The organism is uncultured Piscinibacter sp., assembly GCF_937952055.1.
Taxonomy (GTDB): domain Bacteria; phylum Pseudomonadota; class Gammaproteobacteria; order Burkholderiales; family Burkholderiaceae_C; genus Piscinibacter.
This window is the reverse complement of the sequence record NZ_CALFYO010000016.1, coordinates 50222-96489: the sequence shown is the minus strand read 5'-3', so window position 1 is coordinate 96489 and position 46268 is coordinate 50222. Positions and strand designations below refer to the sequence as shown.

Genomic DNA, 46268 nt, shown 5'->3' with positions numbered 1-46268 from the left:
GCACGATGAACAACTTCACCTTCGGCAACGCGCGCCACCAGTACTACGAGACGATCTCGGGCGGCAGTGGCGCGGGACCGGGCTTCGACGGCACGAGCGTAGTGCAGACGCACATGACCAACTCGCGCCTGACCGACCCCGAGGTGCTGGAATTCCGCTTTCCGGTGCGGCTGGACAGCTACGCGATCCGTGCCGGTTCGGGAGGGGCCGGCCGGTGGAAGGGCGGCAACGGCGGCACCCGCCGCGTGCGCTTCCTCGAAGCGATGACGGCATCGATCCTCTCCAACGGCCGCACGCACGGGGCCTTCGGCATGGCCGGCGGGCAGCCGGGGCAGCCGGGGGCGAACCGCGTCGAGCGTGCCGACGGCCGCATCGAGCGACTGGGCCACATCGGCTCGGTGCAGATGGAACCGGGCGACGTGTTCGTCATCGAGACGCCCGGCGGCGGCGGCTACGGCACGCCGGACTGATCCGCGCCGATGCTCCCGACGCTGCTGCTGAAACTGACGCTGGTGGCCGCGTCGGTGCTGCTGGCCTCGCTGGCGGCGAAGCGCTTCGGCCATGCGGTCGGCGGCACGCTCGCCGGGCTGCCGATGATCGCCGGGCCGATCATGGGATTCGTGCTGCTGCAGGCCAGCGTGCAGGACGTGCGGGACATCGCACTGGCAACGCTGGTGTGCCTGCCGGCGACGGTCGTGCATCTGCTCGTCTTCGCCTGGAGCGCGCTGCGCTGGCGCTGGCCGGTGTCCCTGCTGCTGGCCAACCTGGCCTTCTTCGCCGCCGGGGCGTTGCTTGCGCTGCTGCCGCTGCCGCCCGTGCTGGCGTGCGGGCTCGCGCTGGCGGCGCTGGCTCTCGGCGCCGCCGCCATGCCGCGTCTGCCGGTGCGGCCCGGTGCGGTGGCCATTCCGCGGCTGGAGCTCGTCTGCCGTGTGGCCGTGGCGGTGCTGGTGGCCTGGCTGATCATGCGCAGCGCCGGTGTGGCGCCCGCGGCGGTCAGTGGCCTGCTGCTGGCCGTGCCGATCGCCGGCAACGTGCTGCCCTGCTTCACGCTGCCGCAGCATGGTGCCGCGGCCACGGTGGCGTTGCTGCGCGGCTTCGTGCACGGGCTGACGGGTTTCGCGGCGTTCTTCGTCGTGCTCTGGCTCGGCCTCGGCCAGTGGCGCGAAGGCAGCGCCTATGCAGCGGCCTGGGTGGCGGCGCTCGTCGGCGCGAGCGGTCTGTCGGCCTGGCAGCAGCGCCGCATGGCGAGGGCGGCATGACGACGGCGTTGAGCATCGTCGTGCCGGTGCTCGACGAGTCCGGGGGGATCGCCGCCACGCTGCGCGCCCTGGCGCCGCTGCGCGCACGCGGTGCCGAGGTGATCGTCGTCGACGGCGGCAGCCGCGACGACACGGCGGCACTGGCGCGGCCGCTGGCCGACCGCGTCGTCGACGGCCCGCGCGGCCGCGCGCGGCAGATGAACGCCGGCGCGGCGCTGACGAACTCGCCGTGCCTGCTCTTCCTGCATGCCGACACCCGCCTGCCCGAAGGCGCCGACGCGGCGATCGCCGGCGCCCTGGCCACGCACGCGCAGGCCTGGGGCCGCTTCGACGTGATCATCGAGGGTCGCTCGCGCATGTTGCCGCTGATCGCCGCGCTGATGAATCGCCGTTCGCGCTGGAGCGGCATCGCCACCGGCGACCAGGCGATGTTCATGACCCGCGCCGCCTTCGATGCGGCCGGGGGTTTCCCCGATCAGCCCTTGATGGAAGACATCGAGCTGTCGATCCGACTCAGGCGCATGCGCCGCCCCATCTGCCTGCGCGAACGCGTGATCACCTCTGGCCGCCGCTGGGAGCAGCGCGGCGTGTGGCGCACCATCGTGCTGATGTGGCGGCTGCGCCTGCTCTACGCGCTCGGCGTCGGCGCCGATAGACTGGCCCGGTGGTACCGCTGAGTTCCGGCTGCGCCGTGATCGTGATGGCCAAGGCTCCAAGGGCGGGCCTGGCCAAGACGCGGCTGATCCCGGCGCTGGGCGCCGAGGGCGCGGCGGCGCTGGCGCAGCGGATGCTGCGGCACAGCGTCGCCGAAGCGCTCGCGGCCGACGTGGGGCCGGTGACGCTGTGCGCCGCGCCGGACCTGACGCATCCCGTCTTCCGCGAGCTCGGGCAGGATCCCCGCCTCACGCTGGCGGTGCAAGGCGAAGGCGACCTCGGGGCGCGCATGCTGCGTGCGCTGCAGCGCATGCTGGCTGGGCACGAGTGCGCCCTGCTCATCGGCACCGACGCGCCGGACCTCGACGCCGCCTGCCTGCGTGCCGCGCGTGCGGCGCTGGCCACACACGATGCCGTGCTCGTGCCGGCCCACGACGGCGGCTATGCGCTGATCGGCCTGCATCGCGCCGAGCCGCGCCTGTTCGAGGCCCTGCCCTGGAGCACGCCGCAGGTGCTGGCGCGCACGCGCGAGCGGATGCGCGAAGCCGGCCTGCGCTGCGCCGAGCTGGCGCCGCTGCACGACATCGACGAGCCGGGCGATCTGGTGCACCTCGCCGGCCGGGGCTGGCCGTGAGCTTGGCCGCCTCGCTGCGCACCGCATTGCGCGACGCCCGCTCGCCCTGGGCCGGGGCGACGCTGGAGGCGCTGCCCGACAGCGGCCTGGCCCACGCTCACTTCCGCCTGGCCGGCACGGGCGTGCTGGCGCGCCTGCCCAAGCAGAGCCAGATGGACCTGCGCGCCGCGGACAACCTGGCCTACCAGGCCGCGTGCTTCGAGCGCGCCTCGGCCAGTGGCCATGCGCCGCGGCTGCACGGCGTGCTGCCGCCGTCGCCGGCACTGCCGCGCGGCGCCTTGCTGGTCGAGGAGATCATCGGCCGGCCGGCACGGCTGCCCGGGGACCTGATGGCCATCGCCGATGCCCTGGCCGCCATCCACGCGCTGCCGCTGCCCGACGCAGGCACGCGTGCGCCGCTGCTCGACCCGCCCGATCCCCTCGCCCTGCTGCGCGACGAGATCGAGGCGCAGGCCGTGCACTTCGACGCCGCCGGCCTCGATGCGGCCAGCCGTCGCGCCATCGACGCGCAGCGCGCCGCGCTCGCGGCATGCTGCGCGCGCATCGAGCGGCCGCCGAAGCGGCTGATCGCCTTCGACGCCCACCCAGGCAACTTCCTGCTGCGCGAGGATGGCCGCGCCATGCTCGTCGACCTGGAGAAGGCGCGCTACAGCCTGCCGCCGCTGGATCTGGCGCATGCCAGCCTCTACACCTCGACCACCTGGGTCCTCGCCATCTCGGCCGTGCTCACGCCGGCGCAGGTGCGGGGTTTCCAGGCGCGCTGGCTGCAGCGCTGCGCGGGCGGCGACGCCTGGCGCGGCTGGCTGCTGCCGCTGCGCAGCGCGATGTGGCTGTGGTCGGTGAGCTGGTGCGCCAAGTGGCGCGTGCTGGCGTCGCGACCGGCGAGGCAGGGCAGCGACGGCGAGGACTGGTCGGCCGAGCGCAGCGAGGCGGTGCTGGTGGCCCATGTGCGCTCGCGTGTCGACGACTACCTGTCGGCGCAAGGCGTGCAGCGCGTCGTCGACGAGCTGGCAGCGCTCGCCGCGTAGACTCGCGCGTCCGTGCGAAGCACCAGGAGACCTGCGCTTGAAGTTCCAGATGGCCCCGAACTCGCTGTTCGCGATCCTGCTGCGTTCGCCGTGGTGGATCAGCGTGCTCCTCGCCGTGGTGCTCGGTGCGGTCGTCGCGGCGCTGCTGCCCGACCGCTGGCGGGTGGTCGGGGCGCTGTCCGGCTTTCCCTTCCTCGTCGTCGGCGTGGTGGCCTTCGTCAGGCAGTGGCGTCTGCCCAGCGCGGCGGCCGTGGCGCGCACGCAGTCGGCAGTCGCCGCCATGGGCTGGCCGGAGTTTTCCGCCTTGCTCGAGCAGGCCTTCGCGCGCGACGGCTACGCGGTGCAGCGGCGCAATCATGCCGCCTACGACTTCGAACTGGAACGCCAGGGACGGAAGATGCTCGTCAGCGCGCGCCGCTGGAAGTCGGCGCGCACCGGTCTCGAAGCGCTGCGCGCGCTGCAGGCGGCGCGCGAGGGGGCCGGCGTGCCCGATGCGCTGCACATCGGCCTGGGCGAACTGACCGAGAACGCCGTGCCCTATGCCGCCGAGCAGCGCATCGCGGTGTGGCAGGCGGCCGAACTGGCGCAGGCACTGCGCGGCATGCCACTGGCCAGGGGCTGAGGCCGAGCCTCAGCGCGCCTCGCTCGGCGCCCGGCTCAACTCGTTGTTCGCCTCCACCAGCGTGCGCAGCATGCGCATGAACTCGGCGCGCTCGGGCTTGGGCAGCGGCGCGAGGATGCGTTGCTGCGCCTTCTGCATGTCGGGCACCACCGCCGCGAGGAGCGCATGCCCCTCGTCGGTGAGCGTGAGCAGGCGCACGCGCCGGTCGGTCGGCGAGGCGCCGCGCACCAGCAGGCCCCGCGCCTCCAGTCGGTCGACCACGCCGGCAATGGTGGAGGTGTCCAGCCCGATGCTGCCGGCCAGCGTGCGCTGGTCGATGGCGGGGTGGTTGGCCACCGTCTGCAGGGCCGCGTACTGCACCGGCGTGATGCCGTGCGCCTCGGTTTCCTGCAGGAAGATGGCCACCGCGATCTGGTGCAGGCGCCGGATGTGGTGACCCGGCAGCACGTCGATGTCCACCGGCGGGGGGCTGTTCTTCTTCATGCCGCTCGAAGTTCCCAGAGAAGGCCACGACGGGCCGCAGGCCATGCTATCACTGCGCTGAGCCTGAGCAGGCTGACGCTCAGCATGCGAATCAAAGGGACCGCTGGCGGCCGGGCGCCTGGAGGTCCCTCAGCGCCCCGGCGACACTCGGCGCACGGCGCTCAGCGGGCCGGCAGGGCGCGAAAGAAGGCCCGGAAGATCGCGTCGCGCTGCACGGCGTGGGCCTCGCGCATCGGGTGCCGCGTCGCGTCGGCCTGCCAGCGCTTGTCGTCGCGCAGGCGGGGCGTGCGCACGACGCCGCTGGCAACCCAGTCCGGCTCGATCAGCCAGGCGATGTTGATGAGGTCCCAGATCACCCAGGAGTGCGCCTCGAAGCTGTCGATGCCCAGCAACTCCCACAGCGGGTTGTGGGTGTAGAGATCGAAGAGGTGGTCGCCGATGGCGCCCCGGCCCTTCACCCAGCGCTCCATCTCGGGCAGGGACAGGCGCAACTGCGCGCCGACGTGGAAGCCGGGCAGATAGACATGCGGCACACCGCTGTCGAGCAGCCACTGCGAGGCGAGCAGGTCCTGCTCGAGATTGAACGAGTGATTGGGGTGCGGCGCGTGCGACGGGTAGCCGCTGGTCCACACCACGACGATGCGCCCGGCGATGGCCGGTTCGAGCAGCAGCGCATTGGCCACGTTGGTGGCGCAGCCGATCGCCACGACATACAGCGGCTCGTCCTCGGGCGTGGCCAGGGCGGTGGCGATCAGGTGGTCGGTGGCCTCGCTGCGCTCGGGCGCGTCCAGCGAGTCCAGGTAGCGCGTGGAGCCGCGCCACAGGCGGCCACCGGGGTCGAGCCCGAGCGCTTCGAAGACCTGCACGATGGCGGCATGACTGCGCTCCATGCCGATGCCGGGCGGGTCGAACTGCCGGTGCTGCTGCAGGCGCAGTTGCGGCCGGCGGTGCGCGAACGAGTAGGGCGTGGCGTACACCGCCTCCACCTGCAGCCGCTCGGGCACGCGCAGCGCCCAGGCGATCGCGAACGGGTCGTCGATCTCGTTGGCGGCGTCGGAGTCGATGACCACGCGCACGCGGCCTGCCCGCGGTGCGAGTCGGGCGTGGTACCAGGCGTCGTGGCGCAGCATCGGCGTGGGCATGCGCAGATTCTGGTCGATGCGCCGGCCGGCGGGTGATGGCGCACGCCCTGCCGCAGCGCGAGGCTGCGCCCTTGTCGCTGAAAGATTCCGTGCCCGCCAGCCGACACAGGCCGATCGCCGCCGCAGCCGCGCACGTCCGCCGGGCCGAGCACGGGCCGATACACTGCGGCGCACCCGCCACACGACCGTCTCCAGCCGATGCCTCAGCCGATCTCCCGCCGCCGCCTGCTCGCCGCCACGGCCCTCGCACCCTGGCTGCCTGCCGCCGCGGCGGCCGACCCGGCAGCCTGGGCGCGCCTCGAGCGCGCCGCGCGCGGGCAGACGGTCTACTTCAATGCCTGGGCCGGCAGCGAGCGCGTCAACGCCTACCTGCAGTGGGCGGCTGGCGAGGTGGACACGCGCTTCGGCGTGAAGCTCGAGCATGTGAAGCTCGGCGATACCGCCGAACTGGTCAAGCGCGTGCGGGCCGAGAAGCAGGCCGGCCGCACCCGGGACGGCAGCGCCGACATGGGCTGGATCAATGGCGAGAACTTCCTCGCCATGAAGCGCGAGGGCCTGCTGTTCGGACCGTTCGCGGAGGCGCTGCCGAACTTCGCGCTGGTCGATGTGATCGGCAAGCCGACCACGCGCATCGACTTCTCCGAGCCGGTCGAAGGTTACGAAGCCGCCTGGGGCATGGCGCAGTTCACCTTCTATGGCGACGGCAAGCGCGTGCCGCAGCCGCCGCAGAGCCTGGGCGAACTGATCGGCTTCGCACAGCGCCATCCCGGCCGCTTCACCTACCCCAAGCCGCCCAATTTCCACGGCACCACTTTCCTCAAGCAGGTGCTGCTGGAGGCTGCCGCCGACCCTCAGCCTTTCCAGGCGCGCGCGCCGGCCGACACGGCGGCACTGCTCGCGCCGCTGTGGCGCACGCTCGACACCCTGCACCCGCTGCTGTGGCGCCAGGGCCGGCAGTTCCCGGCGAACAACGCGGCGATGCGGCAGATGCTCGCCGATGGCGAGCTCTACATCACGCTGACCTTCAATCCCAACGAGGCAGCCAACGAGATCGCTGCCCGGCGGCTGCCCGACAGCGTGGTGAGCTGGCAGCATCGCGGCGGCACGATCGGCAACACGCACTTCCTCGCCATCCCGTTCAACGCGCGGGCGAAGGAGGGCGCGCAGGTGGTGATCAACTTCCTGCAGTCGCCGCTGGCGCAGTCGCGCAAGGCCGACATCCGCCACTGGGGCGATCCGACGGTGCTCGCGCAGGACAAGCTCTCCGCCGACGAGCGCGCGCTGTTCGCTCATGGCACAGCGCCCGGCGCGGTGCTGCAGTCCGCGCCGGTGCTTCCCGAGCCCCACGCGAGCTGGGTCGAGGTGATCGAGCGCGAATGGGCGCGTCGCTACGGGCAGTGAGCGCCGCACCGCCGCTGCGCCGGCGTTCGCGCCCTCGCGGGGCCCGGAGGGCGTCATGAAGTCCGCCGCCCGGGGATGGTGGTGGCCGGCCGGGCTGTTCGCGCTGCCGCTGGTGATCTCGCTGGGGCTGGCCCTGCAGGGCGCCGCCGACGCAGCGGGCTGGGCGCAGCTGTTCGATGACCCGGCACTGCCGCCGGCGCTCGCACTCTCGGTGTGGGTCGGCGCGGTGGCCACTGCAGCGTCGCTGGCGCTGACCCTCGCCCTCGTCACCCACCTGCACGGCAGCGCCGCCTGGGCGCGCATCGAACGGGCGCTCGGCGCCTTGCTCGCCGTGCCGCACGCCGCCTTCGCGGTCGGCCTCGCGCTGCTGCTCGTGCCCAGCGGACTGCTGATGCGCGTGGTGGCGCCACTGGCCGGCTGGGACTCGCCGCCCGATCTCGCCACGGTGCACGATCCGTTCGGCCTCGCCCTGATCCTCGGCCTGGTGCTCAAGGAGGTGCCGTTCCTGCTGTGGAACGTCGCCGCGCAGTTGCGCCCGGTGGCGCAGGCCATGCAGCTGCGCCAGCAGCTGCAGGCTGGCCAGGCGATGGGCTATGCGTCACCGAGCGTCTGGTGGCGCGTGCTCTGGCCCCAGCTGCTGCCGCGCCTGGCGCTGCCGCTGCTGGCGGTGTGGGCCTATGGCGCCAGCGTGGTCGACATGGCGCTGGTGCTCGGGCCGACGCGCCCGCCGACGCTGGCGCAACTGGCCTGGCAATGGCTGCTCGACGCCGACGCCGCGACCAACGCGAAGGGCGCGGCGGCGGCCCTGCTGATCGCCCTGGTGGTGGCGGCCGGGGCCTTGCTGGCGGTGGCCGCCGCTCGCACGCTGCGCCCGTGGCTGCGCGCGCGCCAGTTGCGCGGCGACCGTCCCGTCCACGCACCGCTGGCCGGGCTGATGCGCCCGCTCGCCGGCAGCGGCGCGGTGCTCTATGTCGGCGTGCTGGCGCTGCTCGCGTTCGTCTCGGTGGCCAGCGTATGGAGCTTCCCGTCGCTGGTGCCGCAGACCGTGTCGAGCGACGCCTGGGCCATGGTGTTTCGCAGCCTGCCCACGCTGGGCAATACCGCGCTGATTGGCATCGCTGCCTCCTTCACCGGCCTGGCGCTCGCCATCGCGTGGATGGAAACCGCGCCGGCCGGCTGGGACCGCCGCGCCGCGCCGCTGGTCTTCGCCACCATGCTGGTGCCGGGCGTGCTGCTGGTCAGCGGCCTGTACCAGCTGATGCTGGGGCTGCGTCTGGACGGCCGCCTTGCCGGCCTGTGGATCGCGCACAGCCTGTTCTGCGCGCCCTATGCGCTGGTGGCGCTGGCGCCGGCCTACCGCGGTTTCGACGCGCGCTACGAGCTGACGGCGCGGGCGCTGGGCCGCTCGCGTGCCGCCCTGCTGTGGCGCATCAAGTGGCCGATGCTGCTCGCGCCAATGGCCTCGGCGGCGGCGGTGGGCTTCGCCGTCAGCGTGGCGCAGTACCTCAGCACGCAGTTCGTCGGCGCAGGGCGCCACGCCACCGTCACCACCGAGGCGCTCACGCTCGCCTCGGGCGGCCAGCGCACGCTGCTGGCCGCCTACGCGCTGCTGCAGGCGCTGCTGCCGGCGCTGGCCTTCGGTGCGGCCTGGTGGGTCGCGCGGCGGCAGGCGCGCCGGCTCGGCACGGAGGCGCCCTGATGCTCGAGCTGATCGACGTCGGCGTGGCCACGCCCCAGCGCACGCTGATCCGCGCGCTGTCGGCCCGCGTCGCGCCCGGCGAGGTGCTGGTGGTAATGGGCGAGAGTGGTTCGGGCAAGTCCTCTCTGCTGGCGTACCTGTGCGGCACGCTGGCGCCGGGGCTCACGGCGCAGGGCCGCGTGCGACTGGACGGCCGCGACATCGACGCGCTGCCGACAGCGCAGCGCCGCGTCGGCATCCTGTTCCAGGACGACCTGCTGTTCCCGCACCTGACGGTGATGGAGAACCTGCTCTTCGCGCTGCCCGCCGGGCCTGCCGCCGAACGCCGCGCGCGCGCCGAGGCGGCGCTGGCCGGCGCCGGCCTGGCCGGCTACGGGCCGCGAGCGCCGCACTCGCTGTCGGGCGGGCAGCGCTCGCGCGTGTCCGTGTTGCGCGCGCTGCTCGCCCAGCCGCAGGCGCTGCTGCTCGACGAGCCTTTCTCGCGGCTGGACATGGCCTTGCGCGAGCGATTCCGCGGCTTCGTGTTCGAGCGCCTGCGTGCGCAGCGCATCCCGGCCGTGCTGGTGACGCACGATGCGCACGACGTGCCGGCCGGCGCGCGCGTGATCCTGCTCGACGACGACGCCCGCGAGTCCGGCGATGCTTGACCGCTACGCGATCCGCTGGCTGCGTCCGGCGATGAATGCCGGCGCGAGTGGCCTGCAGCGCCTCGGCGTGCACGCGGACCAGGTGACCTGGGCGGGCTTCGTGCTCGGCGTGGCCGCCGCGGTGGCGATCGTGGCGCAGCAGTTCCTCGCCGGCCTCGCGCTGCTGCTGGCCAGCCGCGCGCTCGACGGACTCGACGGGGCGCTCGCGCGGCGCACCACGCCCACCGATCGCGGCGCCTTCCTCGACATCACGCTGGACTTCCTCTTCTATGCCGCCATCCCGCTTGCCTTCGCGCTGGCGGATCCGCGCGCCAACGCATTGGGCGCCGCGGTACTGCTCGCCGCCTTCGTCGGCACCGGCTCGACCTTCCTCGCCTACGCGGCGCTGGCGGCACAGCGCGGTCAGAAAAGCGTGGCCTATCCGACCAAGGGCTTCTACTATCTGGGCGGACTGACCGAAGCCACCGAGACGATCGCCTGCTTCGCGCTGATGTGTCTGTGGCCGCAGCACTTCGCGGCTTTCGCCTACGGCTTCGCGGTGCTGTGCGGGCTGACCATCGCCACGCGACTCGCCGCCGGCTGGCGCGGACTGCCGCCCTGAACGGACCCGAAGAAGAAGGACACGCATGGACCGCCGCAAGCTCCTCGTCATCGCCGTCGTGCTCGCGCTGGTCGCGGCCTACTTCGCCTTCGACCTCGGTCGGTTCCTCAGCCTGGAATTCGTCAAGCAGCGGCAGGCTGACTTCGCCGCGCTCTACGACAGCCGGCCGGCGCTGCTGATCGGCGCCTATTTCGCGCTGTACGTCGCGGTGACGGCGCTGTCGCTGCCCGGCGCGGCGATCATGACGCTGGCCGGCGGGGCGATCTTCGGCCTCGTCGTCGGCACGGTGGTGGTTTCCTTCGCCTCCAGCATGGGTGCGACGCTGGCCTTCCTCGCCTCGCGCTACGTGCTGCGCGACGGCGTGCGCTCGCGCTTCGGCGCGCGCCTGACCGACATCGACCGCGGCATCGCCAAGGAGGGCGGCTTCTACCTCTTCACGCTGCGGCTCGTGCCGCTGTTCCCCTTCTTCGTCATCAACCTGCTGATGGGGCTGACGACCATGAAGGCCTGGACCTTCTACTGGGTCAGCCAGATCGGCATGCTCGCCGGCACGCTGGTCTACGTGAACGCCGGCACGCAGTTGGCGAAGATCGACTCGCTGCAGGGCATCCTCTCGCCCGCGCTGCTCGGGTCCTTCGTGCTGCTCGGCGTGTTCCCGCTGATCGCGAAGAAGATCGTCGACGGCATCAGGGCGCGCAAGGTGTACGCGCGCTGGGCGAGCGTGAAGCCGAAGTCCTTCGACCGCAACCTCGTCGTCATCGGCGCCGGCGCGGCGGGTCTGGTGACGAGCTACATCGCCGCGGTGGTGAAGGCCAAGGTCACGCTGGTCGAGGGCCACAAGATGGGCGGCGACTGCCTCAACTACGGCTGCGTGCCGAGCAAGGCGCTGATCAAGACGGCGAAGCTGCTGCAGCAGATGCGCGAGTCGCGCAAGTACGGCATCGCCGGCGCCGTCGCGACGGTGGACTTCGCTCAGGTGATGGAGCGCGTGGCCGCGGTCGTGCGCGAGGTCGAGCCGCACGACTCGGTCGAGCGCTACAGCGGCCTGGGCGTCGACGTGGTGCAGGGCCGCGCGACGATCGTCAACCCGTGGACGGTGGAGATCGACCTCGGCGAGGGCCACAGCCGGACGCTGACCGCGCGCAGCATCGTGATCGCCACTGGCGCGACGCCCTTCGTGCCGCCACTGCCGGGGCTGGACGAGGTCGGCTTTCTCACCAGCGACACGCTGTGGGGCTTGCGCGACCTTCCTGCGCGACTGGTCGTGCTCGGCGGCGGGCCGATCGGCTGCGAGCTGGCGCAGGCCTTCGCGCGGCTCGGTTCACGGGTGACGCAGATCGAAATGGCGCCGCGCCTCATGATCCGCGAGGACGAGGACGTGTCCGCACTCGTGCGACAGGCGCTGCAGGACGACGGCGTGACGGTGCTGACCGGTCACAAGGCGCTGCGCTGCGAACGCGACGGAGATCGCCGCTTCATCGTCGTCGAGTCGGGCGGTGGGGAGCAGCGCATCGAGTTCGACCGGCTGCTGTGCGCCGTCGGCCGGGTGGCCCGGCTGAAGGGCTACGGGCTGGAGGAACTCGGTATCCCCACCGGCCGCACCATCGAGACCAACGAGTACCTCGAGACGATCTACCCCAACATCCTTGCCGCCGGCGACGTGGCCGGACCGTTCCAGTTCACGCACACCGCCGCACACCAGGCCTGGTACGCCTCGGTGAACGCGCTGTTCGGCAGCTTCCGGAGGTTCAAGGCCGACTACTCGGTGATCCCCTGGACCACTTTCGTCGACCCGGAAGTGGCGCGCGTCGGCCTCAACGAGCAGGAGGCGAAGGAGAAGGGCGTGGCCTTCGAGGTCACGACCTACGGCCTCGACGACCTCGACCGTGCCATCGCCGACAGCGCCGCGCACGGCTTCGTCAAGGTGCTCACCGTGCCGGGCAAGGACCGCATCCTCGGCGTGACCATCGTTGGCGCCCATGCCGGCGACCTGCTTGCCGAATACGTGCTGGCCATGCGCCACGGCCTGGGGCTGAACAAGATCCTCGGCACCATTCACACCTACCCAACGATGGCCGAGGCCAACAAGTACGCCGCCGGCGAATGGAAACGCAACCACCAGCCCACCAGACTGCTCGAATGGGTGGCGAGATACCACGCCTGGAGGCGCGCATGAAGACCCTGCTGCGAGGGCTGATCCTGCTGCTGGCGCTGTTCGGTGGTGCGGCGCAGGCCCAGTTCGACCACGGCTACGCGGCGTGGGATGCGCTGCTGAAGAAGCACGTGCGGTGGCTGCCCGATCAGAAGGGCAGCCGCGTCGACTACGCCGGCCTGCAGGCCGACCGGGCGGCGCTGCATCAGGTGCTGACGACGCTGTCGGCCGTGCCCCAGGCCGAGTTCGACGGCTGGACGAAGACGCAGCGCATGGCCTTCCTGGTCAACGCCTACAACGCGTTCACCGTCGAGCTGATCCTCACCAGGTACCCGGACCTGAAGTCGATCAAGGACCTGGGCTCCTTCATCCAGTCGCCGTGGAAGAAGAAGTTCTTCCGCCTGCTCGGGCAGGAGCGCCACCTCGACTGGATCGAGCACGAGCAGCTGCGTCCGCTCTACGCCGAGCCGCGCGTGCACGCCGCCGTGAACTGCGCCTCGATCGGCTGCCCGGCGCTGCGCTCGGAGGCCTTCACCGCTGCGACGCTGGAGGCGCAGCTCGAGGACGGCATGCGCCGCTTCCTGGCCGACCGCACGCGCAATCGCGTGCGCGAGGGCCGGCTCGAGGTCAGCGCGATCTTCAAGTGGTTCCGCGAAGACTTCGAGCAGGGATGGCGCGGCTGGCACAAGCTGGAGGACGTGTTCGCCAGCTACGCGGGCCAGCTCAGCGACGACGCGCAGACGCAGACCGCGCTGCGCGCGCGAAGCCTGCCGGTCGTGCACCTCGATTACGATTGGTCTCTCAACGCGCTGGGGCGCTGAGCGTCCCGAACCTTCCGACTTGTCCTTCCGTCCGCCTCTCGCAGCCGCCACGCTGCTTGCCGCCCTCGCCGTCGTGCCGGCGCGCGCGACGCTGCTGCAGCCGCTGATCGGCGCGGACGGCGAGCTTTCCTCAAGCTGGGAGGATGGGCGATTGCCGAAGCAGCGCCTGCCGGCGACGCGCTTTGGCATCGCCGAGCTCGGTGGGCAGCGCGCGCTGCGCATCGAGGCCGACGGCTCCTACGGGAACCTGGTGCACCGCCTGCGCACGGACGCGTTCGCCCTGATGCTGTCGTGGCGCTGGCGAGTGGAGCGCTTCGTCGCGCAGTCGAACCTGCGCCGCAAGGAGGGCGATGACAACGCCGTCAAGGTGTGCATGTTCTTCGAGCTGCCGCTGGCCGATGTCCCCTTCGTCGAGCGGCAACTGCTGCGCCTGGCGCGTTCGCGAAGCGGCGAAGAGCTTCCTTCGGCGACCGTCTGCTACGTCTGGGACCGGCTGCTGCCTGCCGGCACGGCGCTGGACAACCCCTACAGCCGGCGCGTGCGCTACCTCGTGCTGCAAAGCGGCGGGGCCGGCCGCTGGGCGAGCGAACGGCGCGACGTCGGTGCCGACTTCCTGCGCCTGTTCGGCGACGAGGCGGAACAGGTGCCGCCGGTGGTTGGCGTGGCCGTCGGCGCCGATGCCGACAACACGCGAGGCCACGGCCTCGCCGCCGTTGCCGACCTGGTGCTGGACCGATGAGGAAGCTGCTGCTTCTCGGCGGCGGCCACGCGCACCTGCAGGTGATGCGCGCCCTCGCCGCCGAGCCACTGCCGGCGGCCGAGGTCACGCTGGTCACGCCCTGGCCGCGGCTCACCTACTCGGGCATGGTGCCGGGCTTCGTCGCCGGCCACTACACGCTCGAGCAGTGCGGCGTGCCGCTCGCGCCGATGGCCGAGAGGGCCGGCGTGCGCCTCTTGCAGGCCAGCGCGACCGCCATCGACCTGGCTGCGCGCCGCGTGACGCTCGGTGATGGCCGCACGCTGTCCTACGACGTGCTCAGCCTGGACACCGGCGCCACGCAGGACCGCGACGCCATTGCCGGCGCCCGCGAGCATGGCCTGTTCGTGCGTCCGATCGAAGCGTTTGCGACCTTGTGGGAGCGCATGCTCGCGCTGGCTGCGCAGCGCGCCCTGTGCGTGGTGGTGGTGGGCGGCGGGGCGGCGGGGGTGGAACTGGCGCTGTCCATGCACCACCGCCTGGGCGATCGTTCGCACGTCAGTCTGGTCACCGGCGGCGGTCCGCCGCTGCCCAGCCATCCGACGGCGGTGCAGCGGCGTGCGCTGCATGCGCTGAAGCGCCGCAACGTGACGGTGCTGGAAGATGTCTGTGCCGAGCTGACGGCGACGCAGGCCGTGCTCGGCAGCGGCACGCGCGTGGCCTGCGATGCCGCCGTCATCGCGCTGCCCGCCTGCGCGCCGTCCTGGCTGCGCGACACCGGCCTCGCGCTGGACGAGTTCGGCTTCGTCACCACCGGGCCGACGCTGCAAAGCACCTCGCACCCCGAGGTGTTCGCCGCCGGCGACGTGTCGACGCGCCTGGACGCACCGCACCCGAAGAGCGGCGTCTACGCCGTGCGCGCCGGTGCACCGCTGGCGCTGAACCTGCGCCGCTGCCTCGCCGGCGGCCAGCTCGAGCCCTGGCGGCCGCAAGCGCGCGCGCTCAACCTGTTGGCCTGCGGCGAGAAATACGCCATCGCCAGCTGGGGTGGCTGGTCGGCCGAGGGCCGCTGGGTGTGGCGCTGGAAGGATCGCATCGACCGCGAGTTCATCAACGCCCATGGCGGCTCTGCCTGAGCGGCTGGGCCAGAATGCGGCATCCACCGCTTTGCAGGAGCACACCATGACCCACCGCCTCGCCGCCGCCGACGACGACAAGAAGGCCGACAACTCGCCGGGCCGCCTCGAGGAACAACTCGCCTTCAAGTCGCGCTACGTGCTGGTGTTCGGCGAGATCGACGACAAGCTGGCCCTGACGACCTGCCGGCGGCTGCTGGCGCTGTCGGAAGAGTCGGACGCGCCGATCACCATGCTGATCTCCTCGCCCGGCGGTCACGTCGAGTCGGGCGACGCCATCCACGACATGATCCGATTCGTGCGCGCGCCGGTCACCACGGTGGGCAGTGGCTGGGTGGCCAGCGCCGGGGCGCACATCTTCCTCGCCCCGCCGAAGGAGCGCCGCGTCTGCCTGCCCAACACCCGCTTCATGATCCACCAGCCGGCCGGCGGCGCCGGCGGCCAGGCCACCGACATCGCCATCCAGGCCAAGGAAATCCTGCGCACGCGCGAGCGCATTGCCCGCGTCATCGCCACACAGACCGGCCGGCCCTACGAGACGGTGGTATCGGACATGGAGCGCGACTTCTGGATGAGTGCGGACGAGGCGGTGAAATACGGCATCGCCTCGCGGGTCATCGAGCACCAGAAGGACCTGGCCTGACGCCGCCGCTGCGGCCCTCAGGCCGTGGCATGCAGCAGCGCCGAGAGCCGGTCGAGGTTCTGCTCGTTGCCCGGTACGGCGATGGGGGCGATGCGCCGGCAGGTCTCGGCGCTGTCGAAGCGCTGCCGCCAGCCCAGCGCGGTTCGTGCGCCGTGGTCGGTGAGGGTGATGGTCATCTCGAAGCGCGGCGCCGAGACATGCTCGAACACCAGCCGCTCGGCAGGCAACACCTCGACGAACAGGCTCTCGTTCGGGTGGTCCACGCCGTCGGGACCGTGCATCACGAAGCGCCAGGCGCCGCCCGGACGCAGCTCGAAGGTGTGAAAGGTGTTGGAGAAGCCCGTTGGCCCCCACCAGCGCGCCAGCAGCGTCGGGTCGGCAAAGGCCCGCCACACGCGAGGACGCGCCGCGGCGATCACCCGCGAGGTGACTAGCTCGCGATCGGCCATGCGCTCATGGCCAGGGCCTGGGTTGCCGCGCATGGGCGGCATGGTACTCCCGCCGCTCGCGTCGAGCCCCGGCGCGCCGAGGCTCGAATGCAACCAAAGCAAACAGCGCGATGCCCAGGCGTCAACCCGGCTGCGGACCCTCGTAGCCCTCGACGATGATCATGTCGATCACCGACGCGGGTGCGCGCAGCTTGACGGCGGCTTGGTAGTCCGGCGAATGCCAGCAGTCCAGCGCCGCCTGGTAGGACGGAAACTCGATGACGACGTTGCGGCTGCGTGCGCCGCCCTCCGGGTTCTCGTAGCGGCCGGCGCGCACGAGGAATTTCGCGCCGTGGCTGGCCAGCGGCGCGGCGTTGGCGGCGATGTAGGCCTTGTACTGCTCGGCATCGGTCACGTCGACGCGCGCGATCCAGTAGCCCTTGGGCATGTCGATCTCCTCGTCTCAGGGGGGACGGCGCAGCGTGTCCTGGAACGCCGCCACCTGGGCGCGGAACCACTCGCCATACAACTCGGGTGCGATGCCGATCACCTGCACCTCGATCGCGTCCGCCCCCAGCTCGGGAGAATAGTCGACGATCTGCACATTGCCGTCGCGGGCGAGTTCGCGGCCGTCGGGCGTCACCACGCGCAACGCCAGGTCGAGTTGCGAGCCATGCTGCGAGGCGAGCACTGCGGACTGAACGGCGGCGTAGGCCTCCTCGGGCAGGAAGAGCCCGGCGGCCACGCCCATGGGCGCATCGCCATGCTCCAGCGCGGAGCAGCCGATCCGGACAGGTCCGGCAAAGACTTCGAAGACTCGCATGGACTGCAGCGGTTGCCTCGCCGGCGATTGTGCGCGAAGTGGCGCCTCCGGCCTCAGGGGCAGCGCTTCTCGTCCGCGGCGCGGCGATACAGCGTGAATTCCGCGCCGGTGTCGATGTCGCGGTAGCGGTGCGTGCGCTGGTCGACGGCGACGATGTCGGTGCAATAGCGCTGGCCGGGCCGCAGCCAGAAGTTGTCGCTGGCGGACGTGACGACATAACACATGCGCCGGCCGCTCACGCCGACCACGCCCGCACCGCGGAAGGCGCGCGGGTCGTCGTCGGTGCGGCCGCAGGCCTCGAAGCTGCCGTCGGTGCTGAACTCGTCCCAGGCCCAGCAGCTGCGCCCGCCGTCGTTCGAGTTGCACCACAGTCCGTGCAGCCTGCGGTGCAGATCGTCGCCCGCGGGCAGGGGCGCGTGGGCACAGGACGCGACCAGCCAGAGGCTAAGGGCACCGAGCCACGGTTCCCGGCGCGCCGTGCCGCGCGCACTCATGCAGAGGCCGGCGGAGCAGGCCCGAGCCAGTCGTCGCGCAGCAGTCCGTAGAGCGCGGCGTCGCACAGCTCGCCCTTGGTGGCCCAGCGCTGGCGCAGCAGTCCTTCGCGCACGAAGCCGACGCGCTCAAGCAATCGCGCCGAGGCGACGTTGCGCGGGTCGACCGATGCCTCGAGCCGGCGCAGACCCAAGGTGCCGAAGGCGAACCCGACGAAGCCCCGCATGGCCTCGTGCATCAGCCCGGTTCCCCAGTGTGCGCGGCCGAGCACGTAGCCGAGCTCGGCGCGCGCGCTGGGCTCGTCGAAGCGGAACAGCAGGCAGCTGCCGACGACTCGCCGCAGCGCGTCGTGCACGATGACGAACTGTGCCGCGTCGCCGCTGGCCTGATGCGCTGCCATGCGATCGAACCAGGCGTCGCCGTCGGAGGCAGCCCGCCAGGTGGCGTAGGGCAGATAGCGGGTGACATCCTCGTCGGCGTTCACCGTGAACAGGTCCGGCAGGTCCTCGCGGCGCACGAGGCGCAGGGTCAGACGTGGCGTGCGGACCGTGGAATCGGCAGGAAGCTGCATGTCGGCGACAGCGCTCGGGCTGTGCAGGTGGGGGCGCCAGCATGGCGCGAAGGCGGCATTCCAACGCATCTGCCCGCGCTGCACAAGCCCAGTGAACCCCTCGGAGCCTGTCCGGTCGGGGCCGTACGCGATGGCCGAAGGCCGGCGCGCGCCGACGGGAGCCCGGCCAGCCGCCCGATCCATGGAACGCACCGGCGCGCGATGCCGGGCAGGGCGGTCCGAACGGCTCGCGCGCGACAGGTCGAGGACGTCGCGCATGGGGTCAGGCGTCTTCGGACGGTTCGTCTCGCCGCGCTGCCGGCGGGAAGTAGCACCATGCGGCCAGCACGGCCAGACCGAAGGCCGTGTAGACGAGGGTGAACACCCAGGTCGGCGCTTCGTAGTACAGCAGGCGCTGGACCCAGTGCTCGATGAAGCTGCCGCCGTACGTCGTGGCCCGCGCCTTCGCGCGCAGCCACATCTCCAGCGTGGTCAGCGGGCAGACCGCACCCAGCCAGGCCTGTGCAACCACCACCGCGATGGCCGCAAGGTGCGTGCAGCGGAACCACAGCCTGCCCGCCAGGCGCCAGTGGCGAAGACTGCCGACGACGATGAAGACCAGCCCCCCGACGACGAACAGGACGATGCCGAAGTGCAGCACCAGCACCGCATCGGCGAGCAACCCGTAGGGCAAGGCTTCGTTCATGGCAGTCGGCTGTCGGGCGGGAGGCCGTTCCTTCGTGGGCGAGTGGCTGCGCTTCCCCGCCGGCCCGCGGTGGTCGCGCCGTCCGGGCTCAGCAGGCGGCCGCCAGGCTGCGGCGGCCGCTGTTGCAGAGGCACAGCGGCAGGCCGTCGCGCGCATGGTGAAGCCGCTTGATCGGCGTGAAGATCGTTCCGGTGTCGAAGTCCTTCGGCAGTCCCGCATCGAGGATGTCCTGCTCGTCCTCGAGCATCGGCATGTGGACGGCGTCGGACATGGCGAGCGTCACCTCGATCTCGAACGACTGGCAAGGTCTGGGTTGCGGCGACCGTCAGCCGGTCAAGCAATGGAGCGGCATCACGGCGCGTCCCGGTTCGGTGGGCGCCGCGCGGGCCGCGGCAGGTCGGCATGAAGTGATGATAGGGGTGCGCTGGAAGCGCGACCACCTGGCGTTCATGCGCGCCGGACGCGGCGCAGCATGAAGAACTCGTCCCTCTCGACGTCGGCCTGCACGTGTTCGGCGGGGCTGGCCAGCGTGAAGCCGACCCGATGAAGCAGCCTGAACGAACGTTGATTCTGCTGCTTGAGCACCGCCGTCAGCAGGGTGACGCCGTAGTTCTGGATGAGTTCACCGATCATCGCCTGGACGGCCTGACGCGCCAGCCCTCGACCCCAGTACGCGCTGTTGAGCTCGTAGGCGATGGCCGCCCTGCCGCCGGGGTGGACGGTGGCCTGGACATAGCCGATGAGTTCTTTGCTGGGCAGCCGGATGACCCAGTTGAGCCACTGTTCCCGGCCGTTGGGCGACTGCCTCGACTCCAGCTCGGCGAAGCGCTCGCGCAGACCCGACGCGGATTGAGGCGGTTCGTTCTCATACTCGTAGATGGCCGGATCGCTGAGGACGACGAACATCTCCTCGGCATGTGCGGCAATCTGCGGTTCCAGCGTGAGACTGCCGATGAAGAGCGTTTGCATGCGCAACCCCATGCTTGCACCGAGCGCCGAACGCCGGGGCGGCGCCGGGACTGCGAGGCGGATGATGACATCGAGCTCCCCGCGGGCCAAGTGCCGTGCCCGCGCCTGTCGGCACGGGTGAAGCGCCCGGGAGTGTCGCGGTCTAGGATTCGAGGGCCCGGAAGATGAGCAGGCCGATTGGCGGGAGCATGGCAATCGCCAGTCCGATCAGCGTGGGGCGCAGAGTGCCCGTGCCACTGCGGCGGACGGAGGAGATGCCATGAGCGAGCAGCGCGATCACCGATGCGGCGGCCACGGGCATGGCGAGCAGCCCCATGAACGAGCCGCCACCGCGCGCCGCGAGGAAGACGACGATGTAGGCGTAGACCTGGACTGCCAGAGGCAGGACGACGATGATCAATGCTCGCATGGGCTCGACATGTCCTTGTCGTGGCGGAGGGGGCCTCCCGCCGGAAGTGTGGCAGCCTCTTGTCGAGGCGACTCCCCGTGCCACTCGTGGCGGGAGTCCGTTCGAGCGACAGACGGGGCCGCGTTGCCCCGACCTGCGCGCGCGCTGCCGCTGCCGTGAAGCTCCGGCACACAGGCCAGGGGATTGGCGAGGAACAGCCACCCCGTGGCCAATGCGGCCGGGATGGCGAGGAACCCGTACCGGCTGCCAGTGAGCCAGACGCCCGACGCCCCCAGCAGCGCGCCGAGCGCAAGCAATGCGATCAACGCCCAGAAGCGCAGGCTGATGCGCGGCGGAACCGAACGGCGGGCCAGGCGCACGAGCTGGAAGGATGCCAGAGCCAGGAGCAGGATCAGCCAGGCCCCGGCGGTGAGCAGCGCAAACGAGGAGAGATCGCTCCTGCCGCAGACGGCATCGAGGTATGCCGTCGTGCCGTCGCACCCGAAGGCGAGCAAGGCGAAGGCCACGGCCGGACCGAGGTGCAGGATCGTGATGCCATAGAGGAGCGCGCGAAGCATGGAGCCGATGTCCGAGAACAGCTGGCCGCGCGGTGCTGCGGCCTAGGGGTTGAGCCGAGGCGCGAGTGTCGTGGCGGTGCGCGCCCGCCCGATCGAAGGGAGGGCCCGCAGGCCGCCTGCACCTGCGGTGGCGGCCGCGCGGCGTCCGCGACGCAAGGGCGGTGTGGCGGGCATTGCCTGCGTGGTATGCACCAGACCCGCCTACTTGCAGTCCTGGAACTTGAGGCTCAGTTCGGAGAAGGTGAGCATCTCTTCCTGGGGCTGCTGGCGCGCGAAGTGAAAGTAGGCTCTCTGCCACTGCGCCTGGCTGGCGTTCTCCTTGAGCACCTTCATGACGCAGCCGCAGTAGCGTTCGGCCTTCTCCGCGCTTTCCATCCGGGCGCGCCCCGTCCGCTTGCAGCCGACCTCGAGGCCGGTCTGATACGTCGCGATCTGCTCGGACGTGACGTCTTCGGGCTTCTCCTGGGCTTGCGCGAGCAGCGGCAGGAGAATCGTGAGCGCGTGGAGTCGTCTCATGGTGGTTCTGCGGCGCAATGTCAGTGTCTGCGATGGAAGATGAATGCCGGGCCCGCGCGAGTCGCCTGGCGCGAAGGACGCGGGCACTTTCGCCGCGGGATCCGAGGCTAGCGGCCGCGACGCCGGCCGAACTGGAGGACGCGGGCCTGATCTTCGCTCAGCCAGCACGAATAGGCCACAGGTCCCGAGAAGACACCGTGTGGCGTCTTGGCGTCCACCGTCAGGTCATATCGATGGGCAGACAAGGGCTGGCCGGCGTACTGGACGACTTCCGCGACACGCTGCCCCAGCGGCTGAACCCGGGCGCTCTGCGGCTCCGGCGTGCCGACCGCGCCGGTCGCCGTGGCCGCACAAAGATCGAAGCCTGAAAGGCCCGGCGCTTTGTCTGGTGCGGCGCCTTGATGCAGCCGTGCCGGCCTGGCGTCCGTGGCGCAAGGTGTCTGGCTGTAGGTGTTGCCGCACCGGTACATCTGCTGCGCGCTCGTGGATGGCACCAGGGCGAAGACGGCCAGAAGCCAGACGGCGAGAGCTCTCATGCGGGGGATGGCCTGGCTGGACACGCGGGAACTCTACCTCGGCACGCCGAGCGGTCCGCGCGACTGAGGCCGATGCGCATGGCTGGACCGTACGCGCCCGTTCGAGCGACGGATCAGCCGTCGCCTTTGTGCCGCGCCAGGCGACTCGCCGGCCACGATCCATGCCCGTGTGGGTCCAGGCCGGACGCTCGCGCTGCCGAAGCCGGGCCACCCGCCCGCCAGCCGTGACGGGTCAGAGGCAAAAGAGAGCTCGGCTCGCGACATCTGAGCCGTACACTTGTGCGACCCGTCACCAACGTGGAGCAGGTCATGACCCTCTGTCCGATTGCCGTGGTCGTCGGCTGCAAGAAGTGCCCCGCGTTCACCGTGTGTCCGCTGAAGGGGGTCATTGGCGACGACCGGCCCGCCGACGAGAAGCCGCCGAAGCCTGCGGCCGACAGCCCGGGGAAGAAGAAGTCGAAGTGACTGCCTGCGAAGGGATGGCGTGCTCGCCTGACGTCTGAGCGCGATGGCGCCCGGTTCGGGCGATGGATGATGACCGTGCACACCTCGCCGGCCAAAGACCCGCGCGGTGCGTCGCCGCGCGAGCCCGGCCTGGGGTGATCCGCTTCGGCGCATCGGTTCAGTGGCCTGCGCGAAGCAAGGCCACCAGGGCAGGAAAGAGGACGAGCAGGCCGAGCCCAACGACCAGGAGATTGCCCGTGGCAGGGTTGAAATCCTGAAGTGCCTTGCTCCACGATCGCCGCAGGAGCAGCCTGCCCATCGCCAGGTCGAACGCGGCCATGAACAATGCCAGGCAGAGGCCGAGGAGCAGGTGTTCCTCGATCGTGGCGAGGCCGATGCCGGGCACCAGCAGGTAGCAGACGGCGAAGGCCAGCAGTGAGCCGGAGACGATGCTCAGCTTGAGCGCCAGCGCCTTCCCCACTCTCGGGACCAGCAGCACCGTGCGGGCGATGCCGTGCAGCGTCTCGGTGCCCGCAAGCACAACGCAGAGCGAGAGCACGCGAATGACCGTGTCGGTGCTCATGCCGTGCCCCGCGCCTGGCTCGACGTTCGTGCGAGTCGGCCTGCGGCCCGCCGCCGCACTGCCGGCCGGATGAAGGGCGAAGCGACGTCACTCGGCTGCGCACGAGCTGTCGACTTCTTCCTTCCGATGGGCACGACGTGCGTGGGTGTCTGCCCCGCGTTCTCGCCGATGTGCGGCTGCTCTTCCGACCACGGCACGTCGCCGGCTTCGAACTCGCGCATGAGGTCCTTTCCGTCGGGGAGCGTGATCGATCTCGTCACACGTCCCAGGGCGTGCCGGACGAAGGGGACCCCGGCATCCTGGGCTTGGGCCGGGCTGGCCAGAGGGCATGACGCGATGGTGAAGCGATATGGGGTCATTCACGGACGCCTCGCGGTGAACGGGTGGGTCAGCGACGCCCTCGGTTCCGGCAAGCAGCGCCGTTTGCCTGCATGATGAGCCAATCGGCCTGTGGCGCTCAAGCTCGAACCATGCCGTGGCGAGTCGGCTCGAGCGTGGTCTCGGACGTCTGTCGACAAGGGCTTCCATCCCGTATACCGCAGGGAGGGCGAAGGGAAGGCGGGGCCCTCACCGGGTCGGCGGCGTCGTGGGTGCCGGGCGAGCGGAAGCCCTGCGAGGTCGACCGAAGAGGACGCGCAGCTCATCCTTCGCCGCCTCGAGCCGGGCCAACTGCTGCTCGGGGAGTTGGGCCCCCGCTCGATTGATGTAGAAGGTCAGCATCGACATGGCCGACTGGAACGGGGCCGCCTTCCTGCGGCAGCTGGCGTCTGCCGACGACTTCAAGGAGGCCGCGATCGCGCGCGGATCTTCCCATGTGAAGACACCTGGTTCGAGATCCAGCGCATGGCTCTCCTGCGTGACGCGCCGGGACCATAGCGCCTGTGACCTGGGTCGGGGAGGGTGTCGCCGAGGCGGCGCCATGTCGTTCTCGGACGTGCCTGGCGGAGGATCACGCGGGTCGACGGGGGCTGGACGCCCGGGCCGGGAACGCCACTGTCCCGGCGTATCCGCTTGAACGACAGGACCGGCCGCCGTCTGCGCTCATAGTGCACACGCAGACGTCCGGCGCGACCGATGGCGCCACCTCGCGCCACTGCTCGGCATGGGGCATCGGCGTCACTCCTTGGCAGAGACGGTCTTCTTGTATCTCGCCATCGCCAAGACCGCAAGGCCGAGCAACACCACGGAGGGCACCTCAATGGAGAACGCGCCGATCGCGAACGTCCCGGCGGCGAACACGCCCACCGAGCAGTCGCCTGCCGCAACGATGCCCGCTGCGAAGTCGCTTGCAGCAGACGGGTTCGACGCGAGTTGGCCAGCCGGTAGGGTCCGAGCCACGACGCCGATGGCTCGCAGGCGGGCCGTCACTGCGGCCGCGGCGACGGGCGATGCTGCTGGCCTTCGGGGTCCCACTGGGTGGCCCAGGCCGCAAGCGGCCCCAGCGCAAGCAGGAGTTCCTGGCCGGCCGGAGTGAGCAGGTAACCCTCGCCCAGATGCGCGATGAGGCCGACGGCGCGCAGTTCGCCGAGACGGGTGTTCAGCAGGCTGGGATTCGTCTCGGCCGCCTGCTGAAGCGCGCGGAACGTCATCGGCGCTCCTTCCCGCAGCTCCCAGAGAACGCGAAGCGCGCTGCGTCGACCCAGCAGGTCGAGCGCCACCATGATGGGGCGACCGCTTCGCGAACCACGCACTGGACGCCCTACCTGGGGCGAAGGCGCTTTACTTTTCATAGCGCTGCCTCTACGATGCTATTGAAACTATAGCGACAAGGAACCATGACAGCACGCATTGCCCCGGCGGTCACGCCATTCAGCGAGGACATCCAGGCATGGCTCAGCAGAACCATGCCGGACGGCCTGCCTCCGCTCGTTCTCTTCACGACGCTGGCCAGGGACGAGAGGCTGTTCAAGAAGTTCTTCGCGGGCGGACTGCTCGACCGCGGGCACCTGACGCTGCGTCAGCGCGAGATCGTGATCGACCGGACAACCGCACTCTGTCGCTCGGAATACGAGTGGGGGGTTCACGTCTCGCTTTTCGGGCGTCGTGTCGGACTCACGGCGCAGCAGCTTCGATCGCTGGTCCATGGCAATGCCAGCGATGAGTGCTGGAGCGACGAGGAGCGACTGCTGCTGCGGCTGTGCGATGAACTCCACGCGTCCAGCGCGCTGACCGATGCGTCGTGGGATGAACTCCGGGCAATGTTCACTGAAGAAGCATTGCTGGAACTGCTGCTGCTCGCCGGCTTCTACCGCACGGTCAGCTATCTCACGAATGCCCTGAAGCTTCCGTTGGAGCCGTTCGGCGCACGCTTCCCCGAACCGAACCCGAGGCGAGAGGGCGAACCCTCTCGCCAGCCCGGCGACGACGAAGCTGCGCCCGGGATGCGGAGCCCATCCTGAGCCAGGCTGCCCCGCGGCCCCGGCGGCCTCCCGCCGGAGCGGCTGCAAGGCTCCTCGCAGCGCGCGGCTACTCGACCTTGGCGGCACGCAGCCGCAAGGCATTGCCGATCACGCTGACCGAGGACAGTGCCATCGCGGCCGCGGCCACCACCGGCGAGAGCAGCAGCCCGAAGAACGGATAGAGCACGCCGGCGGCGAGCGGGATGCCGGCGACGTTGTAGGCGAAGCTCAGGAAGAGGTTCTGCCGGATGTTGCGCATGGTCGCGCGCGACAGGGTGCGCGCACGGACGATCCCCAACAGGTCGCCCTTGAGCAGGGTGATGCCCGCGCTCTCCATGGCGACGTCGGTCCCCGTGCCCATGGCCACGCCGATGGTGGCCTGGGCGAGCGCCGGCGCGTCGTTGACCCCATCACCGGCCATGGCGACGACGCGGCCCTCGGACTGGAGCCGCTTGACCACCGCGGCCTTGTCCTCCGGGAACACCTCGGCAACCACCTCGTCGATGCCAAGCTCGCGGCCGACGGCCTCGGCGGTGGTCTTGCCGTCCCCCGTCAGCATGACGACGCGCACGCCCACGGCCCTGAGCGCCTGCAGAGCTTGAGGGGTCGTCGCCTTGATGGGGTCGGCAATCGCCACGAAGCCGGCCAGCTTGCCGCCGATGCCCACGAAGATGACCGTGGCGGCTTTCGTGCGTTGCCCTTCCGCCAACGCGGCGAGGCTGGCCGTGTCGATGGCATGCTCGGCGAGGAACTTGGCGCTGCCCGAGACGACGAGTCGGCCGTCGACGCTGCCGACGACGCCCTTGCCGACCGGCGAGTCGAAGTCGGTGACCGGTGCGAGTGCAAGCCCGCGCTCCTGCGCGTCCATGACGATGGCCATGGCCAACGGGTGTTCGCTGGCCCGCTCGACGCTCGCGAGCTTGTGCAGCACGTCGTCTGCGGAAAATCCGGGGGCAGGTTCGATGTGGACGACCTTCGGACGCCCCTCGGTCAGCGTGCCCGTCTTGTCGACCACCAGCGTGTCGACCTTCTCCATCTTCTCCAGCGCCTCGGCGTCGCGGATGAGCACACCATGCTGCGCACCCTTGCCGACGCCGACCATGATGGACATCGGCGTGGCCAGGCCCAGCGCACAGGGGCAGGCGATGATGAGCACCGCGACCGCGGTGATGAGCGCGTAGCTGAACGCGGGCGTCGGCCCCCACACCAGCCAGGCGAGGAACGTCAGGATGGCGACGAGGATGACCACCGGCACGAACCAGCCCGCGACCTGGTCGGCCATGCGCTGAATCGGGGCGCGGCTGCGCTGCGCGGCGGCGACCATGTGGACGATCTGGGAGAGCAGGGTGTCGGCGCCGACTTTCTCGGCGCGCATCACGAACCCGCCCGTCTGGTTCAGCGTGCCGGCCGTGAGTTTCGAGCCGACAGACTTGGCCACGGGAATCGGTTCGCCCGTCACCATCGACTCGTCGACATTGCCCTTGCCCTCGGTCAGTTCGCCATCGACCGGCACCTTCTCGCCAGGACGCACGCGCAGCAAGTCACCGACCTGGATGCCGTCGACCTGCACGACCTCGTCCGTCCCGTCGGCGTGGACCCTGACCGCTGTCTTCGGCGCCAGCCCCAGCAGCGCCTTGATGGCTCCCGAGGTCTTCTCCCTCGCCCTCAGCTCGAGCACCTGCCCGAGCAGCACCAACACCGTGATGACCGCGGCGGCCTCGAAGTAGACCGCCACCGCGCCGTCTTCGCCACGCAGGGCGGGCGGGAACAGGCCCGGCACCAGCGTCGCGACGATGCTGTAGAGCCAGGCTGCGCCGGTGCCCAGCGCAATCAGCGAGAACATGTTCAGGCTGCGGTTCTTCACCGACGCGACCGCGCGGGTGAAGAACGGCCAGCCCGCCCACAGAACGACCGGCGTGCCCAGCAGCAGCTGCGCCCAGTTGGAAGTCTGCTGCGCGATGAGGTGGTGGATGTCGAAGAGATGCCCGCCCATCTCGAGCGCGAACAGCGGCAAGGTCAGTGTGGAGCCGATCCAGAACCGTCTCGTCATGTCCCGCAGTTCGGGACTCTCGCCCTGCTCGGCCGTCGCCAGCACCGGTTCCAGCGCCATGCCGCAGATGGGGCACTGGCCTGGCCCCATCTGCCGCACCTGCGGGTGCATCGGGCAGGTGTACTCGACCTGGCTCTGGTCACCGGTGGCGGCAGGTTTGGCTGCCCCCGAGGCGTGCGCGTGGTGACTGTGGTCGTGGTGCGCAGGGACCGAATGGTCGTGCGCCGGCCCCTTCATCACCGTGCCGTCGGGCATCACATGAGTGCCAGCGGCTCCATGCTGGTGATGCGCGTGGTCGTGGGTCGTGCTGCTGTTCGGCATGGCGCTCTCCTGTTGCTGTAGGACAGTCTCGACCTTCCCATCACTGGAAGGTCAAGGGCGCGCAATCAAGCGGCGGGGAAGACTACCATCCACGGGCCGAGCGCGGCCAAGCCAGCTCAGCATAGCCAGAACAATGCCCGTTCCCGCCGCAGGGTCAGGCCGACACCGAGCACGACGGCTCCGCGCCTCGTAGCCCACTGTCCGCCCGCATGTGGCCACCAGGCCGTGCGCTCTTGTCATGGCCGCGGCGACTGCTCCTTCGGCTGCTCGCGGCCGTGGTGTCCGTGGAACAGATGCGTCAGCAGGCAGGCCAGAACGAACAGCCAGCGAATGGCCTGCGTCACGTGCGTCAGATGCTCGGTGAGCAGGCAGTCGTTGCCGACAAGTGCCGGCGACCCGCCTGAAGATGCACATCGGAGGTCGCCAGCGCGATGGGACTGAGGACGGCGCAGGGTCCATGACGCGGCGGCGAGGGTCGGCTTCGAACTGGGGTGGCGGTCCGTCGTGGCTCGGTTCGCCGATCGAATGGACTCTGCGGCCGTCGGGCTCGGTCACGCGCTGGAGTCGAGGCGCCGGCACATGGCCGTGCGAACGGAAGAAGGGCCAGCGCCTCTACGGCCTGAACGGTCCGCACTTCGGTTCCGGACTGCGAATCGGGTTGCACTTGTCGAACGCTTCGGCCTGGATGCCGCCGCCCACGGTTCGAAAGGCGCCGAAGCACTCCTGGCTTTCGCGAAAGAGCCGCCACCAGGTCGGGCAGTCCGCGGACTCCGTGACTGCCTGGGCAGGACGCTTGGTGGCCACAGGAAGGGGGGCGGCAGAGCCCGGAACCGGAGGCGGGGCGACGGCGCGCCGCCTTGCAGCCTCGTCGGCAAGCGCGTTCTCCTTGGCTGCGCGTTCTTCCGCTTCCTGCCTCCGCTGCGGTGACACCTGGTACGCGCCCGAGTCGACTCGCGTGGCCGACCTCTTGTGCTTCTCGGGCACGACATCGGACACATGCGTGCGTCCGTTCTCGTCGACCCAGCGATAGATGACGGTCGCGCCTGCGGCAACGGGCGCTGCCAGCAAGGCGCAGGCGACCAGGGTTCGGATCGGGGCGGAACGACGCGGCATGTGTCGGGGCGGCCAAGGTTTGAGTTCAGGGGCAGCGAGATCGATCGATTCCTGCGCCGACAAGAAGAGGATGCAGGCAGGGGGCATGGACGCGCGACCCGGGAGGCTGCGGTCCTGACTCACGGTGCCCTCCCCGGTCCCCAGATCCGTACGGGGGAAGGGTCAGACATCGCCGCGCATCGCGCCGCGAACGGCCCAGGCCCTCGCGCGCAGCGAGATGGTTCCGGCCGATGCCGTCGGCAATGCGGCCTTCAGTGTGTCCCTCAGCATGGCACGTTGTCCTTCGGGAAGCGACATCGCATAGGCTGGCGCGGGCCCCTGTCCGCCCAGAAAGGGACGCCAGTAATCGTCGAAGTCGGCAAACTCCGCCGTGGTGTCGAGCCCGGTCGTTTCCACGCCTGCCAATCCGGCGTCGACGAAAGCCGCCTTCAGCGCCGCCGGATTGCACATGGGGAAGCGAGCCCCTTCGTGGAGCTGAGCGGCCGCCGGATCAAGGTCGGCCGCGACGTCCCAGAATCTGCGGATGACCTCCATGCCATCGGCGTAGTCCCAGACATAGGCGGCGATGGTTCCGCCGTGGCCCGTGACCCGCTTCATCTCCGACAGGGCGTCCGTCAAAGCCGGCACGAAGTTCAGCACGAGTCCCGAGACGACGACGTCGCAGGATCCGCCCTCCAGCGGGAGCGCCGCCGCGTTTCCAGTCAGGAAGCGTGCCTTGCCACCGAGGTTCTGGACCGCCAGCTTGACGAATCCCTCCGAGGGTTCGACGCCCACCACGCTGGCGGGGGCGCAATGGTCAAGGATGGCAGCGGACAACGCACCGGTGCCGCATCCGACATCCAGCCACCGCTGGCCGGCGGGCCGATCCAGCCACGCCAGGAAGAGCGGGGCGATCCTTCGACTCCAGCGGCCGATGTACTGCTCGTACGGGCTGCCGCGTTCCCAGGTGTCTGAAACTTGCGTGGCGTTCATGGGTTGTTACCTCCGCGCTGCCTGACGGTTGGGCCGCGAGGCCAGGGCTGCACCGATGGCGGCCTGTCTCCTGCGAAGGGTCAGGCGTCCTTCCGGTGCCGATCGGTCAGAGCCGCTTGTGTGACACCGCGATGGCAGGCGGCTGAGCCAGGGTCTGAAAGACGACGCAGTAGCGCTCGGTCAGGCGCAACAGCGTCGCCACTTGTTCCTCCGTGCACTGGGTCTCCAAATCGAACCGCAGCCGGATGCTCCGGAAGCCGACCGGCGCCTCCTTGGACACGCCGAGCGTGCCACGGACGTCGAGATCACCCTCCGCGTGCACGGTGGCCGACGACAGCTTGATCTCCAGGGCGGTGGCCACTGCATTGAGGGTCACGCCTGCGCAGGCGACCAATGCCTGGAGCAACATGTCTCCGGAACAGGCGCTCAGTCCGGAGCCGCCGGTGGCAGGGTGCAGGCCGGCTTCGACGAATGCCTTGCCGGCCTCGACGCTGCAGGTCACGCCCTCTCCGACGGTGCCCTGGGCGCGAAGCGTGATGACGGCAGCTTCGGGCGTTCCGCGGTAGCGTTCCTTGAGGGGAGCTTGAAGACGGCGCAATTCGTCCGGACTCATCATGGCGACGCACTCCTGAGCACTGTATGACGCCTGTCGTCTTGTCCGAGCCGAGGGCGGCGGCAGGAGGTTCGGCCCGCTGGTCGAATGATGAACCACGCTGGCCGTCGAGCCAAGTGCCCTGCCGGCGCGAGTCCCGTCGAGCGAAGTCCTGAGCCTCGCGGGCCGCTGCGCCGCACGCGCACGGCACGCCTAGGTGATGGGCAGTTCGCGAAACCATCGTGCCCACGAGACCCAGGCACTCGTCCGGGGCGCAAAGAACCAGAGCACGAGCACCGCCGCGTAGGTCGCAGCGAAGCGCGCGAACACCCGGCGTTCGGTCGAGAGGGTCGGAAGCGACCGGTACAACGCGGCCAGCATCGCGCATTCCAGGCCGAATGTGATGAGCTGGTAGTGCCAGAACTCGGGGAGCTCGACGACGTAGAAGGCCAGGAACCGCCCCACCACGGGGTCCACGAGCAGGAGCGCCGTGCACGCCATGAAGCGGGCGTGCAGCCGGGGGCTCCTGCGATGCAGCAGCGCCAGCGAGTAGGCGGCGGCAAAGAGGAGCGCGGCCGAGAGCGGGAGAAAAAGCGTGTAGGCCTCTCGCTCGAACGTCGCCGTGTCCATCCGCGAGAAGCGGTAGTGGGCAAGGACCACGCTGGACAGAGCGAACAACGGCGCCAGGAGGTAGGCCAGGCGACCGGCCAGACGATGAAGCTGGAACTGGTGCGCCTTGATGAACAGGGCCTGGACGAGCAGCAGAACCAGCCAGATCGCTCCAGCGACCGCGTGAAAGTGCGCATAGGCCCCGAGGGACGCGAATGGCCTGGAGAGATAGGTCGGCCAGAACGCGACGAGCGACAGCAGCAGGAGGACCGAGGAGCCAGCTGCGAGGGTGGATGGCAAGGTACGCATCTGCAAGGGCCTGCGATCGATCTGCGCGGGAACGTCGTGGTGGATGGACGGCCTCGCTCAACGCATCCCGGAAGCCAGCTGAATGCTTTCGCCGGCGACCATGAACTTGCCGTACCCGCGGTGGTGAAGCGTGCGACGATCTCTGATGCTTGGGTCGACCCACGCAGCCACGACCTCGAGGACGAACTGTTCGTACCGCCGCACGAACCTCGTGTCGGCGACACTGCACTCGAGGCTGGCGAAGCAGTCATCGAGCAACGGGGCGGCCACTTGTTTCGCCGGACTGCGAGACAGCCCAAACCTGCTGAACGTGTCGATCTCGGCGCCGCTGCAGTTGCCACAGCCGACGACCTGCAACGCGAGTTCCACCGTGGGGATGTTCAGAACGCACTCCCTGGATGCCCGAAGCAGCTTCTGCGAGTGATTGCGGGCACTGACGACACAGGCCGCCCGCGGAGGCTCGAACTCCAGCATGGCGTGCCACGTCATGGGCATCACGTCGCAGGCGCTGCGATGGGCGGTGGTCATCAGCAGGACCGGGCCCGGCTCGAGCAGGCTGTAGACCCTGGACAGAGGAAAGCGCCTCTTCGCCATTCACAGAAGGACTGCGAAGTCGACGGCGAGGGCGAAGACGCCTCCAAAGCGCCGGAAGCCAAACATGCCCAAGGTGTACTCCTGCGACCGCCGCCAGCGCGGCTGGTCGACAGTCTATGTCGAAGCCGAACCCGTCAGCGCCGGCGCGTAGCCTTCCCGACTGCCTTGGTCGCGATGCCTAGCGTGGCGGATCGGCCGGATGCCATGTGCAACGCGGCGACTCCGGGTGTCGGCGGCGCGCCACTCCGGGACAGGCTGGCGCCGCGAGGCAGTGCGCGCCCTGCTAAGAGTTTGGTAATGCGGCCGCGGGACACTGCATCTGCACGGACTCCAAAGGACAGCGCAATGGACGCAGACTTGAAATTCTTCTGGCTCGACTGGGCTCGCGTGGCGCTGGCGGCGCTGATGCCGGTCGTGTTCGTCGCATTCACCGCGATCCCGTTCTCGCTGGGTGGACACCCGGGGGAACTGGTCGCTCGCACGGTGCAGAGTGACGGGCACATGACGTGAACCTCGCGCAGTCCGGCGCGGACCGTTCGAGCTGAGTCGCGCGGGCCAGGTGCCACACCAGTGCGAGTCGGCTCCCACAGGTCGGGCGTCAGTGCGGTTCACTTGCCAGGCGGTGCCAGATTCGCGCCGCCGGCGGCCAGCAACTCTCGAAGCACCGAGCGATGGCAGTGCGACTCGTCTTCGCAGTAGCAGCCGACGGAGAAGTCGGTCTGGTGCGACAGCGCGGCGAGCAGGGCGAGAGCGTGCGTGTTCTCCGGGGTGGCCATTTCTGCGCGGTACTTCCTGACGAAGGTGGCCCACTCGGCAGGGGTAGAGGCCTGCTGTCCCAGCTTCATGGTCTCGACGCTGGGCGCCAGGTTGGGGAACCAGACGTCGTACCAGTTCTGGCGCGCGAAGTCAGCCTTGGGCACGCCACGAGGCGGTCGGCGGACGGTGCCGATGCGCAGCCCCTCGTTCGCTGCGCGCGGCGTGCCGAGCCGAATGACGCGAACCACCATGGAAGACTCCTTGGGCGCTGAAGGTTCGAACTGGGCGCCGCCGTCGCGAAGGCGCCTGCCCCGCGGGCCGGATGATGACAGCGAGCGCGTCGCGGGCCAAGTGCCGTGCCGTTGCGAGGACGTTCGCGAAGGGGGCGGCTGCAAGTGCCGGCCACGGGCGTAGGATGGGCGCGACGTCCGATGTGGAGATGCGATGAAGAATCTGCTGGGTGGACTGGCGGCCACCTTCGCTCTGGCCGTGGCTCCTGCCGCAGCGCAGCCAACTGCGGCAGCCTACGACGCGGAACTGGCGAGCCGGGTGGGAGCCGACGACTACGGCATGCGGGGCTACGTGCTGGTGGTGCTGAAGACCGGGCCCACGAGGGTGGCGGAAGGCCCCGAACGGGACGAGATGTTCCGTGGTCACTTTGCCAACATGAAGCGACTGTCCGAAGAGGGAAAGCTGGTGCTGGCGGGCCCCTTTGACGGCGCAGACGGCTGGCGAGGGCTGTTCGTGTTTGCCGTGAAGGACATCGAAGAGGCCAAGCAACTGGCAGCGACCGACCCGGTGCTGGTCAAAGGTGAAATGGTGGCCGAGTACCACAAGTACTACGGATCAGCGGCACTGATGCTCGTGCGCGAGACGCACGAGAAGCTCGCGAAGAAGCGCTTCTGATGGCGCCCCGGCCGACGGACTAGCCGAAGACGGTGTCACTGGGCGCGTGGCCGCTGCTGAGCAGGAGGCGCAGGGACGGACTCAAGCCGTCGTGTTCCCAGATGCGTGCCTGGACGATGAATTGACGGCCTCCGATTCGCAGTGCATCCCCCGTGGCGGGCAGTTCCGAGTGGCCCTCGAAGAACTTGGGAACGGAGACCGAAGACACACGAAGCCAAGTCTGGTCTTCGTCGGTGAAGGCGAGGGCGATCCTGAGGCTCTGCTGTGTCATGGCGACGACTCCAGTTCTTGTGGAAGCGAAGGCGCAACTCGCACGTGCTGGATGGGTGCGTGGACGAGCCCTGCGGCATGCCCGAAGGGGGAGCGCGTTCGCAAGGCCAACTGCGCGCGAGGCGGATGATGACAGCGAGCGCCGCGCGGGCCAAGTGCCTTGACGCTGCGGACCGACGCCCGCGCGCAGGACTGGCCGTCGCTGCCGCAGGCAGGGGCCCGGCCGCCTAGTCGCTGCCGCTCCGCGGCTCGCTCGTGACGTGGAGCACCAATGGGCTGGGATAGCGGTCCTGCGCGCCGGCGCGCACCGAACCGACCAGCCCACCGATTTCTCCGCCCTTCATGGCGGCGCCGGCCGCGATGAGCAGCGCGAACGCCCCGCCCATCACCGGCACGGCCGCAATGCCGAGCGCGACCCCTGCGCCGGCACCCACCTTGGCACCGGTGGCCGCGCCCTCGCGGGCACGCTCGCTCGGGGAAGGGGTGCTCGGCGCGGTGATGCTGGGCTGCGCCACCGATCCCGCGGGTGCCTGGCAGGTGACGTGCAGGGGGGCCATTGACGGCAGAACCGTGACCGTCCCTGGCGCGGTGAACGGCCAGCTTCCGGCCGGATTGCTGGCCTCGCACGCCAGGGGCCCGGCCCAGTTCGGGGAGTCGGCCTCGACACGAACCTCGATGGTCTGTTCCGTGGGTGCCTGGTGAGCACAACCGACGACCGTGGCAACGAAGAACAGCCCGACGACCGAGCGGCAGGGCGTGCGCGCGAGGGCGTTCATGAAAGCCAAACCTTGGGTCCACGCCGGCGCAGCATCAGGCCCGCCCTGCGCGAGCACCGCGCCCGATCCAGCCGATGAGCACGCAGAGCAGGACGATGGTGCACAGCGAGCTTGCCGCCATGGCGGTTGCCGAAGGTGGCGGGGGGGCCACCGTCATTCCGGCCACGGTGAAGGCAAGCACCAGGACACTCAGCGCCGCGAGGGCCACCTTTTTCGGCCGGGGCAGGCCGCAGCCGGGGAAGAACAGGAACATGCCGACGATCACGAGGACGCCTTCGATCGCGAGCGCAAGGGGCATGTGGTCCCACAACCCGACGCCTACGCGGGGCGAGCCCGTACCTGTCAATGGCAACTCCGGCCGATGGACCAGTGCGTCGAGCAGCCAGTGCGAGAAGACGACGCCGCCGACGAGAAGTGCCGTGAGCGCCCTCGGGCCCGCGCGATCCTTGTACAGCACGATCGAGCACGATCCCGCCAGCGCCGACCATGCGAGGCCAGCGAGCAGGCCGTGCGAAAACGGGAACACGAACTCTGGCTGGTGCGTTTGCGGGAAGTCGGCCGGAATGGCGACCGTCTCCCAGCCCAGGAGCACGAACAACCAGAGCAGGGCGTCAAGCAGAAGGGCGGCGGCGGCGAGCACGCCGACGTTGACGCGCGGTCCGACTCGCGCGGCGGCGAGGGCGACTCCGAGATGGCCAGCGAACATAGAGGCTCCAGGCAGGCCTGACGTTTGAGTCCGGAGGCGGGCGCCGGCGCAGCGCCTGGCCTGCGGGGCGGATGATGACAGCGAGCGCCTCGCGGTCCAAGTGCCTTGCCGGCGGCTGACGGCTCGAACGAAAGGTGAGGCCGCATGGCTGCGAAGCTTGGGGCACGCTGCATCACTGCGCCCGCCTTGGAAAGGCGGCGGCGTGATAGCCGCGGCTGATGAACAACTGGTAGGCAATCCGCCATGTTCCAGCCACGAGCGACCAGCGATGCTCATAGCGGCCGTGCGTGTAGATTGCAGGGTACCCATCTTCAGGCGAGGCCCACGTGCCCAGTACGGTGGCTCTTGTTCGAGCGCTGTCCGGCAGCATTTCGTCGAACACGAGGCCCGTGACGTGGTGCAGAAGGCGCGGCGCGTTGGCAGCGAACGCGCGCAGTTGCCCGAACCCCCGGGCTTGGAAGATCGGCTTGTCGTCACCCGTCAGTCTGACTTCGAACACGCCGTCGTCCGTGAACAGAGCGGCCCAACCGTCTGCGTCGCTCGAGTCGAACGTCAGACAGTATCGTCCGAGCTGTTCGGCAATGGCCAGTCGATGCGCCAGGTTGTCCAATGTCACCATCGCAGCCTTGTGTTCGATGCCTGAGCCCCTAGTAAGACGAACCGCCGGCGTACTTCTGTTCCAGGAGGACACGCCAATCGAAGAGCAACTCGGCAACGCGCCTGGCCTGACTCGGCCTGGGCCCCAGGCCCAGGAAATCAGTCTCGAGCAGCAACAGCAGCTCCATGAGGCGTTGTTCGTCGGCATCGTCCACAAGCGCGGCGAAGACCTCTGAGGCGAACGCCGAATACTCCTGCCGTGAGGACGGCTCCCGGGCGACGCCGAGCGGATCCCACAGGTAGTACAGGACCTCGTCCACCCGTTGAAGAAGTTCTGTGGCGAATTGATCGGAAGAACCATTCATGGTCGTTGAGTCACCGAGTTCGAGGATGCTGCCTGAACGTCGAGCCGGGGTTGCGCTCGAGCGGAGGATGGCGCCGTACTCTACGCAGGAACCTGCAGTTGCAGACCCACGATGCCTGCCACCACCAGCCCGATGCAGCCGATGCGAGCGAGACTTGCCGGCTCTTGGAAGAACAGCACGCCGACGAGTGCCGTGCCAGCGGCCCCGATGCCAGCCCAGACCGCGTAAGCCGTGCCGACCGGGATGACCTTGAGCGTGAGACTCATGAGCCAGACGCTGAGGATGGCTGTCAGCACGGAGATGAGCGACGGCACCGGTCTCGTGTAGGAGTCCGAGAGTTTCATGCTCACGGAGAAGGCGATCTCCAGGAGGCCGGATGCCAGGATGACCAGCCAGGCGGAGCTTGTGGTGGTGATGGCGAGCATGGAGCAGGGTGTCAGAGCGCGGAAACGGCGACTCTGTCAGGTCATGCCGCGGGCGTCCAGTGCACGTGGGGCGCCACCTGCGAGAGCCTTGGATCCCGCGGGGCACGATGACGAAGGGGGTGGCGGACCGGCACTGCATGGAGCTCGGGTGCAAGGGTGCGGATGGCGTGGCGGCAACCGGCTCAGTCGTCGGTGCGAGTCCGCTTCGGCGAGGGTTCACCGCCACAGCCCCGCCACTCATTGCGGGTGATGGCACAGAGGCCGTGCGGACGCAGAGCACTGCCTTTCGGCACGACAGGGCGTTCGAAGTCGGGCCTGGTGTTGCGCATGCCGATCCGCTCCATGATGGCGCCGAAGCGCCCATGGGTGAGCAAGGTGAACGTCACGATCTCCGTCAACCCCAGCCTCCCAAAGCCGACAAACTCGGCGGAGTCCTTGGCTTCGGCCGCCCAGTTGCTCCAGGCCCGCTGCGCCGCATCGGCGTTCATCGCGAAGAGTGGCGCGATGTGTCGCCATCCAGGTCAGACACCGCGGCAACGGAGCCTTGCGCCAAGCCACAACAGGCCACGGCGGGCCAGCAGGAAGCAGGCGGCGTACGGCAGCAGCCCCGAGACCGCGCCGAGCACGAGGGCCAAGGGGACGATGTCCATCGTGCCGGCCCAGGTGGAGGCTGCCACGCACAGGGCGCCCAGGTAGACGCCGAACGACGCCCAGAAGCGAACCGGCCGCGGGCTGCGAAACGCGGCGACCGCACCCGCGAACGTGCCGCCCAGGCATCCTGCCAGCGCAAGCGATTGACCGAGAACCATGGCGTTGCCCTGGGCCTGAGCGCTCGAGGCGACAAGGGACAGTGCAGCCGCGAGAAGGAGCCGACTGGGAACGAAACGCTGATCCATGCGGGGCCTCGGGTCCGAGAGAGGGAGCGCACCGGAACCGGTGCACGGCCTGCACGACCGACGATAAGCCAGCTCGCCAGGCAGGCCAAGGGCCATGCCGGTGCGGGGCCGCGCGGGCGAAAGGTCAGGCCGCCCTCTGGGCACGACGAGCGAGCAGCCAGAGCAGGAAGCGGCCGTGAATCGCACCGACCAATGCACCCGCAAGCACGAACGAGAGGACGAGTTCGACAACCGCTGCGAGAGGCCGGGATTCGCTGGCCGCGAGGTGGGCTGCCAGGAAGATGACCGGCATGGCGCATGCCCAGGCAAGGGCGTTGGCTGGAAGCCACCACCAGGCGTGGGGCAGCACCTCGCGCAAGCGCCGCCACTGAAACGCGGCCAGCAAGGGCCCGGCCAGGGCGCCCAGACCTGCGGCGAACACCAGGCGCAAGGACGTGCCGAGCTCGGGCGGCGCCGCTGCTGGCTGCTGGGGCAGGGAACTCATGATCGTGCTGGGCACCATGCCGAGCGCCCAGGACACCATGGCGCCGACGACCGTGGCGGACACCCATCCGGTGAGCTGGGGCAAGGCGCTGCGAAGGACGCGGCTCTGCGCCACACCGACGACGAGGCCCTCGATTGCGCCCAGTGCCACGAAGACGGCAGCCAGCCCGAGGGCCGCGGCGGGGCCGCTGGGCTCACCGAGACGGCGGGCGACCAGGAAGCCAACGCCGGCGACGATGCTCAGCCCGACCGCCTCCGCCCACGCGTTGGCGACGATCCAGCGCTGCCAGAGGCGCCGTGGCGGGTGTTGGGGTTCCACGGGGCGGCCTGTCGCTCGGGCTGAGGGGCGGACGCGCGCATCGCTTGGCCCGCGATGCGGATGATGACAGCGGGCGCCTCGCGGTCCAAGTGCCATGCCCATGCGCGTCCGCTGCAGCGAACGGCGAGGCATCACAGCCAGCGCCGGACTCGGGCCTTGTAACGGGCGTACTGCTCGCCGAACAGCTCGTCCAGGACCCGCTCCTCGGGCTGGATCTGGAAGCGGGTGATGTAGAGCACGAAGACGATCGGGCCCAGGAAAGGCAACGGCGCCGACAGATAGGTGCCCCAGGCCAGCAGGATGAAGCACAGGCCCACGTACATCGGATTCCGGGTGATTCGGTACACACCGCCCGTGACCAACGCTGAGGCACGGGCCGGTGTGAGCGGATTGATGGTGGTTCTCGAGGCCCGAAAGGCGAGCAGACCCGAAAGGTCGAACGCCAGCCCCGCAGTGACAAGGAGGGCTGCCACCACAGACCTCATGGTGGAACCGAGAGGCAGCGCCGGACCCAGCGGGGCGACGAGCCACATGACCAAGGCGACGAGCGCCCCGACCACGGGCGGTGGAATCATGTGCTCCAGCCACTGCATGGGTGTTTCAGGGATGCCTGGCCTTTGACAGAGGAGGAGTGAGCGCCATGCTGGTGCGCGTCCGCTCTCGCGAGGGGCCAGGTGGTGCGGTCAACGTGCCACCCAGCCGCCGCACACCGGGAACACCTGGCCCACGAAGCAGTCGGCGGCGCTGCTGCACAGGTACGCCGCGAACTGAGCGTCCTCCCGCGCGGCCACGAGCCTGCCAAGTGGAACCTCGCGGGCAAGACGCTCCCGGAAGCGCGGGTTCGCCTGCACCTCGGCAGGAAAATAAGTCGGGTTGTCGACGAAATTCTGCGCGATGGCATTGACTTGCACGTTGTGCGGCGCGAGTTCGACACCCACGGCCTGAACATAGGCGAGCTGGGCGCCGCGGGCGGCGCTGTACGACGAGGCCCTCTTCATGCCGCGCAGCGCGGAAGCGCTGCCGATGACGAGGATCTTTCCGGAGCGACGACCGACCATTGCAGGGGCTGCGGCACGCAGGAGCCGCGGGAGCGGGTCCACCAGAGCCGAGAAGACCTGGCGCCACTCGGCTTCGGTCACCTCCGCAGCGGCCGTGGTGGGTGCCGTGAACGCGAGATTGGCCACCAGGATGTCGACCTCGCCCGCCGCACGAACCACGCGATCTGCAGCCTCGGGCTCGGTGAGTTCTTCCGCGCTGGCCACGATGGTTGCGCCCTGCTCCGCGAAGACTTCACACAGGACCGGCCCCATGAATTCCGTGGCCTGGGTGATGAGGACCCGCTTGCCGACCAGTGCGTTCTGCATGCCTTCTTGCCTGGTTATGCCACGCCGGAGCCAGACGCCTCGAGCAAAGGACTAGGCGCCGACGTCGAACGACGAGCCGACCGTGAGCTCGCCGGAGGTCAGCGCATCCGCTCTCAACCCGGCCCGGCCGACCCACTGCCTGACCACCTGCGCTGGCGACAGATCGGCCGTGGCCAGCGCCTCGCCGAGAGTCAGGCAGGGTTCACAGAGCTCGATGCCGCGGAAACTCAGGCCGCCGACACGGAACGACCGCCCCACCAGATCGTTGAGCCGGACTCCGCGGGTGATCACATTCCGACCGGTCGCGGAAGCCGGGAGGCTCAGCCCGTTCACGCGGGCAAAGCGTTCGATCTCTTCGGCCTCGATGAAGGTGATGTTCTGGCCGGGCTCGTCCTGGGCGCCGAAGTAGCGATCGCCCTGGATGCCCGCTCCCGCCACGACTTCCACCCGCGGGAGAGGCATTTGCGGTCCACCTGGCTGGGGGCGGATGAAGATGTGTTCGACCATGTGACGATTCTGTGCGCCTTTCGAGATTCTGCCGCCTGAGGTCAAGAAGCGAGGGCCACCTGGTTCGACGTCCCTCGCGCGTGGGGGCACCGTCGGTCTCAACGCAAGGTCGATGGGACGGATGGCGACCAGATGGGGAGCCGGCTCGAATGGTGGGTGGGGTGTCGTTGCGCCGCATCTCACGCAGGCTGGGGCATGCTGTGCCACCAGATGCGAGCCTCCGCGCACAGCTTGCCGCTGAACGAGGCCTGGAGGATGCCATCGAGCACCATTCGTGGCAGAGGATCGCCAGGCTTGCGAGCCACGAGACTGGTCCCGGTGGATCGGGCCCAGATCCGGAACAACTCCTCCGACGCGACCTGATAGGTGACGTGCCAGTGCGCAATGCCCGATGTGGCGGTGCTGGCCAACACCGCGAAGGTGACTCGAACGTCCTCCTGGAGCTGCACCCGTTTCCAGTACTCGACGAGTTGCTCCGCGCCACGCTGAACCTGGAACGGCGTGTTGTGGTATCGCCCGTCGGGCGTGAACAGGGCGGCAAACATGGCCGGGTCTCGCTGTTCCCATGCGGCCTTGTAGCCGTGCATGAATTCTTCGATGTTCACGGTGGTCTCGCGGTGTGGGGTGTACGACGCCTGACATGGGAGCGAAGGGCCGGGTCAACCCGAGCCTGACCGGCTCGGGCTGCGCCTCTTCGAGCGAATGACGACCGTTCCGGCCAGCTTGTCGTGCCAGCCCTGCTTTTTCGGATCGAAGGCAACCCACAGCAGTCCGAGACCGAAGGGGATGGTGGATACGAAGTACCCCAGGTAGCGAACGATGGACTGACCGACGCCGAGCGTCTTCCCCGTTCGCGCGTCGACGACCCGTGCGGAGAAGATCATCTTTCCCGGGGTGGCTTGCTTGTAGTGCCAGAAGACGATGACCGCGATCGCGGGGGCCACCCAGGACAGGAGGAAGTCGGCCCAGCCGGAAAGGACCGCAGTGTCTCGCGGTGCAAAGTAGGCTCGGCCGTAGATCGCCAGAAGCAGCGGCAGCGAGATGCTCACGATGAGTAGCGTGTCGACAAGGGAAGCAGCGACGCGAACCCAGAAGCCGGCGTATTCGACATCATCGAGTGGCATTCACTCTCCCCGTAGGACACCTGACTTTCGAGCGAACCGGCCCCCGTCCAGCCAGGGGCCAGTCATGCTCTGCCCGAGGCGCAACGCCGTCACCGCGGCGCTACTGGCCGAAGCCGGCCTCCCGCGCCCGCACGATCGCGTGTCCGCGCGACTCGATGCCCAGCACCGCGAGAATCGCCGAGACCTGATTGCGAACGGTCTTGTCCGACACCCCCAGGTGCGCAGCAATCTGGGCATTGTCGGACCCTCGAGCGAGCAAGTCGAGGATCTGCGCTTGTCGTTCGCTGAGCTTGTCGAAACCGGGCGCGGCGCGCAGCGGCGGTACGCGGGGAAGAAAGGCCTCGATGGCATCGAGGCACTGCTGCCAGCCGGGCTCGTCGGCCGTCACCACATGATTGACGCCTTCGATCGGGACGAGCCGGGCGTCGCGGATTCCGGCGGCGATCGCCATGCCCTCCGCGAAGGGCACACGAACATCGCCCTTGGCGTGAAGGACCAGCGTCGGGCATCCGACCTGGGGGAGGAGCTGCGTCACGTCCATGGTGTTGAACGCGCGCATGCACCGAACGGCGTTCTCCGGCGAGGACGACACCCGCTGCAGCTCGTTGAACCACTGATGCTGCTCCCGGGTACCGGCCGGCAGGAACTGCGAGGTGAAGAACTGGCGGTAGGCGTCATCAGCCTTGGCCCAGCCCAGCTCGGCGAGCCGGCACATCGTTTCGGCCTCGTCGCGCTCCTGCTGTGTCTTGGCACGCGCGAGGCGCCCGCGGGTGAAGCCGCCGTAGAGAATGAGCTGTCCGACCCGTTCGGGGTGGCGCGCCGCGTAGGCGATGGCCACTGCAGCGCCTTGCGAGTATCCGAACAGCGTGAAGGTCGGCGCCGCGACCGCATCTGCGACGGTCTCCAGGTCGCGAACCCACGCGTCGAAGTCGATCTCCGGAGGGGCCCAGTCCGACAGCCCGCAGCCGCGTGCGTCGTAGCGCACGAATCGGCCGCGGACTTCCATCGCATCGCGCCAGTGGCGGTTGAGCGGATTCTGCGAATCGAATTCGAGATGGGACAACCACATCCCCGCCTTGATCGTGACGTGCGGCCCTGTTCCCGTGACCGAGTACGCCAGCCGGGCGCCATCGGGAGCGTGAACGAAGCGGATGTCGGTGGGGGAAGTATTCACGCGCAGGTGCAGGCTGAACCGCGGATCACGGCCCTGGGTCCGGCGGTCCGGCAAGAACCCAGGGCGGACGGGACAAGCGCCCGCCCGGCGCCGCCGGCCAGGGGGCAAGACGCCTGCGCGACGGGACATTCGCCCAATGACGGCACGCGCGCCCGGCGGGAGACTGGCGCCGCATCGTGCACCCAACGGATCCCAATCGACAAGGAGTCGCAGCCATGAACAACATTCAGACAGTACTGACCCTCTACGAGGCTTTCGGGCGCGGCGACCTCCCGACGTTTCTCGGTCATCTGGCGGAAGGCGTCGAGTGGGACGGCGGCGCCGCAGACATCGGCGTGCCCTGGCTGAGACCGCGACGGGGGCGCGCGGAGGTGCCAGGCTTCTTCGAGTCCCTGGGCGCGCTCGACATTCGGCGGTTCCAGCCGAAGACCCTGCTGGAGCGCGACAACATCGTCGTCGCCATCATCGGCTTGGAGTTCGTGGTCAAGGCCACCGCCCACACGGTCAAGGAGGAAGACGAGGTTCACCTCTGGCGTTTCGACGATCACGGCAAGGTTGCCAGTTTCGCCCACAGGGTCGACTCGCATCAACACTGGCTCGCGATTCAGCCCACCTAGATGCCGCCCGGTCCGCGACGCGGAGCATGCGGCTCGCGGCTCCTGTGCCATGGGGTGGGATGCGCTCGTGTGTACGGTCAGGCCACACGGGCCAGCATGAGGTGATAGTTGTTGCGGCGCTCGACCTTGCGAAACCCGCAACTCTCGTACATGTACTGTGCGGGATTCTCAGGGTGAACGGTGAGCGCCACCTGGCGATAGCCCGCCCGAGCAGCGGCTTTCAGTGTCTCGAGCATGAGGGGCCGGCCGTGGCCCTTGTGCTGGAACTCGGGCTCGAGCGCGATGCCCAGCTGCGGGGTTGCCGCATCGACCGACGCCAGACCCACGCCAACGGGCAAGAGGCGGACCCAACAAGCGCCGGCGTCCGTCCCGTTCACTTGCGCGACCCTGCCGACATCCGTCGTCTTGCCCCACGCCTCGGCATAGATGCGCACTCCGGGCGCTTGAAGCACCTCGACGGGGCGGAGGCCGGCGGGCGGAGGATCCCAGAGCGCGACATGCAGCCAGTGCCAGAGCTTGTCTTGGTCTTCAGCGGTGAGGGGGCGGAATCGTAGCAAGGTGTGTGGCCTGACGTTTGCGCCGAGGGGCGAGCACCGGTGTGGCGCTCGGCCTGCTCGACGGAGGATGAACCGCCCGGGCGGTGGGCCAAGGGCCATGCCGGCGCGGCTCGAGCGAAGAATCAGGTGCGGGCTTTGTGCATGAGGTACCTGACGATACCGCTTGGGTGGCCGTCGTTTCCAGGCCAAGACTGCACAGCCGTGGCGCCGATAGCACTCCGGGGCCTGATGGCTCAGCCTCACGAGGTCGCAGACGCCGCTGCCACGCGTTCGCGCCTGAGCTTCGAACTCGTGCAGCAAGCCGGAACCGAGTCCTTGGCAGCGAGGCTCGGTGGCGACCCGGATCTGCAACAGCCCGCGGCACTTGCCCCATGTTCTTCCGGTGGCTCCACCGACGACCTGGCCTGACGCTGCCGTCGCGAGAATTGCGAACTGCCGAGCCAGGGAGATTGGCGCGACGGCTTGGTTGTGCCGATAGACGCCAGCGCCCCGAGGAGCATGCCAACGCCGAGCGCCTCGCGGCGCGGGCGGCAAACCTGTGGGCATCGCTTCGAGCGCGCGGCCGGACTTCGCACCGCACGACCGATTCATCGAGCCAGGCCTGGGGCATGCAGCGCGAGGATGTCGGCGATCGCTCGGTTCAGCGGCGTGGCGAGGCCTTTCGCCGCTCCGAGTTCGACGACGCCGCCAGAGAGCCATCGGACCTCGAGGCGGTTGCCCCGCTCGAGGTCGTGGTGCATGGACGACGTCATGTCGTAGGCGACTTCGTCGGCGAATCGAAGTCTCACGTCGGCATAGTCCTCGGCAAGGTCGACGCCGTGTGCGCGACCCACGGCGACAACCTCGCGCATGACATCGAGCAGGAAGGCGCGGGTCTGTGGGTTCTCCCGGATCGGTCCGATGGGCTTGCGGATCGTCGTCGTGGTGCCGGACAGGCCCACTAGGAACACGTACTTCTGCCAGATCTCGCGGCGGATGTGGGTGGAGAGTTCGGCGTTGATTCCTCCGGCCAGGCACGCCGCCAGGAAGGCCTTGCCGCGCTCGGACTGCGAACCGTCGAACTCGCCAAAGATCAGCCGCTGCATGGGGCCGGTCTGGCGGATGACGCCCGGGCGATCGATGGTCGTCGCGACATAACCGACGCCGCCCATGATCTGGGAGTCGGGGTACTTGGCGCGCAGATAGTCGTCCTTGAGAACGCCGTTCTGGAACGAGACGATGGTCGTGTTCGGACCGACGAGCGGTCGAATCTGATCCAGCGTCTCCTCCGTGTCCCAGAGCTTGACGCAGACCATGACCAGGTCGACGATTCCGACCGTCCGGGGGTCGTCAGTCGCTAGTGCAGGACTGACGAGCATCGGAGCGGGCCCCTCGATCCGAAGACCGTCGGCGCGAATGGCGTCGAGATGTTTGCCGCGCGCGATGAAGTGAACCTCCGATCCACCTGCGCAGAGCCGGGCGCCGAAGTATCCGCCCAGGCCGCCGGATCCCATGATTGCGATTCGCATGGTCTCTCTCCTTGCCGCTGACCGCTCCAGTGGCAATCGTCAGTCTGGCGCCGGAACGATTGCTCAGCCTGGGGTTCGACGTTCGTGCTGCGGGGCAAGCGCCGGCACGGTGCCGGGCCCGCGACGCGCAGCATAGATCACGGCGCATCGCGGGCCAAGAGTCACGCCGTGCCGATCCGTTCGAGCGAAGGGTCAGGCGTCGTCGCTTTCGCTCATGCCTCTGGGGTTCCTGTGTCCTTGAAGCCCTGGCTCAGCTCGACACGGGAAGCGGCCGCAAGTGCCTGATAACGCTGCCGGAAGGACTCGAGAGTGCTCTCCTCGAGCTCCTCCAAGTCCAACAGCGCATATCTCGAATGGCACGACGCCGCGGTGTCTGCGGCCTGACGATGGAGCGCGGGCGTGAATGCGGCGAAGGCTTCGGCCGCACTCTAGCCGCAGCGCCATTCGAACAGCTGCGTATGGGTACCGTCGCCGTTGTCCCGCAACCCGGCGCGGAGCATTCCGGCCTTGAGAAGAACCCGGTGCGATGCAAGATTGGACGGCGCCGTGGTGGCGATGATGAATGCCAGGTTGTGAGTGCGAGCGCCATAGGCAATGAGGCCGGACACAGCCTCCGTGGCGAAGCCGCGACCCCATTGAGAACGAAGGAAGGCGTACTTGACCTCTGGCTCGGGCTGCCCACCGGGATGGACGATTCCACAGAAGCCGATCACCTCGGTTGACGATCGTTCTTCGACGGCGAACATGCCGTATCCGCGCTTCGCGTAGTTGGAGCGCGTGACGTCGAGCCACTGGACACACTCTTCGTGCGTGATGGCCCGGCCGTCACCCACCCAGCGCATGGCCTCGGCGTCGCCGTAGACGGCGAGAAGGGCAGGGAGATCGGAATCGCGCCAGCGCCGTACCCGCAGACGCTCGGTTCGGAACTCTGGCTCCGACACTCTCAGCAGCTCCTCGTGTGGCTCAAGGGCTGACCAGCTGGCTCGCGCGAAGGCTCAGTCGGCATCCTTGGGTGTGACAGGGCTCGTGGGGTTCTGCTCGAACTGGGGCAGGGCATCGGTGATCTCGTGCCAGGGTGCCTTGGAGCCCACATGGACATGGCAGATGGGGCGGTTCACAGGATCATCGTCGAGTACGCCGAGTGCCAGGCCGAGGACGCGGGGCTTGTCGTCGAACTTGGTGATCAGGTTCGAGCCGCAGATCGAGCAGAAGCTTCTGTGCTGACCGGGCGATGATTCGTAGTAGCGAACCTTCTCCTCGCCCCTGACCCACCGGAATTCCGATGCCTTCACCTTGCCGCGTGCCCGGAACGCCGAGCCGTGAGCCT

Annotated in this window: 66 protein-coding genes and 1 pseudogene (1 of these 67 cut by a window edge); 21 read left to right on the top strand and 46 right to left on the bottom strand. The window is 69.3% G+C overall.

Annotated elements, in window-relative coordinates; genetic code table 11:
* The 6 genes from Q0599_RS06625 to Q0599_RS06600 form a co-directional block, all read left to right on the top strand.
* The coding region (locus Q0599_RS06625) for a hydantoinase B/oxoprolinase family protein (RefSeq protein ID WP_298827398.1) at positions 1-470 on the top strand (470 nt) is incomplete at its 5' end.
* A gap of 9 nt (positions 471-479) precedes the next feature.
* The gene (locus Q0599_RS06620) at positions 480-1259 is read left to right on the top strand and encodes a hypothetical protein (protein ID WP_298827396.1); all 780 of its coding nucleotides are present in this window, start codon (positions 480-482) and stop codon (positions 1257-1259) included.
* The gene (locus Q0599_RS06615; RefSeq protein ID WP_298827393.1) at positions 1256-1936 is read left to right on the top strand and encodes a TIGR04283 family arsenosugar biosynthesis glycosyltransferase; all 681 of its coding nucleotides are present in this window, start codon (positions 1256-1258) and stop codon (positions 1934-1936) included. Before Q0599_RS06620 ends, Q0599_RS06615 begins: the two co-directional genes overlap by 4 nt.
* Positions 1924-2547: a TIGR04282 family arsenosugar biosynthesis glycosyltransferase gene (locus tag Q0599_RS06610; RefSeq protein WP_298827390.1), complete on the top strand. Its 624-nt coding sequence runs from the start codon at positions 1924-1926 to the stop codon at positions 2545-2547. Before Q0599_RS06615 ends, Q0599_RS06610 begins: the two co-directional genes overlap by 13 nt.
* The gene (locus Q0599_RS06605) at positions 2544-3575 is read left to right on the top strand and encodes a hypothetical protein (protein WP_298827387.1); all 1032 of its coding nucleotides are present in this window, start codon (positions 2544-2546) and stop codon (positions 3573-3575) included. Before Q0599_RS06610 ends, Q0599_RS06605 begins: the two co-directional genes overlap by 4 nt.
* A gap of 37 nt (positions 3576-3612) precedes the next feature.
* Positions 3613-4197, top strand: a complete 585-nt coding sequence (locus Q0599_RS06600; RefSeq protein ID WP_298827384.1) for a restriction endonuclease — start codon at positions 3613-3615, stop codon at positions 4195-4197.
* A 9-nt stretch (positions 4198-4206) separates the two neighbouring features.
* Here the strand turns inward: Q0599_RS06600 and Q0599_RS06595 are convergent, their stop codons facing one another.
* Together Q0599_RS06595 and Q0599_RS06590 are read right to left on the bottom strand one after the other, a co-directional pair.
* Positions 4207-4680: a MarR family winged helix-turn-helix transcriptional regulator gene (locus Q0599_RS06595; protein WP_298827382.1), complete on the bottom strand. Its 474-nt coding sequence runs from the start codon at positions 4678-4680 to the stop codon at positions 4207-4209.
* Positions 4681-4841: 161 nt separating this feature from the next.
* On the bottom strand, positions 4842-5822 hold the full coding sequence (locus Q0599_RS06590; protein WP_298827379.1) for a nucleoside hydrolase: 981 nt from the start codon (positions 5820-5822) through the stop codon (positions 4842-4844).
* Positions 5823-6020: 198 nt separating this feature from the next.
* On the opposite strand from Q0599_RS06590, the gene Q0599_RS06585 reads away from it, so the two are divergent.
* Genes Q0599_RS06585 through Q0599_RS06545 form a run of 9 tightly spaced genes read left to right on the top strand, consistent with a single transcriptional unit; the run spans position 6021 to position 15619 of the window.
* On the top strand, positions 6021-7223 hold the full coding sequence (locus tag Q0599_RS06585) for an ABC transporter substrate-binding protein (protein WP_298827376.1): 1203 nt from the start codon (positions 6021-6023) through the stop codon (positions 7221-7223).
* A gap of 55 nt (positions 7224-7278) precedes the next feature.
* Positions 7279-8922 carry an ABC transporter permease subunit gene (locus Q0599_RS06580; RefSeq protein WP_298827373.1) on the top strand — a complete coding sequence of 548 codons (1644 nt, stop codon included), beginning with the start codon at positions 7279-7281 and terminating at the stop codon, positions 8920-8922.
* Positions 8922-9569 carry an ATP-binding cassette domain-containing protein gene (locus Q0599_RS06575; protein ID WP_298827369.1) on the top strand — a complete coding sequence of 216 codons (648 nt, stop codon included), beginning with the start codon at positions 8922-8924 and terminating at the stop codon, positions 9567-9569. The genes Q0599_RS06580 and Q0599_RS06575 overlap by 1 nt, the downstream gene beginning before the upstream one ends.
* Positions 9562-10170 (top strand): CDP-alcohol phosphatidyltransferase family protein, encoded by a 609-nt coding sequence (locus tag Q0599_RS06570; RefSeq protein WP_298827367.1) that lies wholly within the window; start codon positions 9562-9564, stop codon positions 10168-10170. The genes Q0599_RS06575 and Q0599_RS06570 overlap by 8 nt, the downstream gene beginning before the upstream one ends.
* 25 nt (positions 10171-10195) lie before the next feature.
* Positions 10196-12346 (top strand): FAD-dependent oxidoreductase, encoded by a 2151-nt coding sequence (locus tag Q0599_RS06565; protein ID WP_298827364.1) that lies wholly within the window; start codon positions 10196-10198, stop codon positions 12344-12346.
* Positions 12343-13143, top strand: coding sequence for a DUF547 domain-containing protein (locus Q0599_RS06560; protein ID WP_298827361.1), 801 nt, complete (start codon positions 12343-12345; stop codon positions 13141-13143). The genes Q0599_RS06565 and Q0599_RS06560 overlap by 4 nt, the downstream gene beginning before the upstream one ends.
* A 19-nt stretch (positions 13144-13162) precedes the next feature.
* Positions 13163-13882 (top strand): DUF3047 domain-containing protein, encoded by a 720-nt coding sequence (locus Q0599_RS06555; RefSeq protein ID WP_298827358.1) that lies wholly within the window; start codon positions 13163-13165, stop codon positions 13880-13882.
* Complete coding sequence (locus Q0599_RS06550; RefSeq protein ID WP_298827355.1) at positions 13879-14976, top strand: FAD-dependent oxidoreductase; 1098 nt, start codon at positions 13879-13881, stop codon at positions 14974-14976. Before Q0599_RS06555 ends, Q0599_RS06550 begins: the two co-directional genes overlap by 4 nt.
* Before the next feature lie 46 nt (positions 14977-15022).
* Complete coding sequence (locus Q0599_RS06545) at positions 15023-15619, top strand: ATP-dependent Clp protease proteolytic subunit (RefSeq protein WP_298827353.1); 597 nt, start codon at positions 15023-15025, stop codon at positions 15617-15619.
* A 17-nt stretch (positions 15620-15636) separates the two neighbouring features.
* Here the strand turns inward: Q0599_RS06545 and Q0599_RS06540 are convergent, their stop codons facing one another.
* The 7 genes from Q0599_RS06540 to Q0599_RS06510 all read right to left on the bottom strand — a co-directional run bounded on the left by Q0599_RS06540 (position 15637) and on the right by Q0599_RS06510 (position 18889).
* The gene (locus Q0599_RS06540; protein ID WP_298827351.1) at positions 15637-16068 is read right to left on the bottom strand and encodes an SRPBCC family protein; all 432 of its coding nucleotides are present in this window, start codon (positions 16066-16068) and stop codon (positions 15637-15639) included.
* A gap of 121 nt (positions 16069-16189) precedes the next feature.
* Positions 16190-16495, bottom strand: coding sequence for a DUF1330 domain-containing protein (locus Q0599_RS06535; protein WP_298827350.1), 306 nt, complete (start codon positions 16493-16495; stop codon positions 16190-16192).
* A gap of 15 nt (positions 16496-16510) precedes the next feature.
* Positions 16511-16870, bottom strand: coding sequence for a hypothetical protein (locus tag Q0599_RS06530; protein WP_298827347.1), 360 nt, complete (start codon positions 16868-16870; stop codon positions 16511-16513).
* Positions 16871-16923: 53 nt separating this feature from the next.
* Positions 16924-17364, bottom strand: a complete 441-nt coding sequence (locus Q0599_RS06525) for a hypothetical protein (RefSeq protein ID WP_298827345.1) — start codon at positions 17362-17364, stop codon at positions 16924-16926.
* Positions 17361-18191: a GNAT family protein gene (locus Q0599_RS06520; protein WP_298827343.1), complete on the bottom strand. Its 831-nt coding sequence runs from the start codon at positions 18189-18191 to the stop codon at positions 17361-17363. Before Q0599_RS06520 ends, Q0599_RS06525 begins: the two co-directional genes overlap by 4 nt.
* Before the next feature lie 4 nt (positions 18192-18195).
* The gene (locus tag Q0599_RS06515) at positions 18196-18618 is read right to left on the bottom strand and encodes a DUF2784 domain-containing protein (RefSeq protein WP_298827341.1); all 423 of its coding nucleotides are present in this window, start codon (positions 18616-18618) and stop codon (positions 18196-18198) included.
* Positions 18619-18706: 88 nt separating this feature from the next.
* Complete coding sequence (locus Q0599_RS06510; protein WP_298827339.1) at positions 18707-18889, bottom strand: hypothetical protein; 183 nt, start codon at positions 18887-18889, stop codon at positions 18707-18709.
* On the opposite strand from Q0599_RS06510, the gene Q0599_RS06505 reads away from it, so the two are divergent.
* A complete protein-coding gene (locus Q0599_RS06505) occupies positions 18888-19094 on the top strand; it encodes a hypothetical protein (protein WP_298827336.1) in 207 nt (68 codons plus the stop codon). The genes Q0599_RS06510 and Q0599_RS06505 overlap by 2 nt on opposite strands.
* On the opposite strand, the gene Q0599_RS06500 is transcribed toward Q0599_RS06505, so the two are convergent.
* The 5 genes from Q0599_RS06500 to Q0599_RS06480 all read right to left on the bottom strand — a co-directional run bounded on the left by Q0599_RS06500 (position 19066) and on the right by Q0599_RS06480 (position 21629).
* Positions 19066-19587 carry a GNAT family N-acetyltransferase gene (locus Q0599_RS06500; protein ID WP_298827334.1) on the bottom strand — a complete coding sequence of 174 codons (522 nt, stop codon included), beginning with the start codon at positions 19585-19587 and terminating at the stop codon, positions 19066-19068. The genes Q0599_RS06505 and Q0599_RS06500 overlap by 29 nt on opposite strands.
* Before the next feature lie 142 nt (positions 19588-19729).
* A complete protein-coding gene (locus Q0599_RS06495; protein ID WP_298827331.1) occupies positions 19730-19987 on the bottom strand; it encodes a hypothetical protein in 258 nt (85 codons plus the stop codon).
* A complete protein-coding gene (locus Q0599_RS06490) occupies positions 19984-20553 on the bottom strand; it encodes a hypothetical protein (protein WP_298827328.1) in 570 nt (189 codons plus the stop codon). The genes Q0599_RS06495 and Q0599_RS06490 overlap by 4 nt, the downstream gene beginning before the upstream one ends.
* Positions 20554-20754: 201 nt before the next feature.
* Positions 20755-21069, bottom strand: a complete 315-nt coding sequence (locus tag Q0599_RS06485) for a hypothetical protein (RefSeq protein WP_298827324.1) — start codon at positions 21067-21069, stop codon at positions 20755-20757.
* 107 nt (positions 21070-21176) lie between these two features.
* Positions 21177-21629 (bottom strand): hypothetical protein, encoded by a 453-nt coding sequence (locus tag Q0599_RS06480; protein ID WP_298827321.1) that lies wholly within the window; start codon positions 21627-21629, stop codon positions 21177-21179.
* A 285-nt stretch (positions 21630-21914) separates the two neighbouring features.
* Between Q0599_RS06480 and Q0599_RS06475 the strand changes: the two genes are divergently transcribed.
* Positions 21915-22070, top strand: coding sequence for a hypothetical protein (locus tag Q0599_RS06475; RefSeq protein ID WP_298827319.1), 156 nt, complete (start codon positions 21915-21917; stop codon positions 22068-22070).
* Positions 22071-22227: 157 nt separating this feature from the next.
* Here the strand turns inward: Q0599_RS06475 and Q0599_RS06470 are convergent, their stop codons facing one another.
* From Q0599_RS06470 to Q0599_RS06455, 4 genes are all read right to left on the bottom strand, one after another.
* Complete coding sequence (locus Q0599_RS06470) at positions 22228-22632, bottom strand: hypothetical protein (RefSeq protein ID WP_298827317.1); 405 nt, start codon at positions 22630-22632, stop codon at positions 22228-22230.
* Between the two features lie 567 nt (positions 22633-23199).
* The gene (locus Q0599_RS06465; protein ID WP_298827315.1) at positions 23200-23553 is read right to left on the bottom strand and encodes a DUF3175 domain-containing protein; all 354 of its coding nucleotides are present in this window, start codon (positions 23551-23553) and stop codon (positions 23200-23202) included.
* A gap of 195 nt (positions 23554-23748) precedes the next feature.
* Positions 23749-24000, bottom strand: a complete 252-nt coding sequence (locus Q0599_RS06460; RefSeq protein ID WP_298827313.1) for a hypothetical protein — start codon at positions 23998-24000, stop codon at positions 23749-23751.
* Entirely contained in the window at positions 23997-24293 is a 297-nt protein-coding gene (locus tag Q0599_RS06455; protein ID WP_298827311.1) for a transcriptional regulator, read from the bottom strand. The genes Q0599_RS06460 and Q0599_RS06455 overlap by 4 nt, the downstream gene beginning before the upstream one ends.
* A gap of 114 nt (positions 24294-24407) precedes the next feature.
* Here Q0599_RS06455 and Q0599_RS06450 point away from each other — a divergent pair, with 114 nt between their 5' ends.
* Positions 24408-25031 carry a carboxymuconolactone decarboxylase family protein gene (locus tag Q0599_RS06450; RefSeq protein WP_298827308.1) on the top strand — a complete coding sequence of 208 codons (624 nt, stop codon included), beginning with the start codon at positions 24408-24410 and terminating at the stop codon, positions 25029-25031.
* Between the two features lie 67 nt (positions 25032-25098).
* Here Q0599_RS06450 and Q0599_RS06445 read toward each other — a convergent pair whose 3' ends face one another.
* The 7 genes from Q0599_RS06445 to Q0599_RS06415 form a co-directional block, all read right to left on the bottom strand.
* Entirely contained in the window at positions 25099-27336 is a 2238-nt protein-coding gene (locus Q0599_RS06445) for a copper-translocating P-type ATPase (RefSeq protein WP_298827426.1), read from the bottom strand.
* Positions 27337-27638: 302 nt separating this feature from the next.
* Entirely contained in the window at positions 27639-27770 is a 132-nt protein-coding gene (locus tag Q0599_RS06440; RefSeq protein WP_298827421.1) for a DUF2933 domain-containing protein, read from the bottom strand.
* 244 nt (positions 27771-28014) lie between these two features.
* Positions 28015-28602, bottom strand: a complete 588-nt coding sequence (locus Q0599_RS06435) for a DUF4124 domain-containing protein (protein WP_298827305.1) — start codon at positions 28600-28602, stop codon at positions 28015-28017.
* Between the two features lie 75 nt (positions 28603-28677).
* The gene (locus Q0599_RS06430; protein ID WP_298827303.1) at positions 28678-29487 is read right to left on the bottom strand and encodes a class I SAM-dependent methyltransferase; all 810 of its coding nucleotides are present in this window, start codon (positions 29485-29487) and stop codon (positions 28678-28680) included.
* A gap of 106 nt (positions 29488-29593) precedes the next feature.
* Positions 29594-30103 (bottom strand): OsmC family protein, encoded by a 510-nt coding sequence (locus Q0599_RS06425; RefSeq protein ID WP_298827300.1) that lies wholly within the window; start codon positions 30101-30103, stop codon positions 29594-29596.
* 189 nt (positions 30104-30292) lie between these two features.
* A complete protein-coding gene (locus Q0599_RS06420) occupies positions 30293-31003 on the bottom strand; it encodes a hypothetical protein (RefSeq protein WP_298827297.1) in 711 nt (236 codons plus the stop codon).
* Positions 31004-31054: 51 nt separating this feature from the next.
* Positions 31055-31591: a flavin reductase family protein gene (locus Q0599_RS06415; RefSeq protein WP_298827295.1), complete on the bottom strand. Its 537-nt coding sequence runs from the start codon at positions 31589-31591 to the stop codon at positions 31055-31057.
* Positions 31592-31936: 345 nt separating this feature from the next.
* Here Q0599_RS06415 and Q0599_RS06410 point away from each other — a divergent pair, with 345 nt between their 5' ends.
* Positions 31937-32101, top strand: coding sequence for a hypothetical protein (locus Q0599_RS06410; RefSeq protein WP_298827292.1), 165 nt, complete (start codon positions 31937-31939; stop codon positions 32099-32101).
* Between the two features lie 98 nt (positions 32102-32199).
* Here Q0599_RS06410 and Q0599_RS06405 read toward each other — a convergent pair whose 3' ends face one another.
* A complete protein-coding gene (locus Q0599_RS06405; RefSeq protein ID WP_298827290.1) occupies positions 32200-32598 on the bottom strand; it encodes a DUF488 domain-containing protein in 399 nt (132 codons plus the stop codon).
* Between the two features lie 193 nt (positions 32599-32791).
* Here Q0599_RS06405 and Q0599_RS06400 point away from each other — a divergent pair, with 193 nt between their 5' ends.
* Positions 32792-33253 carry a YciI family protein gene (locus Q0599_RS06400; protein WP_298827287.1) on the top strand — a complete coding sequence of 154 codons (462 nt, stop codon included), beginning with the start codon at positions 32792-32794 and terminating at the stop codon, positions 33251-33253.
* Positions 33254-33272: 19 nt separating this feature from the next.
* Here the strand turns inward: Q0599_RS06400 and Q0599_RS06395 are convergent, their stop codons facing one another.
* From Q0599_RS06395 to Q0599_RS06325, 15 genes are all read right to left on the bottom strand, one after another.
* The gene (locus Q0599_RS06395; RefSeq protein ID WP_298827284.1) at positions 33273-33524 is read right to left on the bottom strand and encodes a hypothetical protein; all 252 of its coding nucleotides are present in this window, start codon (positions 33522-33524) and stop codon (positions 33273-33275) included.
* Between the two features lie 226 nt (positions 33525-33750).
* Positions 33751-34299, bottom strand: a complete 549-nt coding sequence (locus tag Q0599_RS06390; RefSeq protein ID WP_298827281.1) for a hypothetical protein — start codon at positions 34297-34299, stop codon at positions 33751-33753.
* 34 nt (positions 34300-34333) lie between these two features.
* Complete coding sequence (locus Q0599_RS06385; protein ID WP_298827278.1) at positions 34334-35005, bottom strand: hypothetical protein; 672 nt, start codon at positions 35003-35005, stop codon at positions 34334-34336.
* 172 nt (positions 35006-35177) lie between these two features.
* Positions 35178-35624, bottom strand: coding sequence for a nuclear transport factor 2 family protein (locus tag Q0599_RS06380; RefSeq protein ID WP_298827275.1), 447 nt, complete (start codon positions 35622-35624; stop codon positions 35178-35180).
* A 28-nt stretch (positions 35625-35652) separates the two neighbouring features.
* Positions 35653-35967 carry a hypothetical protein gene (locus Q0599_RS06375; RefSeq protein ID WP_298827273.1) on the bottom strand — a complete coding sequence of 105 codons (315 nt, stop codon included), beginning with the start codon at positions 35965-35967 and terminating at the stop codon, positions 35653-35655.
* Positions 35968-36047: 80 nt separating this feature from the next.
* Complete coding sequence (locus Q0599_RS06370; protein ID WP_298827271.1) at positions 36048-36392, bottom strand: multidrug efflux SMR transporter; 345 nt, start codon at positions 36390-36392, stop codon at positions 36048-36050.
* Positions 36393-36574: 182 nt separating this feature from the next.
* The gene (locus Q0599_RS06365; protein WP_298827268.1) at positions 36575-36880 is read right to left on the bottom strand and encodes a hypothetical protein; all 306 of its coding nucleotides are present in this window, start codon (positions 36878-36880) and stop codon (positions 36575-36577) included.
* 33 nt (positions 36881-36913) lie between these two features.
* Positions 36914-37288, bottom strand: coding sequence for a hypothetical protein (locus tag Q0599_RS06360; protein ID WP_298827266.1), 375 nt, complete (start codon positions 37286-37288; stop codon positions 36914-36916).
* Positions 37289-37412: 124 nt separating this feature from the next.
* Complete coding sequence (locus Q0599_RS06355; RefSeq protein WP_298827263.1) at positions 37413-38090, bottom strand: hypothetical protein; 678 nt, start codon at positions 38088-38090, stop codon at positions 37413-37415.
* Positions 38091-38221: 131 nt separating this feature from the next.
* Positions 38222-38683 (bottom strand): isoprenylcysteine carboxylmethyltransferase family protein, encoded by a 462-nt coding sequence (locus Q0599_RS06350; RefSeq protein WP_298827260.1) that lies wholly within the window; start codon positions 38681-38683, stop codon positions 38222-38224.
* Positions 38684-38773: 90 nt separating this feature from the next.
* A complete protein-coding gene (locus tag Q0599_RS06345; RefSeq protein ID WP_298827416.1) occupies positions 38774-39472 on the bottom strand; it encodes an SDR family oxidoreductase in 699 nt (232 codons plus the stop codon).
* 33 nt (positions 39473-39505) lie between these two features.
* Positions 39506-39961: an MOSC domain-containing protein gene (locus tag Q0599_RS06340; protein WP_298827257.1), complete on the bottom strand. Its 456-nt coding sequence runs from the start codon at positions 39959-39961 to the stop codon at positions 39506-39508.
* 179 nt (positions 39962-40140) lie between these two features.
* Positions 40141-40566, bottom strand: coding sequence for a nuclear transport factor 2 family protein (locus Q0599_RS06335; protein ID WP_298827253.1), 426 nt, complete (start codon positions 40564-40566; stop codon positions 40141-40143).
* A gap of 54 nt (positions 40567-40620) precedes the next feature.
* Positions 40621-41085 carry an RDD family protein gene (locus Q0599_RS06330; protein WP_298827252.1) on the bottom strand — a complete coding sequence of 155 codons (465 nt, stop codon included), beginning with the start codon at positions 41083-41085 and terminating at the stop codon, positions 40621-40623.
* Positions 41086-41185: 100 nt separating this feature from the next.
* Positions 41186-42259, bottom strand: coding sequence for an alpha/beta fold hydrolase (locus Q0599_RS06325; RefSeq protein ID WP_298827249.1), 1074 nt, complete (start codon positions 42257-42259; stop codon positions 41186-41188).
* A 215-nt stretch (positions 42260-42474) separates the two neighbouring features.
* On the opposite strand from Q0599_RS06325, the gene Q0599_RS06320 reads away from it, so the two are divergent.
* Positions 42475-42876, top strand: a complete 402-nt coding sequence (locus tag Q0599_RS06320) for a nuclear transport factor 2 family protein (protein ID WP_298827245.1) — start codon at positions 42475-42477, stop codon at positions 42874-42876.
* Positions 42877-42953: 77 nt separating this feature from the next.
* On the opposite strand, the gene Q0599_RS06315 is transcribed toward Q0599_RS06320, so the two are convergent.
* The 5 genes and pseudogenes from Q0599_RS06315 to Q0599_RS06300 form a co-directional block, all read right to left on the bottom strand.
* Positions 42954-43433, bottom strand: coding sequence for a GNAT family N-acetyltransferase (locus Q0599_RS06315; RefSeq protein WP_298827242.1), 480 nt, complete (start codon positions 43431-43433; stop codon positions 42954-42956).
* A gap of 210 nt (positions 43434-43643) precedes the next feature.
* Positions 43644-43979: pseudogene (locus tag Q0599_RS26145) on the bottom strand (GNAT family N-acetyltransferase); the annotation flags it as partial.
* Between the two features lie 41 nt (positions 43980-44020).
* Complete coding sequence (locus Q0599_RS06310; RefSeq protein WP_298827239.1) at positions 44021-44941, bottom strand: 2-dehydropantoate 2-reductase; 921 nt, start codon at positions 44939-44941, stop codon at positions 44021-44023.
* Positions 44942-45369: 428 nt separating this feature from the next.
* Positions 45370-45882 carry a GNAT family N-acetyltransferase gene (locus tag Q0599_RS06305; RefSeq protein WP_298827236.1) on the bottom strand — a complete coding sequence of 171 codons (513 nt, stop codon included), beginning with the start codon at positions 45880-45882 and terminating at the stop codon, positions 45370-45372.
* A gap of 54 nt (positions 45883-45936) precedes the next feature.
* Positions 45937-46268, bottom strand: the 3' portion of a protein-coding gene (locus Q0599_RS06300) for a GFA family protein (protein ID WP_298827233.1). It continues 94 nt past the right edge of the window; 332 of the gene's 426 nt are visible here — the last part of the coding sequence; its start codon lies off the right edge, out of view; the stop codon is at positions 45937-45939.

Bases quoted from the DNA above. Each gene is read 5' to 3' on its own strand.
- Q0599_RS06620 (WP_298827396.1), top strand. From the start codon at position 480: ATGCTCCCGACGCTGCTGCTGAAACTGACGCTGGTGGCCGCGTCGGTG.
- Q0599_RS06615 (WP_298827393.1), top strand. From the start codon at position 1,256: ATGACGACGGCGTTGAGCATCGTCGTGCCGGTGCTCGACGAGTCCGGG.
- Q0599_RS06595 (WP_298827382.1), bottom strand. From the start codon at position 4,680: ATGAAGAAGAACAGCCCCCCGCCGGTGGACATCGACGTGCTGCCGGGT.
- Q0599_RS06590 (WP_298827379.1), bottom strand. From the start codon at position 5,822: ATGCCCACGCCGATGCTGCGCCACGACGCCTGGTACCACGCCCGACTC.
- Q0599_RS06585 (WP_298827376.1), top strand. From the start codon at position 6,021: ATGCCTCAGCCGATCTCCCGCCGCCGCCTGCTCGCCGCCACGGCCCTC.
- Q0599_RS06580 (WP_298827373.1), top strand. From the start codon at position 7,279: ATGAAGTCCGCCGCCCGGGGATGGTGGTGGCCGGCCGGGCTGTTCGCG.
- Q0599_RS06575 (WP_298827369.1), top strand. From the start codon at position 8,922: ATGCTCGAGCTGATCGACGTCGGCGTGGCCACGCCCCAGCGCACGCTG.
- Q0599_RS06570 (WP_298827367.1), top strand. From the start codon at position 9,562: ATGCTTGACCGCTACGCGATCCGCTGGCTGCGTCCGGCGATGAATGCC.
- Q0599_RS06565 (WP_298827364.1), top strand. From the start codon at position 10,196: ATGGACCGCCGCAAGCTCCTCGTCATCGCCGTCGTGCTCGCGCTGGTC.
- Q0599_RS06560 (WP_298827361.1), top strand. From the start codon at position 12,343: ATGAAGACCCTGCTGCGAGGGCTGATCCTGCTGCTGGCGCTGTTCGGT.
- Q0599_RS06550 (WP_298827355.1), top strand. From the start codon at position 13,879: ATGAGGAAGCTGCTGCTTCTCGGCGGCGGCCACGCGCACCTGCAGGTG.
- Q0599_RS06545 (WP_298827353.1), top strand. From the start codon at position 15,023: ATGACCCACCGCCTCGCCGCCGCCGACGACGACAAGAAGGCCGACAAC.
- Q0599_RS06540 (WP_298827351.1), bottom strand. From the start codon at position 16,068: ATGGCCGATCGCGAGCTAGTCACCTCGCGGGTGATCGCCGCGGCGCGT.
- Q0599_RS06535 (WP_298827350.1), bottom strand. From the start codon at position 16,495: ATGCCCAAGGGCTACTGGATCGCGCGCGTCGACGTGACCGATGCCGAG.
- Q0599_RS06530 (WP_298827347.1), bottom strand. From the start codon at position 16,870: ATGCGAGTCTTCGAAGTCTTTGCCGGACCTGTCCGGATCGGCTGCTCC.
- Q0599_RS06525 (WP_298827345.1), bottom strand. From the start codon at position 17,364: ATGAGTGCGCGCGGCACGGCGCGCCGGGAACCGTGGCTCGGTGCCCTT.
- Q0599_RS06520 (WP_298827343.1), bottom strand. From the start codon at position 18,191: ATGCGCGACGTCCTCGACCTGTCGCGCGCGAGCCGTTCGGACCGCCCT.
- Q0599_RS06515 (WP_298827341.1), bottom strand. From the start codon at position 18,618: ATGAACGAAGCCTTGCCCTACGGGTTGCTCGCCGATGCGGTGCTGGTG.
- Q0599_RS06505 (WP_298827336.1), top strand. From the start codon at position 18,888: ATGGCGAGCGTCACCTCGATCTCGAACGACTGGCAAGGTCTGGGTTGC.
- Q0599_RS06510 (WP_298827339.1), bottom strand. From the start codon at position 18,889: ATGTCCGACGCCGTCCACATGCCGATGCTCGAGGACGAGCAGGACATC.
- Q0599_RS06500 (WP_298827334.1), bottom strand. From the start codon at position 19,587: ATGCAAACGCTCTTCATCGGCAGTCTCACGCTGGAACCGCAGATTGCC.
- Q0599_RS06490 (WP_298827328.1), bottom strand. From the start codon at position 20,553: ATGCTTCGCGCGCTCCTCTATGGCATCACGATCCTGCACCTCGGTCCG.
- Q0599_RS06485 (WP_298827324.1), bottom strand. From the start codon at position 21,069: ATGAGACGACTCCACGCGCTCACGATTCTCCTGCCGCTGCTCGCGCAA.
- Q0599_RS06475 (WP_298827319.1), top strand. From the start codon at position 21,915: ATGACCCTCTGTCCGATTGCCGTGGTCGTCGGCTGCAAGAAGTGCCCC.
- Q0599_RS06470 (WP_298827317.1), bottom strand. From the start codon at position 22,632: ATGAGCACCGACACGGTCATTCGCGTGCTCTCGCTCTGCGTTGTGCTT.
- Q0599_RS06465 (WP_298827315.1), bottom strand. From the start codon at position 23,553: ATGGCGCCGCCTCGGCGACACCCTCCCCGACCCAGGTCACAGGCGCTA.
- Q0599_RS06455 (WP_298827311.1), bottom strand. From the start codon at position 24,293: ATGGTGGCGCTCGACCTGCTGGGTCGACGCAGCGCGCTTCGCGTTCTC.
- Q0599_RS06450 (WP_298827308.1), top strand. From the start codon at position 24,408: ATGACAGCACGCATTGCCCCGGCGGTCACGCCATTCAGCGAGGACATC.
- Q0599_RS06445 (WP_298827426.1), bottom strand. From the start codon at position 27,336: ATGCCCGACGGCACGGTGATGAAGGGGCCGGCGCACGACCATTCGGTC.
- Q0599_RS06435 (WP_298827305.1), bottom strand. From the start codon at position 28,602: ATGCCCCCTGCCTGCATCCTCTTCTTGTCGGCGCAGGAATCGATCGAT.
- Q0599_RS06430 (WP_298827303.1), bottom strand. From the start codon at position 29,487: ATGAACGCCACGCAAGTTTCAGACACCTGGGAACGCGGCAGCCCGTAC.
- Q0599_RS06425 (WP_298827300.1), bottom strand. From the start codon at position 30,103: ATGATGAGTCCGGACGAATTGCGCCGTCTTCAAGCTCCCCTCAAGGAA.
- Q0599_RS06415 (WP_298827295.1), bottom strand. From the start codon at position 31,591: ATGGCGAAGAGGCGCTTTCCTCTGTCCAGGGTCTACAGCCTGCTCGAG.
- Q0599_RS06410 (WP_298827292.1), top strand. From the start codon at position 31,937: ATGGACGCAGACTTGAAATTCTTCTGGCTCGACTGGGCTCGCGTGGCG.
- Q0599_RS06405 (WP_298827290.1), bottom strand. From the start codon at position 32,598: ATGGTGGTTCGCGTCATTCGGCTCGGCACGCCGCGCGCAGCGAACGAG.
- Q0599_RS06400 (WP_298827287.1), top strand. From the start codon at position 32,792: ATGAAGAATCTGCTGGGTGGACTGGCGGCCACCTTCGCTCTGGCCGTG.
- Q0599_RS06395 (WP_298827284.1), bottom strand. From the start codon at position 33,524: ATGACACAGCAGAGCCTCAGGATCGCCCTCGCCTTCACCGACGAAGAC.
- Q0599_RS06390 (WP_298827281.1), bottom strand. From the start codon at position 34,299: ATGAACGCCCTCGCGCGCACGCCCTGCCGCTCGGTCGTCGGGCTGTTC.
- Q0599_RS06385 (WP_298827278.1), bottom strand. From the start codon at position 35,005: ATGTTCGCTGGCCATCTCGGAGTCGCCCTCGCCGCCGCGCGAGTCGGA.
- Q0599_RS06380 (WP_298827275.1), bottom strand. From the start codon at position 35,624: ATGGTGACATTGGACAACCTGGCGCATCGACTGGCCATTGCCGAACAG.
- Q0599_RS06375 (WP_298827273.1), bottom strand. From the start codon at position 35,967: ATGAATGGTTCTTCCGATCAATTCGCCACAGAACTTCTTCAACGGGTG.
- Q0599_RS06370 (WP_298827271.1), bottom strand. From the start codon at position 36,392: ATGCTCGCCATCACCACCACAAGCTCCGCCTGGCTGGTCATCCTGGCA.
- Q0599_RS06365 (WP_298827268.1), bottom strand. From the start codon at position 36,880: ATGAACGCCGATGCGGCGCAGCGGGCCTGGAGCAACTGGGCGGCCGAA.
- Q0599_RS06360 (WP_298827266.1), bottom strand. From the start codon at position 37,288: ATGGATCAGCGTTTCGTTCCCAGTCGGCTCCTTCTCGCGGCTGCACTG.
- Q0599_RS06350 (WP_298827260.1), bottom strand. From the start codon at position 38,683: ATGCAGTGGCTGGAGCACATGATTCCACCGCCCGTGGTCGGGGCGCTC.
- Q0599_RS06340 (WP_298827257.1), bottom strand. From the start codon at position 39,961: ATGGTCGAACACATCTTCATCCGCCCCCAGCCAGGTGGACCGCAAATG.
- Q0599_RS06330 (WP_298827252.1), bottom strand. From the start codon at position 41,085: ATGCCACTCGATGATGTCGAATACGCCGGCTTCTGGGTTCGCGTCGCT.
- Q0599_RS06320 (WP_298827245.1), top strand. From the start codon at position 42,475: ATGAACAACATTCAGACAGTACTGACCCTCTACGAGGCTTTCGGGCGC.
- Q0599_RS06310 (WP_298827239.1), bottom strand. From the start codon at position 44,941: ATGCGAATCGCAATCATGGGATCCGGCGGCCTGGGCGGATACTTCGGC.